Annotated in this window: 50 protein-coding genes and 1 tRNA gene (2 of these 51 running past the window's edge); 24 read left to right on the plus strand and 27 right to left on the minus strand. The window is 63.9% G+C overall.

Annotated elements, in window-relative coordinates; translation table 11 throughout:
• From J1C52_RS10420 to J1C52_RS10460, 9 genes are all read right to left on the minus strand, one after another.
• Positions 1–165, minus strand: partial view of a transketolase family protein gene (locus J1C52_RS10420; protein WP_227427878.1) — the 5' end (the start) only. Its footprint begins 840 nt before the window's first position; the window shows 165 of its 1,005 coding nt (coding positions 1–165); its start codon is at positions 163–165; its stop codon lies off the left edge, out of view.
• 11 nt (positions 166–176) lie between these two features.
• Positions 177–1,121, minus strand: coding sequence for a transketolase (locus tag J1C52_RS10425; protein WP_227427879.1), 945 nt, complete (start codon positions 1,119–1,121; stop codon positions 177–179).
• Between the two features lie 309 nt (positions 1,122–1,430).
• Positions 1,431–2,576 carry an iron-containing alcohol dehydrogenase gene (locus J1C52_RS10430; protein WP_227427880.1) on the minus strand — a complete coding sequence of 382 codons (1,146 nt, stop codon included), beginning with the start codon at positions 2,574–2,576 and terminating at the stop codon, positions 1,431–1,433.
• Positions 2,577–2,579: 3 nt separating this feature from the next.
• Complete coding sequence (locus tag J1C52_RS10435; protein WP_255618453.1) at positions 2,580–3,959, minus strand: aldehyde dehydrogenase family protein; 1,380 nt, start codon at positions 3,957–3,959, stop codon at positions 2,580–2,582.
• Between the two features lie 43 nt (positions 3,960–4,002).
• A complete protein-coding gene (locus J1C52_RS10440; RefSeq protein ID WP_227427881.1) occupies positions 4,003–5,370 on the minus strand; it encodes a glutamine synthetase family protein in 1,368 nt (455 codons plus the stop codon).
• Between the two features lie 118 nt (positions 5,371–5,488).
• Complete coding sequence (locus tag J1C52_RS10445) at positions 5,489–6,526, minus strand: TRAP transporter substrate-binding protein (RefSeq protein ID WP_227427882.1); 1,038 nt, start codon at positions 6,524–6,526, stop codon at positions 5,489–5,491.
• Positions 6,527–6,587: 61 nt separating this feature from the next.
• Positions 6,588–7,913, minus strand: a complete 1,326-nt coding sequence (locus tag J1C52_RS10450; protein ID WP_227427883.1) for a TRAP transporter large permease — start codon at positions 7,911–7,913, stop codon at positions 6,588–6,590.
• Positions 7,913–8,434: a TRAP transporter small permease subunit gene (locus J1C52_RS10455; RefSeq protein ID WP_227427884.1), complete on the minus strand. Its 522-nt coding sequence runs from the start codon at positions 8,432–8,434 to the stop codon at positions 7,913–7,915. The genes J1C52_RS10450 and J1C52_RS10455 overlap by 1 nt, the downstream gene beginning before the upstream one ends.
• Positions 8,419–9,237: an N-formylglutamate amidohydrolase gene (locus J1C52_RS10460; RefSeq protein ID WP_227427885.1), complete on the minus strand. Its 819-nt coding sequence runs from the start codon at positions 9,235–9,237 to the stop codon at positions 8,419–8,421. The genes J1C52_RS10455 and J1C52_RS10460 overlap by 16 nt, the downstream gene beginning before the upstream one ends.
• A gap of 119 nt (positions 9,238–9,356) precedes the next feature.
• Here J1C52_RS10460 and J1C52_RS10465 point away from each other — a divergent pair, with 119 nt between their 5' ends.
• From J1C52_RS10465 to J1C52_RS10475, 3 genes are all read left to right on the plus strand, one after another.
• Positions 9,357–10,241 carry a MurR/RpiR family transcriptional regulator gene (locus tag J1C52_RS10465; protein ID WP_227427886.1) on the plus strand — a complete coding sequence of 295 codons (885 nt, stop codon included), beginning with the start codon at positions 9,357–9,359 and terminating at the stop codon, positions 10,239–10,241.
• Between the two features lie 21 nt (positions 10,242–10,262).
• Positions 10,263–11,198, plus strand: a complete 936-nt coding sequence (locus tag J1C52_RS10470) for a sugar kinase (RefSeq protein WP_227427887.1) — start codon at positions 10,263–10,265, stop codon at positions 11,196–11,198.
• Between the two features lie 163 nt (positions 11,199–11,361).
• Positions 11,362–11,958 (plus strand): L,D-transpeptidase, encoded by a 597-nt coding sequence (locus J1C52_RS10475; RefSeq protein WP_227427888.1) that lies wholly within the window; start codon positions 11,362–11,364, stop codon positions 11,956–11,958.
• 60 nt (positions 11,959–12,018) lie between these two features.
• On the opposite strand, the gene recO is transcribed toward J1C52_RS10475, so the two are convergent.
• The 4 genes from recO to J1C52_RS10495 are packed head-to-tail and all read right to left on the minus strand — an operon-like array spanning position 12,019 to position 16,102.
• Complete coding sequence (gene recO, locus J1C52_RS10480; protein WP_227427889.1) at positions 12,019–12,729, minus strand: DNA repair protein RecO; 711 nt, start codon at positions 12,727–12,729, stop codon at positions 12,019–12,021.
• Between the two features lie 40 nt (positions 12,730–12,769).
• Complete coding sequence (locus tag J1C52_RS10485; RefSeq protein WP_227427890.1) at positions 12,770–13,717, minus strand: glucokinase; 948 nt, start codon at positions 13,715–13,717, stop codon at positions 12,770–12,772.
• Between the two features lie 31 nt (positions 13,718–13,748).
• Positions 13,749–15,074, minus strand: a complete 1,326-nt coding sequence (locus J1C52_RS10490; RefSeq protein WP_227427891.1) for a GH1 family beta-glucosidase — start codon at positions 15,072–15,074, stop codon at positions 13,749–13,751.
• Positions 15,071–16,102 carry a LacI family DNA-binding transcriptional regulator gene (locus J1C52_RS10495; RefSeq protein ID WP_227427892.1) on the minus strand — a complete coding sequence of 344 codons (1,032 nt, stop codon included), beginning with the start codon at positions 16,100–16,102 and terminating at the stop codon, positions 15,071–15,073. The genes J1C52_RS10490 and J1C52_RS10495 overlap by 4 nt, the downstream gene beginning before the upstream one ends.
• A 272-nt stretch (positions 16,103–16,374) precedes the next feature.
• On the opposite strand from J1C52_RS10495, the gene J1C52_RS10500 reads away from it, so the two are divergent.
• The 5 genes from J1C52_RS10500 to J1C52_RS10520 all read left to right on the plus strand — a co-directional run bounded on the left by J1C52_RS10500 (position 16,375) and on the right by J1C52_RS10520 (position 22,789).
• A complete protein-coding gene (locus tag J1C52_RS10500; RefSeq protein WP_227427893.1) occupies positions 16,375–17,727 on the plus strand; it encodes an ABC transporter substrate-binding protein in 1,353 nt (450 codons plus the stop codon).
• A 134-nt stretch (positions 17,728–17,861) separates the two neighbouring features.
• Positions 17,862–18,839, plus strand: a complete 978-nt coding sequence (locus tag J1C52_RS10505) for a carbohydrate ABC transporter permease (RefSeq protein WP_227427894.1) — start codon at positions 17,862–17,864, stop codon at positions 18,837–18,839.
• Between the two features lie 24 nt (positions 18,840–18,863).
• Positions 18,864–20,015, plus strand: a complete 1,152-nt coding sequence (locus tag J1C52_RS10510; protein ID WP_227427895.1) for a carbohydrate ABC transporter permease — start codon at positions 18,864–18,866, stop codon at positions 20,013–20,015.
• A 25-nt stretch (positions 20,016–20,040) separates the two neighbouring features.
• Complete coding sequence (locus J1C52_RS10515) at positions 20,041–21,678, plus strand: alpha-glucosidase (RefSeq protein ID WP_227427966.1); 1,638 nt, start codon at positions 20,041–20,043, stop codon at positions 21,676–21,678.
• Between the two features lie 19 nt (positions 21,679–21,697).
• Positions 21,698–22,789, plus strand: coding sequence for an ABC transporter ATP-binding protein (locus tag J1C52_RS10520; protein ID WP_227427896.1), 1,092 nt, complete (start codon positions 21,698–21,700; stop codon positions 22,787–22,789).
• Positions 22,790–22,862: 73 nt separating this feature from the next.
• On the opposite strand, the gene J1C52_RS10525 is transcribed toward J1C52_RS10520, so the two are convergent.
• Positions 22,863–24,296, minus strand: coding sequence for a DEAD/DEAH box helicase (locus J1C52_RS10525; RefSeq protein ID WP_227427897.1), 1,434 nt, complete (start codon positions 24,294–24,296; stop codon positions 22,863–22,865).
• Positions 24,297–24,541: 245 nt separating this feature from the next.
• Here J1C52_RS10525 and J1C52_RS10530 point away from each other — a divergent pair.
• Positions 24,542–24,625 (plus strand) — tRNA-Leu (locus J1C52_RS10530).
• A 9-nt stretch (positions 24,626–24,634) separates the two neighbouring features.
• Here J1C52_RS10530 and J1C52_RS10535 read toward each other — a convergent pair.
• From J1C52_RS10535 to bcp, 5 genes are all read right to left on the minus strand, one after another.
• Positions 24,635–24,910, minus strand: a complete 276-nt coding sequence (locus J1C52_RS10535) for a hypothetical protein (protein ID WP_227427898.1) — start codon at positions 24,908–24,910, stop codon at positions 24,635–24,637.
• A gap of 111 nt (positions 24,911–25,021) precedes the next feature.
• Entirely contained in the window at positions 25,022–25,606 is a 585-nt protein-coding gene (locus J1C52_RS10540; protein WP_227427899.1) for a bactofilin family protein, read from the minus strand.
• Positions 25,596–26,945, minus strand: a complete 1,350-nt coding sequence (locus J1C52_RS10545; protein ID WP_227427900.1) for a DUF5930 domain-containing protein — start codon at positions 26,943–26,945, stop codon at positions 25,596–25,598. Before J1C52_RS10545 ends, J1C52_RS10540 begins: the two co-directional genes overlap by 11 nt.
• A 237-nt stretch (positions 26,946–27,182) precedes the next feature.
• Positions 27,183–27,998 carry a ferritin-like domain-containing protein gene (locus J1C52_RS10550; protein ID WP_227427901.1) on the minus strand — a complete coding sequence of 272 codons (816 nt, stop codon included), beginning with the start codon at positions 27,996–27,998 and terminating at the stop codon, positions 27,183–27,185.
• Positions 27,995–28,456 (minus strand): thioredoxin-dependent thiol peroxidase, encoded by a 462-nt coding sequence (gene bcp / locus J1C52_RS10555; protein WP_227427902.1) that lies wholly within the window; start codon positions 28,454–28,456, stop codon positions 27,995–27,997. Before bcp ends, J1C52_RS10550 begins: the two co-directional genes overlap by 4 nt.
• A 94-nt stretch (positions 28,457–28,550) precedes the next feature.
• On the opposite strand from bcp, the gene queA reads away from it, so the two are divergent.
• The 5 genes from queA (at position 28,551) to J1C52_RS10580 (ending at position 34,486) form a co-directional block, all read left to right on the plus strand.
• On the plus strand, positions 28,551–29,603 hold the full coding sequence (gene queA, locus J1C52_RS10560; RefSeq protein WP_227427903.1) for a tRNA preQ1(34) S-adenosylmethionine ribosyltransferase-isomerase QueA: 1,053 nt from the start codon (positions 28,551–28,553) through the stop codon (positions 29,601–29,603).
• A 74-nt stretch (positions 29,604–29,677) separates the two neighbouring features.
• Positions 29,678–30,946 (plus strand): MFS transporter, encoded by a 1,269-nt coding sequence (locus J1C52_RS10565; protein WP_227427904.1) that lies wholly within the window; start codon positions 29,678–29,680, stop codon positions 30,944–30,946.
• 101 nt (positions 30,947–31,047) lie between these two features.
• Positions 31,048–31,626 carry a DUF924 family protein gene (locus J1C52_RS10570; protein WP_227427905.1) on the plus strand — a complete coding sequence of 193 codons (579 nt, stop codon included), beginning with the start codon at positions 31,048–31,050 and terminating at the stop codon, positions 31,624–31,626.
• A 126-nt stretch (positions 31,627–31,752) separates the two neighbouring features.
• Positions 31,753–33,147, plus strand: a complete 1,395-nt coding sequence (gene lpdA / locus J1C52_RS10575; RefSeq protein WP_227427906.1) for a dihydrolipoyl dehydrogenase — start codon at positions 31,753–31,755, stop codon at positions 33,145–33,147.
• A gap of 172 nt (positions 33,148–33,319) precedes the next feature.
• Entirely contained in the window at positions 33,320–34,486 is a 1,167-nt protein-coding gene (locus J1C52_RS10580) for an MFS transporter (RefSeq protein WP_227427907.1), read from the plus strand.
• Here the strand turns inward: J1C52_RS10580 and J1C52_RS10585 are convergent.
• Both J1C52_RS10585 and J1C52_RS10590 read right to left on the minus strand, forming a co-directional pair.
• Positions 34,480–36,174, minus strand: coding sequence for a vWA domain-containing protein (locus J1C52_RS10585; protein ID WP_227427908.1), 1,695 nt, complete (start codon positions 36,172–36,174; stop codon positions 34,480–34,482). The two genes, J1C52_RS10580 and J1C52_RS10585, sit on opposite strands and share 7 nt — an antisense overlap.
• A gap of 66 nt (positions 36,175–36,240) precedes the next feature.
• The gene (locus tag J1C52_RS10590; RefSeq protein ID WP_227427909.1) at positions 36,241–36,600 is read right to left on the minus strand and encodes a rhodanese-like domain-containing protein; all 360 of its coding nucleotides are present in this window, start codon (positions 36,598–36,600) and stop codon (positions 36,241–36,243) included.
• Between the two features lie 218 nt (positions 36,601–36,818).
• Between J1C52_RS10590 and uvrA the strand changes: the two genes are divergently transcribed.
• Positions 36,819–39,671: an excinuclease ABC subunit UvrA gene (gene uvrA, locus J1C52_RS10595; RefSeq protein ID WP_227427910.1), complete on the plus strand. Its 2,853-nt coding sequence runs from the start codon at positions 36,819–36,821 to the stop codon at positions 39,669–39,671.
• Positions 39,672–39,846: 175 nt separating this feature from the next.
• On the opposite strand, the gene J1C52_RS10600 is transcribed toward uvrA, so the two are convergent.
• Positions 39,847–40,407 carry a TIGR00730 family Rossman fold protein gene (locus tag J1C52_RS10600; protein WP_227427911.1) on the minus strand — a complete coding sequence of 187 codons (561 nt, stop codon included), beginning with the start codon at positions 40,405–40,407 and terminating at the stop codon, positions 39,847–39,849.
• Positions 40,408–40,511: 104 nt separating this feature from the next.
• Between J1C52_RS10600 and J1C52_RS10605 the strand changes: the two genes are divergently transcribed.
• The 3 genes from J1C52_RS10605 (at position 40,512) to J1C52_RS10615 (ending at position 44,963) form a co-directional block, all read left to right on the plus strand.
• Entirely contained in the window at positions 40,512–41,723 is a 1,212-nt protein-coding gene (locus tag J1C52_RS10605) for a LysM peptidoglycan-binding domain-containing protein (RefSeq protein WP_227427912.1), read from the plus strand.
• 65 nt (positions 41,724–41,788) lie between these two features.
• Complete coding sequence (locus tag J1C52_RS10610; RefSeq protein WP_227427913.1) at positions 41,789–43,639, plus strand: ABCB family ABC transporter ATP-binding protein/permease; 1,851 nt, start codon at positions 41,789–41,791, stop codon at positions 43,637–43,639.
• 148 nt (positions 43,640–43,787) lie between these two features.
• Positions 43,788–44,963, plus strand: coding sequence for an NAD(P)/FAD-dependent oxidoreductase (locus J1C52_RS10615; RefSeq protein ID WP_227427914.1), 1,176 nt, complete (start codon positions 43,788–43,790; stop codon positions 44,961–44,963).
• 17 nt (positions 44,964–44,980) lie between these two features.
• On the opposite strand, the gene J1C52_RS10620 is transcribed toward J1C52_RS10615, so the two are convergent.
• The 3 genes from J1C52_RS10620 to J1C52_RS10630 form a co-directional block, all read right to left on the minus strand.
• On the minus strand, positions 44,981–46,699 hold the full coding sequence (locus J1C52_RS10620; RefSeq protein ID WP_227427915.1) for a capsule biosynthesis protein: 1,719 nt from the start codon (positions 46,697–46,699) through the stop codon (positions 44,981–44,983).
• A complete protein-coding gene (locus tag J1C52_RS10625; protein WP_227427967.1) occupies positions 46,683–47,336 on the minus strand; it encodes an ABC transporter ATP-binding protein in 654 nt (217 codons plus the stop codon). The genes J1C52_RS10620 and J1C52_RS10625 overlap by 17 nt, the downstream gene beginning before the upstream one ends.
• Before the next feature lie 186 nt (positions 47,337–47,522).
• Positions 47,523–48,089: a YcbK family protein gene (locus tag J1C52_RS10630; protein ID WP_227427916.1), complete on the minus strand. Its 567-nt coding sequence runs from the start codon at positions 48,087–48,089 to the stop codon at positions 47,523–47,525.
• Positions 48,090–48,443: 354 nt separating this feature from the next.
• On the opposite strand from J1C52_RS10630, the gene J1C52_RS10635 reads away from it, so the two are divergent.
• From J1C52_RS10635 to J1C52_RS10660, 6 genes are all read left to right on the plus strand, one after another.
• Entirely contained in the window at positions 48,444–50,036 is a 1,593-nt protein-coding gene (locus J1C52_RS10635; protein WP_227427917.1) for a L,D-transpeptidase family protein, read from the plus strand.
• Between the two features lie 162 nt (positions 50,037–50,198).
• Positions 50,199–50,486: an acyl carrier protein gene (locus J1C52_RS10640; RefSeq protein WP_227427918.1), complete on the plus strand. Its 288-nt coding sequence runs from the start codon at positions 50,199–50,201 to the stop codon at positions 50,484–50,486.
• Positions 50,483–51,694, plus strand: coding sequence for a beta-ketoacyl-[acyl-carrier-protein] synthase family protein (locus J1C52_RS10645; protein WP_227427919.1), 1,212 nt, complete (start codon positions 50,483–50,485; stop codon positions 51,692–51,694). The genes J1C52_RS10640 and J1C52_RS10645 overlap by 4 nt, the downstream gene beginning before the upstream one ends.
• A 152-nt stretch (positions 51,695–51,846) precedes the next feature.
• Positions 51,847–53,115: a DUF1800 domain-containing protein gene (locus tag J1C52_RS10650; protein ID WP_227427920.1), complete on the plus strand. Its 1,269-nt coding sequence runs from the start codon at positions 51,847–51,849 to the stop codon at positions 53,113–53,115.
• 9 nt (positions 53,116–53,124) lie between these two features.
• On the plus strand, positions 53,125–54,291 hold the full coding sequence (locus tag J1C52_RS10655) for a DUF1501 domain-containing protein (protein WP_227427921.1): 1,167 nt from the start codon (positions 53,125–53,127) through the stop codon (positions 54,289–54,291).
• A gap of 38 nt (positions 54,292–54,329) precedes the next feature.
• A complete protein-coding gene (locus J1C52_RS10660; RefSeq protein WP_227427922.1) occupies positions 54,330–56,168 on the plus strand; it encodes an ABC-F family ATP-binding cassette domain-containing protein in 1,839 nt (612 codons plus the stop codon).
• Between the two features lie 12 nt (positions 56,169–56,180).
• Here the strand turns inward: J1C52_RS10660 and J1C52_RS10665 are convergent, their stop codons facing one another.
• Complete coding sequence (locus J1C52_RS10665; RefSeq protein ID WP_227427923.1) at positions 56,181–56,546, minus strand: hypothetical protein; 366 nt, start codon at positions 56,544–56,546, stop codon at positions 56,181–56,183.
• Positions 56,543–56,747, minus strand: the 3' portion of a protein-coding gene (locus J1C52_RS10670) for a hypothetical protein (protein ID WP_227427924.1). 929 nt of this gene lie beyond the right edge of the window; the window shows 205 of its 1,134 coding nt (coding positions 930–1,134); the start codon falls outside the window, past its right edge; it ends in the stop codon at positions 56,543–56,545. The genes J1C52_RS10665 and J1C52_RS10670 overlap by 4 nt, the downstream gene beginning before the upstream one ends.

Here is a 56,747-nt window from a genome sequence, read left to right on the forward strand (position 1 = left end):
CTGCTCGGCCATCCCCATGGACAGGAATTGCTCTGGGTGGCGATCGCGAAAGCCGTCGATCTCGACCGAAGAGGTCAGATCGGCCGACAGCGCGATCACTTCGGGGTGCTTGACCGCATATGTCTCGAAGGCGGTGGCGTAGGGGCGGGCGACCATTTCAACCATGATCTGTCTCCTCAATGCGCGTAGTCGATGGGGTCGATGCCCAGTTCGGCAGCAATCGACATGTTGTATTCGGCGCGCTCGTCTTCAGATTTGAAGCGGACGTAATGCAGTTTCGGAAAGCGCCGCTCGAGGATGCTCATGCCCTTGGTCGGCGAGGTATAGGCAAGGATAATCAACGGCTTGCCCTCGTGCTTTTCCTGCTTCGCCTGACGCATCGCGCTCAGGTCATGGCCGTCGATCTCGACACAGACCGCGCCGAAATCGACGAATTTCTGGCGGATGTCGCCGACCTGCATGACCTCGTCCATCGCGCCATCGCATTGCTGGCGGTTCACGTCCATGATGGCCCAGAGGTTGTCGATGCCGTGATGGGCGGCGGCCTGAACCGCTTCCCACGTCTGGCCTTCCTGAACCTCGCCATCCGACATGAACACGGCCACATCGCCCGCGTCGCCGTTGCGCCGCCGCCCCCAGGCCAGACCCGCGCCGGTGGACAGCCCGATCCCAAGCGTGCCGTTATGCACCTCCATGCCGGGGCTGTGTTCGGCCCCGATCATTTCCACCGAAGAGCCGTCCTTGTTGAACATCTCCAGCCCTTCGGGCGCCATGCGGCCGGTTTCAATCAGGGTTGCATAGGCCACCAGCGCGTAATGCGCGGGCGCGATGAACAGCCGGTCGAATTGCGGCTCGAACGGGCCGTTATAGCCCGCACCGGTGTGGTAGTCGGGATTGCTGGCAGAGGGCACGCCGCCGAATGGTTTCGGGATCATCGGCAGGGTCGGCTGCCCCAGCGTCAGCGCTTCGTTATACAGAAACGCAAGCTGTTCGGCGGCGGAACAGGCCTGCGAGAGATAGCCGCCATTGTTGCGGATCGTATGCTCGAAGACGCGCCGGCGGATGCCGAGCGCGACCTCTTCGGTCGTTTTTGCGTTTTTCAGGCCGAAAGCGTCAGGCAAGGCGGGCTCCTCCGAGGATGTGCAGCGAGTTCTTCGGGCGATGTTACAAAAGTCAGATAGTGTTGACAAATGGAATTTGATGCGCCGCCCCATTATTCGCGCGACACCCCCGCGTGCTTCCGGGGTGGCGCGGGCGGGCTGTCGGGTTTTCCCTGTTTCGGGACACGCACAGGCTTGGGTCAAAATGCAAAACGCCCCCGCTTGCGCGACGGCAAACGGGGGCGGGGCATCGTGGCACGTGGGATCATGCGGCGGCAACGCCGTTGCAAGCCGCCCCCGCGTGCAGGTGCTACGCGCGGGCCAGCCGGGTTACAGGCAGCTTTCGAACAGCGCGCGCGTGTTCTCGCGCGTCAGCTCTATCGGGTTGCCGCCACAGGACGGGTCCAGAAGCGCCATTTCGGTCAGCTCGTCCAGCCGGTCGGCGCTGACACCCATGGCCGACAGGTTGGCCGGGATCGACAGGCTTTCGCGCAGCGCCATGATCCGTGCCATGAAACCGGCAAAGCCGCCCTCTATGCCTAGATAAGCCGCTGCGCGGTCAATACGTGCCTCGATCGCCGGGCGGTTGAACTCCAGCACCATCGGCATGACGACCGCATTCGTGGTGCCGTGATGGGTGTTGTAGACCGCGCCGATCGGATGGCTGAGCGCATGGATTGCCCCCAAGCCCTTCTGGAACGCCACCGCCCCCATCGCGGCGGCCGACATCATGTTGGCGCGCGCGTCCAGATCATCGGGCGTGGCATAGGCGCGGGGCAGGTTTTCAAACACCAGCCGCATCCCTTCCAGCGCGATGCCTTGGCTCATCGGGTGGTAATGCGGGCTGCAATAGGCTTCCAGGCAATGCGCCAGCGCATCCATCCCGGTGCCCGCGGTGATGAAGGCAGGCATTCCCACCGTCAGTTGCGGGTCGCAAATGGTGACAGCGGGCATCAGCTTGGGGTGAAAGATGATCTTTTTGCGATGCGTGGCGCTATCGGTCAGCACGCCCGCGCGCCCCACCTCGGACCCGGTGCCCGCCGTCGTGGGCACGGCGATGATGGGCGCGATGGTATCAGGGTTGGCGCGGGTCCACCAGTCGCCGATATCCTCCAACTCCCACACGCTGACCGGCTGGTCGACCATCAGCGCGATCATCTTGCCCAGATCCAGCGCAGAGCCGCCGCCAAAGGCCACGACCCCGTCATGCCCGCCCGCGCGATAGACCGCCAGACCGGCCTGCATGTTTGCTTCGGTCGGGTTCGCGTCCACCTCGGAAAACACCGCGCGACCAAGCCCGGCCGCGTCCAGAATATCCAACGCCTGCGCGGTGATGGGCAGGGCGGCCAGCGCGCGGTCCGTTACCAGAAGCGGCTTGGCAATGCCCGCGGCCTTGCACTGGTCAGCCAGTTCCGAAATCCGCCCCGCGCCGAACTTGATCGCGGTCGGGTAGCTCCAATTTGCCGTCAGTCCCATATGTCAGGCCTTTTTCAGGTGGTAAGACTTGGCGCGGGTCAGCGCCAGATAACCCAGTTTCGACAGCGCCGCGCCGCGCCCGGTATCCTTGCAGCCGGTCCAGCACAGGGCCGGGTCCAGATAGTCGCAGCGGTTCATCAGGATGGTGCCGGTCTGGATTTGTGCCCCGATGGCGCGCGCGGCCCCGGCATCCTTGGTCCAGATCGACGCGGTCAGCCCGAAATCGCTGTCATTCATCAGCGCCACGGCCTCGGCATCATCCTTGACGGGCATGATCCCCACGACAGGGCCAAAGCTTTCCTCGCGCATGACGCGCATGTCATGGGTCACTTCGACTAGGATTTGCGGGGCCAAGTAAGCGCCGCCATCATCGGCGGGAAACTCTGCCACATCTATCAGCGCCCGCGCACCTTGGGCCAGCGCATCGGCGATCTGCTCGCGCACGGTGACGGCAAAGCGCGCGTGCGCCATCGGGCCCATGGTGGTTTCCTGTTCCAAAGGATTGCCAAGCCGCTGCGCGCGCACCCAAGCGACGGCCTTTTCGACAAAGGCATCGAACATGCTCTCATGCACATAGATGCGTTCGATCCCGCAGCAGCACTGGCCCGAATTGAACATCGCGCCATCCATCAGCCCGTCCACGGCGGCGTCCAGATCGGCATCGGCGCGGACATAGCCGGGGTCTTTGCCGCCCAGTTCCAGCCCCGTGCCGGTGAAGGTGCCTGCGGCCGCTCTCTCTATCGCGCGCCCGCCCCCGACAGATCCGGTGAAATTCACGAAATCGAACGCACGGGCGGCGATCAGGGCTTCGGTCGTGGCATGGTCCAGCACCACGTTCTGGAACACGTCCTCTGGCACGCCCGCCTTGTGCATGGCCTGCGCCAAACGCTCGCCCGCGATCAGCGTTTGCGTGGCGTGTTTTAGCACCACCGCATTGCCCGCGATCAGCGCGGGCACAACTGTGTTGACCGCCGTCAGGAATGGGTAGTTCCACGGCGCGATTACGAAAACCACGCCCTGCGGCTCGCGCGCCAGCAGGCGGGTGGCGGCGGGGCTGTCTTCGATCACGTCATCGGCCAAGGCCTCTGGCGCGATCTGCGCCATATAGGCCGCGCGCTCGCGTACGCCGCCGAATTCGCCGCCATAGCGCACCGGGCGGCCCATTTGCCATGCCAGTTCCGGCACGATCTGGGGCGCCATCGCTTCCAGCGCGTCGATGCCCGCCATGACGGTCTTGATCCGCTCTGCCAAGGGAAGCGCGGCCCAGTCGCGTTGCGCCGCGCGGGCGCGGGCAACCGCCGCTTGCGCCGCGTCCAAGCCCAAGGGCGTGCGTTCGGCATAGATCGATCCGTCTACGGGCGAGACGAGTTTGATCGTCGACATGATGTCTCCTGTCTGTGTCGATAAATCTTCGGGCCGGGCGCGGTCAGCCGCGCTCCAGCAGGCGTTTGCGTTCCCAATCGGTGACGACGCGGTCATGTTCCTCGACCTCCCACCGCGCGGCGCGGGTGTAATGGTCGACCACCTCGTCGCCAAAGGCCGCGCGCAACATGGCAGAACCATCCAGCAGGTCGGCGGCATGGCGCAGCGTCTTGGGGATCTCGCGGGCATTGCGGTTCTGGTAGCTGTCGCCGGTCATCTCTGCCTCCAGCTCCATGCCTTGCTCTATACCCGCAAGTCCGGCAGCCAACAGTCCCGCGCAGGCCAGATAGGGGTTCAGGTCCGCGCCCCCGATGCGGCATTCCACGCGCACCGCTTTCGTGCCATCGCCGCAGACGCGGAACCCCGCCGTGCGGTTGTCCAGCGACCAGACCGCCTTGGTCGGGGCGAACATGCCCACGCAAAAGCGCTTGTAGCTGTTCACATTGGGGGCCAGCAGCGCCGTCAACTCGCCCGCATGGGCCAGTTGCCCCGCCATATACTGCCGCATCAGCGCCGACATGCCGTATTCCGCGCCCTTGTCCATGAAGGCGGGCTGGCCGTCGAGTGTCCAGAGCGACTGGTGCACATGGCTGGACGACCCCGCGCGCCGATGGTCGTATTTCGCCATGAAGGTCACGGATTTGCCCAGAGCGGCGGCAATTTCCTTGGTGGCCTGCTTGGTGATGACATGCTGGTCGGCGGTGGTCAGCATCTCGGCATAGCGGATGTTGATCTCGGCTTGGCCTGCCTCGGCCTCGCCCTTGGAATTTTCGACCGGGATGCCCGCGCCGTAAAGCCCGTTGCGCAAGGCGCGCATCAAGGGCTCTTCTTTCGAGGTCTGGAACAGGTGGTAATCCTCGTTATAGCCCGAGATCGGCGTCAGATGCTCGGTGCCGTGGTCGCGCAGCGCCTCGTAGCTTTGCTCGAAGATGAAGAACTCCAGCTCGGTCGCGGCCATCGCCTGATACCCCATCGCGCGGGCGCGCGCGACCTGGGCCTTCAGGATGGCGCGGGGGGAAATCGCCACCTCTTCATGCGTGTGATGGTCCAGCAAGTCACACAGCACCAGCGCCGTGCCCGGTAGCCACGGGACGCGGCGCAGCGTGGCCAGATCGGGCTTCATGACGTAATCGCCATAGCCCTTTTCCCAACTGGTAGAGGCATAGCCCTCGACCGTCAGCATCTCCATGTCGGTGGCCAGAAGGTAGTTGCAGCAATGCGTTTCTTCATAGCCCGACTCCAGGAAATGGGCGGCATGAAAGCGCTTGCCCATCAGGCGACCCTGCATGTCGGGCGCGGCCACCAGAACGGTATCAATCTCGCCCGCGCCAAAGGCGGTGCGCAAATCTGCCAATGTCATCAGTCCCGGCATTGTCCCTGTTATCCTTCATCCTTGCCCGAAATATCCTCGGGGGGTCTGGGGGGCTTGATAGCCCCCCAGCTTTGGGTCCTGGGTCTGGGGGGCTTGATGCGCCCCCCAGCTTTTTCTTTTATGAATAGCGATAGGGCCGCCCGGCCTTGTCCATCGCGGCGTTATAGGCGCGGAACACCTCGACCACCTTGCGCTTGGTCTCGGATTCCGACGCGATCTCTTCCCAGAAATCGCGCGCCGCCGTCTCGACCGTGGCCCATTCCGCATCGGGGATAGAGGTCAGCTCCAGCTTTGTGCCCTCGGTGCGCAGCCGCGCTTCGCCCGCCCAATACCAGTGCTGGCGGTAGTAATGCGACTGCTCGAAACAGGTGGTCAGCAGGGTTTGCAGATGCGGCGGCAATTCGTTCCACCGCTCCATGTTCGAGAAGAAATGCCCGATCCATGCACCAGAGATATTGTTGGTCAGGAAATGGCTGCAAATATCGGCCCAGCCCACCTCGTAGGCTTCGGTGATGCCACACCACGCGACGCCGTCGATCTCGCCGGTTTGCAGCGCGATTTCCACGTCTTCCCATGGCACGGTCACGGGCACGACGCCGAATTGGGACAGGAAGCGCCCGGCCGTCGGGAAGGTGAAGACCCGCTTGCCCTGCATATCCGCCAGCGACGTGATGGGCGAGGAGGTGATGAAATGGCACGGATCCCACGCACCCGCCGAGATATGCTTGACGCCGACGGCGGCGTATTCCTCGGCCCAGATTTCATTCAGACCCCAGTTGTTGAACAGCGCGGGCACATCCAGCGAATAGCGGCTGCCGAAGGGGAAATAGCCGCCGAACACGGTCACTTCGGTCGGGCCGGCCATGCTGTCATCATCCGATTGCACCGCGTCGATCGTGCCGCGCTGCATGGCCTGGAACAGCTCGCCCGTGGGCACAAGCTGGTCGGCATAGAACAGGTCGATCTGCATCTCGTCGCCCGCGATGGCGTTGAACATATCGACCGCGGGTTTCACCACCTGCGCGCCCAGTGAGGCACCGGCATAGGTCTGCATCCGCCAGCGGATGGTCGATTGCGCGTGCACCGCCGGGGCGGCAAGCGCTGCCGCGCCGCCAAGGGCGCTGGTGGTCAGGAACTTCCGTCTGGTTGTCGTCATGGTCTTTTCCTTCTCTGTTGGGGTTGAGGATCAGGGCGCGTTGACCGCGCCTTCTGGGGTTTCAGGGAAACAGGATGCCGGGCAGCCAGAGTGCTATCTGCGGAAAGATCATCACCAGCGCGAGGCCGAAGATCATCACCATCACGAAAGGCACGATCGAGCGGTAGATGTCGCCCAAACTCACGCTGTCCGGGGCCATCGCCCGCATCAGGAACAGGTTATAGCCGAAGGGCGGCGTCATATAGGCGATCTGGCATGTGATCGTATAGAGTACGCCATACCAGATCAGGTCGAATTCCAGCATTCGCACGATGGGCACATACAAGGGGGCCACGATGACCAGCATGGCGGTATCGTCCAGAAACATGCCCATCAGGATGAAGGAAACCTGCATCAGGATCAGGATTTCCCAGCGCCCAAGGCCCAGGTTTTCCATGAACAGTTCGCGCACGAAATCGACCGCGCGCAGCCCGTCGAACACCGCGCCAAAGGCTAGGGCAGCGAGGATGATCCACAGGAACATGCAGGAAATCGCCAGCGTCTTGCGGGTGCAGGTTTCCAGGACTTCCCATGTCATGCGCCCCTTGGCGATGCTGACGACCAGCGCCGCCAGTGCCCCCACGACAGAGCTTTCGACCAGCCGCGTGTAGCCCAGCACGAAGGGCACCATCATCACCGCGAAAATCGCAAGCGGCATCAGGCCCGCCAGCAGCAGGCGGTATTTCTCGGCGCGCGAGACCTGCGCCAACTCGTCGGGGTCGACGGCCGGGCCAAGGCTGGGGGTGATCCGGCAGCGCAGCCAGATATAGAGGATGAACAGCCCCGCCAGCAGGAACCCCGGCACCAGACCGGCGGCCCATAGATGGCTGACCGGCTGACGCGCGATCATCGCGTATAGCACCAGCACGACAGAGGGCGGCACCAGAATGCCAAGGCTCGACCCGGCCTGAATGACGCCTGTCACCATCAGCTTGTCATAGCGCCGCTTCAGCAGTTCCGGCAGAGCGATGGTTGCGCCGATTGCCATGCCTGCCACGCTTAGCCCGTTCATGGCGGAAATCAGCACCATCAACAGGATCGTGCCAATCGCCAGACCGCCCGGCACCGGGCCGAACCAGACATGGAACATGCGATACAGATCATCCGCCAGCCGGCTTTCCGACAGCACATAGCCCATGAAAATGAACATCGGCAGCGTCATCAGCGGGAACCAGTTCATCAGCTTGATGGTCTGCGCGAAGGCCAGGTCATAGCCGCCCCGGTCGCCCCAAAGCCAGATGGCCGAGACGGCCGCGACAAAGCCGATCACGCCGAACATGCGCTGCCCGGTCAGCATGACGACCAGCATGGACCCGAACATCAGGGCTGCGATCATCTCATAGGGCATCAGACCGCGCGCTCCTTGATGGTAATGCCGCGCAGCTTTGCAATGTCACGGATCAGAAACGCCGTGCATTGCAGGATCATCAGCACGATTCCGATACACATGACGATCTTGATCGGCGCCATGTAGGGCCGCCACAACCCGCGACGGCGCTCGGCATATTCCAGCGCGAATTGCGTGGATTCGATGCCACCCCAGAGCAGCACGCCAAGGTAGATCAGCAGGGTGAAGATGGTGATCGCATCGACCGCCGCCTTGGTCTTGTCCGACCAGCGCGAATAGAGCAGGTCCATCCGCACGGCGGACCCCATTTGCAACGAATAGGCCCCGCCTAGGATGAAATAGCCCAGAAGCAGGAATTGCGCCATCTCGTCGGTCCAGATCTGCGGGGTAAAGCCCGCCCGCGCGATTGCGCCCCAAGCCAGCACGCCCATCAGGGCGAACAGGCTCCACATGGCCAGCCGCCCGACGCGGTAATTCAGCGCCTCGACCATATGGACGAAAGAGATCAGGACGCGCGGCATGACAGCTCCGTTTGCGTCGCCATGGCGCGGGCCAGAACCGGGCCAAGCTTCGCGGCCATCGCCGCTTGCGCCTCTGGCGTGGCGATCAGGTCGTTGCGGATTTCCAGCATCGCGTTCTCCAGCCCGTAGGGGGTGGCGTGCAGGCGCAGCGTGTGGGTGACGTGATCGGCGGCGGAATAAGGCTCGTTCAGGCGGGTGGTCAGGCCAAGCGCCGCCGCTTCCTGCACGATCCGCCGGGCCAAGCCCTGCGCCTCATCATGGATCACGCCGAATTCCACCGCGCGCGGCACGCCATGCCAGACCGGGGTAAAGGAATGCACCGTCAGCAGGACCGGCCGTTGCCCCAGCGCCAGCGCCCGCGCGATTCGCGCCTGCACCAGCGCGTGAAACGGCAGGTAAAGCTGCATGACCCGGTTAAGCTTGTCCTGCGGTGTCACCCGCGCATTCATCGGAATGCTGTGCACCTCGGATTGCGCAGGCACGGCATCGGGGCGGTCGGGGCTGCGGTTCAGATCATAGATCAGCCGCGACAGGGGCGCGTGGACCAGCTCTGCCCCGCCACAGGCGCGGGCAAGCCCTGCCGCCAACGCCTTGGCAAGGCCAAGCGCGCCCAGATCGCTGGCGGCATGAGAGGCCAGAACCTCTGGGCTGGCCATGGTCCAGTCGCCGGCAAGCGCGGCAGAGGCATGTTCGCAAATCAGGATCACGGCGGGGGCTGCGCCCGCGTCGGTCACGGCTGTGCCGGTGGCGTCCCAGCACAGCACCGTCCCTTGTCCTTTCGGCTGTTCGTCCGTCGTCGTCATCCCACCAACCCCGCGACTACAGACATCAGGCTGCACCACGATTCAAATTTGTGTCAATACTGTTTCTCATTTTTGTTTTCTGTTACGTTTGTTTCAGAATTGAAACGCGGAGCCAGACCATGCGTCCACCCACCTCTGTCCAGCCGCCGCAAATGGAAGAACAGTTGCGCGCCGCGATGTCGGGGATGACCCGCGCGGAACGCCAGCTTGCCAGCTATATGCTTGGAAACTTTCCGCTTTCCGTGCTGGGCACGGTGTCGGAAATCGCCCAGGCCGCAGGTGTATCGGGGCCGACCGTGGTGCGGCTGGTGCGCAAGCTGGGCTTTTCCGGCTACCCCGACTTTCGCGCCCAACTGCACGAAGAAATGGGCGAACGGCTGGCCTCGCCCATCGCCAAGCATGAAAAATGGGCAGCGGTGGGCGAAGCGGACCACCCGCTCAACCGCTTCGGCAGCAGCGTGATCGACAATCTCAGCCAGACACTGGCGCAGCAGGATTTGCGGGTCTTCGACAAGGTGGCCGACATCCTCGCCGACAAGGCGCGCCCGATTCACCTGATGGGTGGGCGGCTGACCCGGTCGGTCGCGGAATATTTCGCGACCGCCCTGCATGTCATGCGCTCGGACGTGACGCTTCTGTCCAGCCTGCCCAACACCTGGCCACCCGCGCTTCTGGACATGTCGGACCGCGATGTTCTGGTCGTTTTCGACATTCGCCGCTACGAGCCGTCGATCCAGCAATTCATCGAACTGGCCCATGCCCAAGGGGTCGAGATCATCCTTGTGACCGACCGCTGGGTGTCGCCCAGTGCGGCCAAGGCGCGGCATATCCTGACCAGCCATGTCGAGGTGCCCTCGGCCTGGGACACGATCGTGCCCATGGTCGGGCTGGTCGAGGCGCTGCTATCCGCGATCCAGGATCGCAACTGGGACGCGACCCGCGACAGGCTGAACCGGATGGAGGGGTTTTATGAAAACATGCTGCTTTTCAAGCGTCCGCGCTAATCCGGGGCAGGGGGCGCGGCCATGACCCGCCCGCGCATCCTGTGTCTTGGCGAGGCGATGGTCGAACTGGCCCCGGTGGGCGATGGGCTTTATCGGCGCGGCTTCGCGGGCGACACGTTCAACACGGCGTGGCATATGGCGCAAATCCTCGGGCCGCGCGCTGATGTGGGCTTTGTCACCCGCGTGGGCCAAGACAGCCTGTCACTGGCCTTTATCGAGGAATGCCGTGCGGGCGGTCTGGATGTGGGCGCGATTTCGCAAAGCGCCGAGCGCGGCATGGGCCTTTATATGATCGCGCTCGACGGGGTAGAGCGCAGCTTTCACTATTGGCGCGGCCAATCCGCCGCCCGCTGCTTGGCCGATGAGCCGGCACGGCTGGCGCGCGATCTGGCGGGGGCGGGGCTTGTGCACCTGACGGGAATCAGCGTGGCCATCCTGACGCCCGACGCCCGTGACACCCTGCGCAAGGCGCTGTGCGCAGCCAAGGCACGGGGTGCGCTTCTGTCCTTTGACCCGAACCTGCGCCCCGCGCTGTGGCAAAGCCTGGACGACATGCGCGCCGTGCTGCCCGATTTTCTGGCGCTGGCGGACATCCTGCTGCCGGGCTTCGATGACGAAGCGCATGCATGGGGCGATGCCGATCCGCAGGCCAGCCTTGCGCGGCTGGGCCAGTTCGGCGCGTCAGAGATCGTGGTCAAGAACGCGGGCGGCGCTGTCCATATGGCGCATAAGGGGCAGGGGCGCGTGGTCCAGCTGCCCCCTGTCAGCGGCATACGCGACACGACCGGCGCGGGCGACGCATTCAACGCCGGTTATCTTGCGGCCCGCGCGCTTGGCCATGGCCCGGAGCGGGCGATAGACTGGGGCCACCGCATGGCGGGTCATGTGTTGCGCAGCGCGGGCGCGCGGGTTCAGCCGGACGCGCTGGGCGCGGACCGCGCGGGCTGGCCGGACTAGCGCGCCCTCATCACAGCTCGGCGAGAGGGTCTCGCACAGGGGCAAAAATCGTGCTATTTACGCACCAAACCGTGGGAAGTATGGGCCGCACGAAGTCGTGACTTGATTGCACGATGCGGCTTGGGCCATCCCGCAACTCAGGACTGTAAGAAAGGATTTACGCATGTCGGGGAAAGTGTCGCGCCGCGCGCTTCTGGGCACCGGGATCGTCGCATTGAGTGGTTTGGCCGCACCCGCCGTGTTGCGCGCGCAAGCCTTGCCCGATTACGAGGGCGAACAGAATATCCGCACCGCACCGCGCAACGTGATGGGCTTCCGCAACCACCATTGGAAGGATCACTTCCAGTCGCTGCGCAATGGCGCCATCCTGTGCGATACATATTCGCGCGCGCTGCATTACTGGTCGGCGGATCAAAGCACCTACCTGGTGCATCCGTGCTCTGTGCCGATGTCGGAAGAATTCACCCGCCGGGGCTATACCGAGATCACGCTCAAGCGGTTCGAACCGACCTGGGTTCCCACGCCGTCCATGCGCGAGCGCGACCCGTCGCTGCCCGTGCGCGTGGAGGGGGGTGATCCGCGCAACCCGCTGGGCTCGCGCGCGCTGAACCTTGGCTGGCAGTATTACCGTATCCATGGCATCGACAACCCGGCCAAGATCGGGCGGCGCGCGTCGAACGGCTGTTTCGGCCTGTTGAACGCCCATGCGGAAAACCTGTATGAGCTGGTCAATATCGGCACGCAGGTGCGCGTGATCTGACCCGCCGGGCACACCCGATTCCGCGAAACCCCGGCTGCACGGCCGGGGTTTTTCGTTGCGCTATCCGATGGCGCGTAGCAGCCGTGCGCGGGCTTCTGGTAAGGGTTTGTCTTGGGCGCGCGCCAGCCAGTCTGTCAGGAAATGCCCGCTGAGCGCCAGCGCCGCGCGCAAGCCCTCGGCATCGAGCGTGCCGCCGGGGCGCAACCCCTCGGGCAGGGGCAGAAGGCGCGCGGCATAATCGCCCGCGCCCTCGGGTGTGACCGCGCGGCCGCTGCGCGGGCTGACATAGGCCAGCCCGTGGGTTGCGCCGGTCACGGCGCATTGCGACAGGTCCAGCCCGTAGCCGGTTTCTTCCAGCAGGGTCAGCTCCCACAGCGCGTAGTCATGCAGCCAGCCGGGTTCGCCCAAACGGTCCAGCAGGGCCAGCGTGTGGCGGTAGAATTCGGGATAGGGCTGGCGTTCGGGCAGCGCGTAGCGCGCCAGCGCGCAAACCGCCCCCAAGCCCAGAAGCGCCAAGCGGTCGGACAAAAGTGCGCCCGCGCGTCCGCGCAGGGGCTCCACCGTGAAGCTGCCCAACTGGCTGTCCAGTCGTGCCCGCCATGTCGCATCCAGCTGCGCGCCGGGTTGCAGCAGTGGCGCCATCTTGCGCGAGGCACCTCCGCGTAGCGCGCCCGCATAGCGCCCATGCAGCCCGCTGAACACCTCTATCAACGCGGTGCCTTCGCCCAAGGGGCGGGTTGCCAGAAGGATGCAGTCGTCACGCCATTCCATGCGTCAAGCACTGGCGCAAAGCCGGGCGTCGGGCAAGGGGTCAGGCGGCAAGGAAGGCTGCGCACCCCGTGAGCGCCGCGAAATCATCCTCGACCAGCGCGACCGGGAATTGCGCCACGAGGGCCGAGAAGCGACCCATATCGGTAAACGCCTCTTCATAGCCGAAGCGGGCCATGTAGGGGGTAAAGGCGCGCGCGACGCCGCCGATATAGTAAATGCCGCCGAAGGGCAGCGTGGTCAGCGCCAGATCGGCACTGTATTGCGCGAGCAGCCGCACATAGTGGCGGCCGGTGCGCGTGGCAAGCGCGTCGCCCTCGGCCATCGCCTCCATTATCGCGCTGGCATCGCGCGCGGGCGCACCCCCGGCCTGGTCGGCGTGATAGGCGTATAGCCGCTCCAGCCCCGACCCCGCCAGCACATCCTCGACCGAGGCAAAGCCGCGCCGCGCCACAAGCCAGCGCGCAAGGTGTTGATCTTCCTCGGTTTGTTGCGGCAGGTGGATATGGCCCGCTTCGGCGGGGGGCACGATATGGCCCGTGCCCGCCGGGTAGACGGGGGCCGCGTTCACGCCCGTGCCCAAGCCGATGACCAGCCGCGCGCCTTGCTCTGGCTGGCACGCGCGGATCATGCGCAGGTGGTCCGGCGGCAGATGGGGCAGGGCGTGGCCTTGCGCTTGCAGGTCGTTCAGAAGGGAAATGCTGCGAATGCCGGTCATGCGGCCCAGCTCGCCCGCCTCGACCCGCCAGCCGAGATTGGTCATCTCGGCCACCGGACCACGCACCGGGCCGGCCAGCGCAATCGCGGCGCGTGCGGGCAGGTTGCGATGCTTGGACAGGTATTCGGCCAGCACCGTTTCCAGCCCCGAATGTTCCGCATTGCGGAAACGTTCGGTCGTGCCGGTTACAAGGCTGGTGCCGCGCGCCAGCGCCACGCGCGTATTGGTGCCGCCAACATCGGCCACCAGGACCAGAGCATCCTTGTCCGCCATCATCTCACCTTTGGCTGTCGGGCCGCGCGGGTCATGTTCGCGCTAACGCCTGTTGCACCGCGTGATAAGACGCTTTGGGGCGGCGTTGCAAGCTCTCGAAATCGACATGCACAAGGCCGAAGCGCTTTTCATAGCCCAAGGCCCACTCGTAATTGTCCAGAAGCGACCAGATGATGTAGCCCTTCAGGTTTGCCCCCTTGGCCATCGCAGCGCGCGCGGCATCCAGATGCGCGTTCAGATAGGCGATGCGCGCATGGTCGGGCTGGTCGGGGCTGTCCGGGTTCGCCATGCCGTTTTCTGTAACGTATAGGGGCAGATTTTCGGAATATTCGCCCACGAAATGTAGAAAATGTGCAAGTCCGTCCGGGTTGATCTCCCACCCCATCTGGGTTTTTGGCAGGTCGCCCACATGTTCGGACAGATGCGGCCACGCGGCTGCGGGGTCTGCCGCGATACGCTTGCAGGTGTAGTAGTTCAGCCCCAGCCAGTCGAGCGGCTGGCGGATCGTCGCCATGTCGTCTTGCCAGCCCTTGGGCATATGGGGGGCAAGCCCCTCCAGCACATCGGAGGGGTATTCGCCCTTGAACATGCCACCCACGAACCAGCGATTGTAGATGCCGCCATAAAGCTGCGCGGATGCCCGGTCAGCGTCGCTGTCGGTCAGGGGCAGGGCGTATTCGAAATTACACACCGCGCCCAGATTGCCCATGCCAAGGCCGCGCATGACCTGCGTGGCGCGGCCATGCGCCAGCCCGATATGGTGCATCGCACGGGCGGCGGCGCGAATGTCGCGCAGCCCCGGCGCGTGGGCACCGATGAAATGCGACAGCCACCCCACGCACCACGGCTCGTTAATGGGGGCGGCCGACCAGATGCGGTCGCCGATACGGCGGCACAGAATGTCGGTGTAGTCGGCGAACCAACCGGCCAGATCGCGGTTGCGCCAACCGCCCAGATCGGCCAGCACCGAGGGCAATTCCCAATGATAGAGCGTCAGCGCGGGCTTGATGCCGCGCGCCAGCATTCCATCGACCAGCCGGTCGTAAAAATCCAGACCCTCGGCATTTACCGCGCCGCGCCCCTCGGGCAGCACCCGCGCCCAAGACGCGGAGAACCGGTAGATGTCGAAGCTGGCATCCGCGATCAGGTCCAGATCCTGTTCCCACATATGGTAATGGTCGCAGGCGCGGCCCCCGTGTTCGGCACGCACCACGTTGCCGGGCGTGGCGGCGAAATCGTCCCAATGCGTGCGGCCCGCGCCGCCGAAGTCATGCCCCTCTATCTGGTAGGCAGAGGTGGCGACCCCGAACAGGAAATCATCGGGGAAATCGGCGCGGCGATGGGTGAATTCAGTCATGTGCGGTTGCGTCCTGTGCTGTCGCCCAGAACAAGCTGGGTTTCCATCAGAAGGGTCAGGGGCGGCTGGTCGGGGTCGCGCACCAGCGCCAGCAGCATCTCTGCCGCCTTGCGCCCGGCCTCGCGCACCGACGAACAGGTGGCGGTGAATTGCGGCACGTCCAACCCGTTGGGCATATAGGACAGATCGTCGTCATGCACGATGACCGACACATCGCGCCCCAAGCGCAGCCCCGCATCGGTCAGGGCGCGGCGCAGCCCGTAGGCCACGATCATGGACGAGGCGAGGAACGCACTCGGCGGGTCGGCCAAGGCCAGAAGCGCGCGCCCCGCGTCATGCCCGAAGGGTTCGGTCATCTCTGCCGTGTGCATCAGGGCGGGGTCGGGGGTGATCCCGGCCTCTTGCAGCGCGTCCAGATAGCCCAAGCGGCGGCGCATGGCGAAATCCATCGTCTCTAGCCCGTTGACCAGCGCGATGCGGGTGTGGCCCAGATCCAGCAGGAACTCTGTCGCGCGCCGGAACGAGCGGCGGTTGTTGATGTCCAGCCACGAATAGGGCGCGCTCACGCCAGAGCTGCGCCCATGCACCATGAAGGGCACGCCCAAATCGCGCAAAAGCGGAATGCGGCTGTCTTGCAGGCGCGGCCCGTGCACCATGATCCCGTCGACTGACCCGCGGGCGACAAGGTTGCGATAGGCGGCCTCTTCCTCGGCATCGGGCACGACACTGAGCACCATGTCATAACCCGCCCGCGAATAGCTTTCGCCCGCGCCCGCGATGAAATCGGCGAAGATCGGGTTCACGATCTCATGGCTGGTCGAGATGGGGATGACATGGCCAATGGCCCGCGACTGGCCGGTGGCCAAGCTTTTGGCGCGGATGTTGGGGTGGTAATTGGCCGCGCGCGCGGCATCCTGCACGCGCTGACGGGTGCGGGCATTCACCTCTGGGTAGCCGTTCAGCGCCCGGCTGACCGTCGTGGGCGACAGTCCGAGCGTGCTGGCCAGTTCCTTGAGAGTAACGCCCATGATTTATTCAAACCGCATTGGAAAGCGTGGCCGAGGCTAACCAGAAACGGTCTGGGATGAAAAGACAAATCTGAAAACCGTGAAATGCTGCACATGCGAAACAGCTATAAAACCAAGGGTTTTTGGAAAAAAGTGAATTGACAGCGCAAACATCATCTTTACGGTGCGAGTATCCAAAGCGGTTTGAAATGCCGATTCCAAATCGCTGGGATGCTAATCAGCACGTGATGAAAAATTGTGCACACCACAACGTCAACCTTGGGAGGATGACAATGAAATCCAGACTTTACGCAGGCGTCGCGGCGGTTGCGCTGATGGCATCGGGCGCAACCGCGCAAGACCTGCTGTTCGCGCCGGGCGAGGGGGCGTTCACTTGGGACAGCTTCAACGCTTTTGCCGATAGCACCGATCTGTCCGGGCAGACGGTCGAGATTACCGGCCCCTGGACCGGCAACGAGGCCGAGAAGGTCAACAAGATTTTCGATTATTTTGAAGCGGCCACCGGCGCGACCGTGAATTATTCCGGCTCTGACAGTTTCGAGCAGGACATTGTCATCTCGACCCAGGCAGGTTCCGCGCCGAACCTCGCGGTGTTCCCGCAGCCCGGTCTGGCTGCCGACATGGCCGCCCAAGGCTTCCTGGCGCCGCTGCCCGATGGCACTGCCGAATTCGTGGCGGAAAACTACGCCGCCGGCCAAAGCTGGGTCGATCTGGGCACCTATGCCGACCCCAATGGCGACCCGCAGCTTTACGGTCTGTTCTACCGCGTCGACCTGAAATCGCTGGTCTGGTATTCGCCGACCGCGTTCGACGAAATGGGCTATGACATTCCTCAGTCGATGGAAGAGCTGAAGGCGCTGACGCAGCAGATCGTGGATGATGGCGGCACGCCGTGGTGCATCGGTCTGGGGTCGGGTGCGGCCACCGGCTGGCCCGCGACCGACTGGGTCGAGGATATGATGCTGCGCACCCAGCCGCCCGCCGTCTATGACGAATGGGTGTCGAACGAGCGTCCATTCAACGATCCGGCCATTGTCGCCGCGATCGAGGAATTCGGCTGGTTCGCCCGCAACGACGCCTATGTGCAGGGTGGCGCGCAGGCCGTGGCCACGACCGATTTCCGCGACAGCCCGGCTGGCCTGTTCTCGATCCCGCCGCAGTGCTACATGCACCGTCAGGCGTCGTTCATCCCAGCCTTCTTCCCTGAAGGTACCGAAGTGGGCGAGGACGTGGACTTCTTCTACTTCCCTGCCTTTGCAGAGGCCGATCTTGGCCGCCCGGTTCTGGGTGCGGGCACGCTGTTTGCGATCACCGATCCGTCGGAGGCAACCACCGCGATGCTGGAATTCCTGAAGCTGCCCATCGCGCATGAGCTGTGGATGGCGCAGGGCGGGTTCCTGACCGCGCATGGCGGCGTGAATCTTGAAACCTATGCCACCGATTCCGAGCGCGCACAGGGCGAAATCCTGGCCAACGCCACCACCTTCCGTTTTGACGCATCCGACCTGATGCCGGGCGAGATCGGTGCGGGCGTGTTCTGGACCGGCATGGTGGATTATGTCACCGGCGCCGATGCAAACGCCGTGGCGACCAGCATTCAGGAACGCTGGGACACCATCAAGTAAGGCACCGCGCGTGCCGCGCCCTCGCCGCTGTGTCGCGGCGGGGGCTTTCTTTCACGCTCTGGCCACCGGTCAGGGACGCCCCGGAACGGAACGCGACCGCGCCCCAAGCGCGGCGCAGGAAGGGAGCAAAAGCCATGTCACCTGTTTTGCAAGGCCTGTTGACCATCATCATCGGTGTCGGCGGCTGCGTGGGGTATTTCTACGCGTCGAACCTGATCCTTGATAAGGTCATTTTCCCGGCCAAGGGGCCGCAAGCGGGCCAGAACATAAACCGCGCCAACAAGGTGCGCCCGTGGCTGTTCCTGTTCCCGGCGATGTTCGCGCTGGGCCTTTATCTGGTTTACCCGGTGGTCGGCTCTTTCTACCGCTCGCTGTTCAACCGCGCGGGCAATGAATTCGTGGGCCTTGGCAATTACGCCGACCTGCTGGCAGAAGACGCCTTTCGCACCGCCGTGTTCAACAACATGCTCTGGGTGCTGGTCGTGCCCGCGATGGCCACGTTCCTTGGCCTGCTGGTCGCGCAACTGACCGACCGGCTGGCATGGGGCAATTTCGCCAAATCGCTGATCTTCATGCCGATGGCGATTTCCTTCGTGGGCGCATCGCTGATCTGGAAATTCGTCTATTCGGCCAATCCCGACATCGGCATCATCAACGCGATCCGCGCCACCTTTGGCATGGATGCGCTGGACCCGCTGCAAGTGCCGTTCTGGAACAATTTCTTCCTGATGTTGATCCTTGTCTGGATCCAGACGGGCTTTGCCATGGTCATCCTGTCGGCGGCGCTGCGTGGCATTCCAGAGGAAACGATCGAGGCCGCGATCATCGACGGCGCGAACCCGTTCCAGGTGTTCTTCCAGATCAAGGTGCCGCAGATCATGGGCACCATTGTCGTGGTCTGGACCACCATCACCATCCTTGTGCTGAAGGTGTTCGACATCGTCTACACCATGACCGGCGGCAATTTTGAAACCGAAATCCTGCCCAGCTACATGATGGATTTCATGTTCCGCGACGATGGGCGCGCGACGGCTGTGGCCTTTGTCATCATGGTTCTGGTGCTGCCGGTGATGATCTGGAACATCGCCCAGGCACGCAAGGAAATGCGCTGATCGCGCGCAAGGGAGGGTTACGCCATGGACAATATCGCAGGCCAGAACCAAGGCGGGAAGATCGCGGTCAATATCACCGTCATCATCCTTGTGCTGTTGTGGCTATTGCCGACCATCGGGCTGTTCGTGTCCTCGTTCCGCGAGCGCGACCAGATTTCCAATTCCGGCTGGTGGCAGGCGCCTTTCGCGGTCGACCTGAATTTCGGCGCGCGGGTCGCGGCGGATGGGGCGCGGCAAGAGGGTGATCTCTATGTGCTGGAGGGCAATCTGTTCGACGACCCTTCGGTTGCAGAGTCCTTCCCCGATGGCGGCGGAACGCTGTCGGCCTTTGGCACGCGCTCTGTCGCGCCGACAGAGTTCACCCCCGGCACCGCGACCGAATTGCGCCGTGGCGGCACGCTGACGGTCGAAGCGGATGGCAGTTTCCGGCTGGAGAGTGCCGAGCCGATAGAACGCGGGCCGACAATCTATTTCGCCGCCCGAACGCCGCCCAGTTTCACGCTGCTGAATTATGACACGGTGCTGAACGCCAATGGCATGGACCGCGCCTTCATCAACACGCTGACCGTGACCATCCCGGCCACGATCATCCCCATCCTGATCGCGGCTTTCGCGGCCTATGCGCTGGCATGGATGGATTTTCCGGGCCGTGGGCTTTTGATCGCGGCTGTCGTGGGGCTGCTGGTGGTGCCCTTGCAACTGGCGCTGGTGCCGCTTCTGAAGCTGCATACCGATATCGGCATCGGCCAAAGCTTCCTTGGCATATGGCTGGCGCATACCGGGTTCGGCCTGCCCTTGGCGGTTTACCTGTTGCGAAACTACATGGTCGGCTTGCCACGCGATATTATCGAAGGGGCCAAGGTCGATGGCGCGACGGATTTCCAGATCTTCACCAAGATCATCCTGCCGCTCAGTTTCCCGGCACTTGCCTCTTTCGCGATCTTCCAGTTCCTCTGGACATGGAATGACCTGCTTGTGGCCAAGGTTTTCTTGCCTTCGGGCGCGGAATCTCAGGTCATGACAGTGAAGATCGCTGACGACCTTCTGGGGTCGCGTGGGGGGGATTGGGGCATTTTGGCCACGGCGGCCTTTGTCTCTATCGCGGTGCCGCTGATCGTCTTCTTCACAATGCAACGCTATCTCGTGCGCGGCCTGCTGGCCGGCTCGGTCAAGTAAGGAATATATCGTGACGGCAAATGCAATGTTGCAGCCCGACCAAGGGTGGGCGCTGACCCCGGATTGGTGGCGCGGTGCGGTGATCTACCAGATCTACCCCCGCAGCTTCCAGGACAGCAATGGCGATGGCATCGGCGATCTGTGCGGCATCGTGCAGCGCTTGCCCTATATCGCCAGCCTTGGCGTCGATGCGATCTGGATCAGCCCGTTCTTCACCTCGCCGATGAAGGATTTCGGCTATGACGTGTCCGATTATTGCGACGTGGACCCGATGTTCGGCACGCTTGCCGATTTCGATGCGATCATCGCCACGGCGCATGGTCTGGGCATCAAGGTTCTAATCGACCTTGTGCTGTCGCACAGCTCTGACCAGCATCCTTGGTTCAAGGAAAGCCGCTCCTCGCGCGACAATCCGCGCGCGAACTGGTATGTCTGGGCCGACCCCAAACCCGATGGCACGCCGCCCAACAATTGGCTGTCCATCTTCGGCGGCTCTGCCTGGGCGTGGGATGCGACGCGCTGCCAGTATTACCTGCATAATTTCCTGACCTCGCAGCCCGACCTGAACTTTCATGAACCGGCGGTGCAGCAGGAACTTCTGGAAGTGGCGCGGTTCTGGCTGGAGCGGGGGGTCGACGGCTTCCGCCTGGACACGATCAATTTCTACGTCCACGACCACCAGCTGCGCGACAACCCGCCGCTGCCGCCGGAACAGCGCAACGCCAATATCGCGCCTGCGGTGAACCCCTATAACCACCAGGAACACCTTTACGACAAGAACCAGCCCGAGAACCTTGAATTCCTGCGCCGCTTCCGCGCGCTTCTGGATACCTATGGCGCCGCCGCCGTGGGCGAGGTGGGCGATGCGCAAAAAGGGCTGGAAATCCTTGGCGAATACACCTCGGGCGGCGACAAGGTGCAGATGTGCTACGCGTTTGAGTTTCTCGCCGCCGAGCAGCCTTCGGCCGCGCGCATTGCCGCCGTGCTGCGCCATCTGGACTATGTCGCCCCCGAAGGCTGGGCCTGCTGGGCGTTTTCCAACCATGACGTGATGCGCCATATCTCGCGCTGGGACATGTCGCCTGCCGCCGTGCGCGCCTATGCCACGCTGATGATGTGTATGCGCGGCTCTGTGTGCCTCTATCAGGGCGAAGAGCTGGGCCTGCCCGAAGCAGAGCTTGTGTTCGAAGACCTGCGCGACCCTTACGGCATCCAGTTCTGGCCCGAATACAAGGGCCGCGACGGCTGCCGTACGCCGATGGTCTGGGAAAAAGCCACGCTGAACGGCGGCTTCTCGACCGATGTGCCGTGGTTGCCGGTGGCGCGCGAACATATCGGCCTGTCGGTCGATGCGCAGGAACGCGCGCCCGATGCGCTGCTGCACCATTACCGCCGCGCGATCGCGTTCCGCCACGCGCACCGCGCGCTGGCACGCGGCGCGATGCGGGACCTGCATGTCTCTGGCGACACGCTGTCCTTCATCCGCGAGGAGGCGGGTGAGGTGATGTTCTGCGCCTTCAACCTGAGCCACGAACCCGCCACGCTTTACCTGCCCGACGGCAATTGGGTGACGGTGGGGCAAGAGCTGAACAGCTCTGGCGCGGGCGAAGACGGGCTTGTGCATCTGGGGCCGTGGCAGCCCTGCCTTGTGCTGAAACGATAAACGGAAGGGGGAGGAACCCATGGCCGATCTGAAACTGACCGATGTCGAGAAAGCCTATGGCGAGGTCAAGGTGCTGTCGGATGTCAATCTGGACATCAAGCAGGGCGAGTTGATCGTCTTTGTCGGCCCGTCGGGCTGCGGCAAGTCCACGCTGTTGCGCATGATCGCGGGGCTCGAAAAGATCACGGGCGGCACGCTGGAAATTGACGGCATGGTCGTCAATGACATTCCGCCCGCGCAGCGCGGCATCGCCATGGTGTTCCAGTCCTACGCGCTCTATCCGCATATGACCGTGCGCGACAACATGGCCTTCGCGCTGAAGATCGCCAAGAAGTCGAAGGCAGAGATCGACGCAGCCGTCACCAAGGCCGCCGACATCTTGCAGCTTGGCCCCTATCTGGACCGTCTGCCCAAGGCGCTGTCCGGCGGTCAGCGGCAGCGCGTGGCCATCGGGCGCTCCATCGTGCGCGACCCGAAAGTGTATCTGTTCGACGAGCCGCTCTCGAACCTTGACGCCGCCTTGCGCGTGGCGACCCGGATCGAGATTGCGAAGCTGAAGGAATCCATGCCGGAATCGACCATGATCTACGTCACCCATGACCAGGTCGAGGCGATGACACTTGCCAGCCGCATCGTCGTGCTGGCAGGCGGCGGGATCGCGCAGGTCGGCACGCCGCTGGAACTGTATGACCGCCCGAACGGGGAATTCGTGGCGCAATTCATCGGCTCGCCCGCCATGAACCTGCTTCCGGGCGAGGTTGTGGGCACCGGCGCGCAGACCCGCGTCAAACTGGACGGCGGTGGCACGGCTGTGGCCAATATCCCGACCACCGACGCGGATATGGGCCTGAAGGTCAATCTGGGCGTGCGGCCCGAAGACCTTGTCGCCAGCGATGACGAGGATTTCCTTTATCAGGGCGAGGTCGATCTGATCGAAGCCTTGGGCGAATTGACCGTGCTTTATTTCAAGCCCGACGCGCCCGATGCGAACCCGGTTCTGGCCAAGCTGGCGGGCACCCATGCCGAATTGCGCGGCAAGACCGTGAAGCTGAAAGCGGACCCGGCCAAGCTGCACCTGTTCCACAACAAGGTGTCGCTGCTGTACCGCTAATCAGCGCCGGACAATGGAAAAAGCCGCGCGAGGGGTGTCCCTTGCGCGGCTTTGTCATGTTCGGGGCGCTGTCTTAGGCGGTGCGAAACTCACGCAGCAGGAAGTCGGGCACATGGTCGCCCATCCCCACCGGCCCGTCATTGCGGTTATCGCGACGGTCGCGCTTGCGCTCGGGGCGATCCTGACGGTCCTTGCGGTCGTCGCGCGGCTGCTCGGGGGCAGGGGTGGCCTTTGCCTCTGGCTGCGCGGCTTCTGTGGCCTCGACATTGTCATTGGCGGGTTTGCGCGACCGGCGGCTGCGCTTGGGTTTCTCGGCGCTCTCAGTGGCCGCTTCGCTACGGCGCGGCGCAGGCACGTCTAGGTCGGGGGCTTCGCCACGGGGCAGGGTCTTTTCCAGAAGCGCCTCGATCTGGTCGAGGTATTTCTGATCCGCCGGCACCATCAGCGAAATCGCCTTGCCCGACCGACCCGCGCGGCCCGTCCGGCCAATGCGGTGGACATAATCCTCTGGGTGCGAGGGCAGGTCGAAATTGAACACATGGCTGACCGACGGCACATCAAGCCCCCGCGCCGCCACGTCCGACGCGATCAGCAAGCGCAACTCGCCCGCGCGAAACTTCTCCAGCGTGCGGGTGCGCACCGACTGGTCCAGATCGCCATGGATCGGGGCCGCGTCGAAATTGTGCTTCGCCAGCGACTTGGCCAGCACATCGACATCGACCTTGCGGTTACAGAAGATGACCGCGTTCTCAAGGCTGTCGCCTTGCGCCGCGATGATCTTGCGCAAAGCCTCGCGTTTCAGCTTTGCCGCCGCGTCGCGCTTTGCAGCGGGCAGCTCGATCAGTTCCTGCGCGATAGTCTCGGATGCCGTCGCCTGCCGCGCGATTTCCACGCGGGCGGGGTTGGCAAGGAACATGTTGGTAATGCGCTCGATCTCGGGCGCCATGGTCGCGGAATAAAAGAAGGTCTGACGGGTGAAGGGCGTCAGGTTGAAGATACGCTCGATATCGGGGATGAAGCCCATGTCCAGCATCCGGTCGGCTTCGTCCACGACCATTACCTCGACACCCGTCAGCAGCAGCTTGCCGCGTTCGAAATGGTCCAGCAGGCGGCCCGGCGTTGCGATCAGCACATCGACACCACGGTCGATCAGCTTGTCCTGCTCGCCAAAGGCCACGCCACCGATCAAGAGCGCCTTGGTCAGGCGGGTATACTTGGCGTAAGTGTCGAAATTCTCGGCCACTTGGGCGGCCAGTTCACGCGTGGGGGCCAGCACAAGGCTGCGCGGCATCCGCGCCCGCGCGCGGCCCCGGCCAAGGCGGGTAATCATCGGCAGCGTGAAAGAGGCGGTCTTGCCGGTCCCGGTCTGGGCAATGCCCAACACGTCGCGGCCTTCCAGCGCATGGGGGATGGCTTGCGCCTGAATGGGGGTAGGGGCCGTGTAGCCCGCTTCTTCAATGGCTTTCAGGACCTTGGGGTCCAGCTTCAGGTCGGAAAAAAGGGTCATATGCGTCCATCTGATACGGCATCGGGCCGTTATCGGTTCTGGGACGCCTGTGCCTTCACGCCCCGCTCATATCCTGCAACAGCTTTGCGGGATTGGGGGCAGATAGCGCAAATACGGGCTTTGGTCAATCGAAGCGGTTGCCGCAGCCGCGCGCGGGGTCCGTTGCGCGAAAAACTGCGCATGGGGCGCAATCGGGCTGTTGCGGGGGACCGGAAAGCAAGCTAATGGAAGCGGGCCGAACCTGTGCGGGTGTGGCGGAATGGTAGACGCAGAGGATTCAAAATCCTCCGCCGCAAGGCGTGGGAGTTCGAGTCTCCCCACCCGCACCACGGCTTTTCTCAGTTCTTATAGCTGCTGCTGTCGCCCGCTTGTGCGAGCATCTCGCACAGCTTGGCATCGTCTATCTCATAGGTGAACGGGTTGTCCGAAATGACGGTGGTGCTTGCCGCGTTCGATACGGCGATGACCCGGTTATTCGCACCCATGATGCCCAACCCTGCTTTGACAAATGCCTCGAAAAGCTCACTTTCCGTTGCCGTGCAAGGCGTGTCCGCGCCAGCGGGCGCTGCGCAGGCCAACATGGCGATCAGGCATATCACGGGTCTACTGCGCATGGGCGATCCTTTAGAACTAGGGCAGGGGCAGCCTTGCAGCGCAGTGGCTGGTTTGCAAATGAAAAAAGCCGCGCTGTGATGGCGCGGCTTTCGTATTCGGATTGGGGGCGATCAGCTGCCGGTGCTCTTGCGCTGCTCGGTCGCCTTTTTCACGGCTTCCGACATTTCCGGCTTGGGTGCCGCAGGGGCGGCGGCTTGTGCCGGGGCCGGAGCGGTCGCTGCCTGCGAGCGGTTGGTCTGGAGCGGATCGTCCTGACGCTGAACAGAGCCTTCGAAATGCGCGCCCGATTCGATTGCGATGGTCTTGTGGATGATGTCGCCCTCGACCTGCGCGGAAGAGGTCAGGCGCACTTTCAAGCCACGCACGCGGCCAATGACGCGACCATTGATGACGATGTCATCGGCTACGATTTCGCCCCGGATGGTGGCGGTTTCGCCCACGGTCAGCAGATGCGCGCGGATGTCGCCGTCGACAATGCCCTCGACGACAACATCGCCGGTGGTCTTGATATTGCCGGTGATGGTCAGGTCCGAAGCCAGCAAGGACGCGGCTGCCTTGCCCTTGGTGGTCTGCGCGGGTGCGCTGTCAATGCTCGACTGGCGCAGGAAAGACGGGGTCGGCTGCTCGGGCGCAGCAGGCGCCTGGGCCGCTTGGGGCTTCGGGGCGGGTTCGTTGATACGGCTTTTAGAAAACATTTTGTCCAGCCCTTACATAGGTGATTGGGTTTACAGGTTGACCGTTGACACGCACCTCATAGTGCAGGTGGACCCCGGTCGACACGCCTGTGGTGCCCATACCACCAATCTTCTGCCCGCGCGAGACCCTTTGTCCCTCGCGCACGTTGATCGAGTTCAAATGAGCGTAATAGGTTTCCAGGCCGAAATCATGCTGGATGATGACGATATTGCCATAACCGCTCATCCGGCCAGCCTTTTTCACCACGCCATCAGCGGTGGCCATGATGGTGGTGCCGCGCGGGCCCGACCAGTCAATGCCCGTGTGCATCTTGGTGCGGCCAGAGACGGGGTGACGGCGCATACCATAGGGCGATGTGGTGCGGAAATTGCCGGGCAGGGGGTTGGCGATGGGCAGGCGTTCCAGCCCGCGACGATAGGCCTGAACCGTGCTCAGCTTCTCGATCACGCTGTTGGCGCGGGTGATGTCGGGGCTGGCGGCCATTGCGCCAGAGGTCGACACAGAAATGGGACGGATCGACGCCGATTGGGCATTCGCGCCTTGTTGCACCAAGCGGCGGATCTGGTCGGGCGATACATTGGCAGAGCGGAAGACGCGCTCTAGCGGGCCGATGACCGAATCCAGCGCCTCTTCCAGCTGGGTGAAGATCACGTGGTTGCGGTCCTTCAGCAACTCGTTTTCCAGCGCCAGCATCTGGGCCTGATTGCGGTTCTGCTCGGCATCCATGCCTTGGCGGTGCAGATCCTCGCCCATCGTGTTCATGGCGACCAGCAGATAATCCAGCATTTCCTGAATATCGCGCGAGCGGTCGGCGGCGGTGCGCACGGTGCCGGTTTCGGCTTCGAGCGTGCGCTGTGCGTCGGCCAGTTGCGCGCGCGCCTCGTCACGCTCCTGCACCACGCGGCGGACGGTGGCCTGAACGCTGTCGATGCCAGTTTCCAACTCCAGCCGGCGCTGTTCCGAGGCCAGAAGTTCCAGCTGCATGTCGGAAATGCGCGCCATCGCTTCGCCGAACCGGGCCTGCGCGGCCTCTGCGGCCTGCGCGTGGCGGTCACGCTCTTCGGCCATCTGGTTCAGGCGTTGCTCGTAATTCGCCTGCTCGCGCAGCGCCTGATCCCGCAGCGTGCCGGACCCGATGCTGTCCATCAGTAGGATAGAGGTTGCCAGAACGCCCCACGCGAAAAAGACAGTGACCGCACTGATGCCGATCAACTGGGTCAGGGGGCGCAAGCGCACGAAGCGTGTGGTGTTGTCAGACCGCAGAAACAAGCGCTGTTCCGGCAGCCGTTGTTCCAGCCGCTGGTTCAGTCTTACTAGATGTCGTCTCAAAACTGCCATCCCGTGTCGCGTTATTTGGGTCAGGGCTTCATGCTACAGCCTGCGCTGTGCCAAGCAGGTTGGAAAACGCCCCGTTAAGCCCCCTTTATGGCGCTGGACCCTTGCCTGCAACGCATTATTGCCCCTCACAAGCGGCTTGGGCCGCGATCAGGGCAAAATCAGCGAATTTCCGCCGATATTAGATGAGCTTCGCCCGTGAAATGCTTGAACATAAAGCACAACCATAGGTTTTTGGCATCATTCCGCCGGTTCGGTCAGCGGCCAGTAAAAGTCTGGCGGCAACCCGGCCTGGGCGCGTTTTTCCTCGTTGAAAGGGGGCTTGAGCGGCCCGTGGAAATAGCGGCGCACAAGGTCCAGAAACACCGGTTGCGGGTCCAGCCCTTGCCGTCCGCAGAGGAAATTGAACCATTTGGACCCGTAAGCGACATGGCCCACTTCCTCGGCATAGATGGTTTTCAGCGCGGCGACGGCGGCGTCATCGCCCGCGCGCTCGAATATCTCGATCATGCCCGGCGTCACATCGAGGCCGCGCGCTTCCAGCACCATCGGCACCACGGCCAAGCGGCCCAGAATGTCGTCAACCGTGTCCTCTGCGGCGCGCCACATGCCGGCATGGGCCGGAAGCGCGCCGTAATGGCTGCCCAAACGTTCCAGGCAATCGCAGACAAGGTTGAAATGCTTGGATTCTTCATCCGCCGCTTTGACCCAATCGTCAAAGAACCCCAGCGGCATGTCATGGTCTGGAAAACGCGCGACCATGTCCCAATGCAGATCGACCGCGTTCAGCTCTATATGGGCAATCGCGTGCAACAGCGCGATGCGCCCCGCCGGGCTGCCGGGACGACGACGCGGCACGTCGCGCGGGTCCAAAAGGTCGGGCTTGGCGGGGCGGGCAGGGCGCAGGGGCGGGTCAGCCCGGCCAATCGGCAGGGGCGCACCCGCCTTGCGCGCCGCGAACCACGCCCGCGCAAGGGAATGGCTGAGCGCGGTTTTCGCGCGCCCGTCGGCGGTCGTCAGCACCTCGACCGCCATCTCGCGCAAGGACAGCGTCATTCCGCGCGCACGGCGTCCAGCACTTCGGCGGCATGGCCCTTGGCCTTCACCTTGCACCAGATATGTGAGATGCGGCCCTCGGCATCGACCAGATAGGTCGCGCGTTCAATGCCCATGCTTTTCTTACCATACATGTTTTTCTCGACCCAGACGCCGTAACGTTCGCACACGTCGCTTTCGGCATCCGAGACCAGCATCACGCCAAGGTCGTGCTTGGCGACGAATTTGTCATGCTTGGCGACCGTATCCTTGGAAATGCCGATGACCTTGGCGCCCGCGGCCTCGAACTCGGCGGCAAGGGCTGTGAACTCCAATGCCTCGGTGGTGCAGCCGGGCGTGTCATCGCGGGGGTAGAAATACAGCACCACTTGCGACGGTTTCAGTGCGGACAGCGTTACCATGTCGCCGCCGTCGCGGGGCAGGGTGAAATCGGGGGCAAGATCGCCGGTGGACAGCATGGGGGCACTCCTTCATCACGGTTGCGTTGTCCCTGTTGTAGCGGCGCGCGGGCCAAGTTAAAGCCCCGTCACCCCCAAAGCCGGACGCAAGCCCATGAAACTTTCGGATTTCGATTTCGACCTGCCAGAGCATCTGATCGCAACGCGCCCCGCGCGCCCGCGCTCGTCTGCCAAGCTGCTGGTGGCGCAGGGCGACAGCATTGCCGACCGTCATGTGCGCGATCTGCCCGATGTGCTGCGCGCGGGCGATCTTTTGGTGTTGAACACGACCAAGGTGATCCCGGCGCGCCTGTCGGGCCATCGCCACCGCGACAGCGCGCAAGGCCCGGTCGTGGCCAAGGTCGAGGTCACGCTGACCGAACCGCAGCCCGACGGGTCATGGCGGGCCTTGGCCAAACCCTTGCGCAAACTGGCCGAGGGCGAAGAGATCGTGTTCGCTGCCGGGCTTGTCGCCAAGGTGGTTGAGCGCGGGGCAGAAGATGTGCGGCTGTCCTTCAACCTGGGCGGTCCGGCCTTTGACGCGGCGCTGGAGCAGGCGGGGCAGATACCGCTGCCCCCTTATATCGAGGCGCGCCGCCGCGCCGACGAACAGGACCGCACCGATTACCAGACAGTTTTCGCGCGCGACGCGGGCGCGGTCGCGGCCCCAACCGCATCGCTGCATTTCGACGAGGATCTGCTGGCGCAACTCCGCGCGCGTGGCGTCGAATTCGCCGAAGTGACCCTGCATGTCGGCGCGGGCACCTTTCTGCCGGTCAAGACCGATGACGTGTCAGAGCACAAGATGCACGCCGAATGGGGGCAGGTAAGCGAAACCGCTGCCGCCCAGATCACCCGCGCGCGGGCCGAGGGCCGCCGCGTGATCCCCGTGGGCACCACCGCATTGCGCGTGCTGGAAACCGCCGCCACCGGCCCCGGCCAGATCGCGCCTTACACGGGCATGACCGACATCTTCATCACCCCCGGTTTCCGCTTCCAGATCGCGAGCGGCCTGATGACAAATTTCCACCTGCCGAAATCGACGCTGATGATGCTGGTCTCTGCCCTGATGGGGCGCGAGCGGATCATGGGCATCTATGCCCATGCCATAGCAAAGGAGTATCGCTTCTTCTCTTACGGCGATTCCTCGATCCTGTTGCCGGGGTGATCTGGCTGTCCAGCCATGTTAGGCTAGGGGCAGAGCAGGGGCCAAGGCCCGGAAACTGAAAAGAAAGCACCGTCATGTTGAAGGTATTCGCAGGCTCTTGGGCGCTGCTGCTTGGCATCATGTTGTTGATGGTCGGCAATGGTGTGCAGGGCACGCTTCTGGGCATTCGCGGCGATATAGAGGGCTTTTCGACCGGGCAGATGTCGATTGTCATGTCAGGCTATTTCGTGGGCTTTCTGCTGGGGTCGCGGATGACGCCGGAGCTGATCCGCCGCGTGGGCCATGTGCGTGTCTTCGCGGCGCTTGGCTCGCTCATCTCGGCGGTGCTGGTGCTCTATGCCGCGATCCCGGAATGGATCGTCTGGGCGCTGTTGCGCGTGCTGATCGGGTTTTGCTTTTGCGGGGTCTATGTCACCGCCGAAAGCTGGCTGAACAATTCCACCAGCAACGAGACGCGCGGGCAGACGCTGTCGCTTTACATGATCGTGCAGATGCTGGGGATCATCAGCGCGCAAGCGTTGATTAACTTCGCCGATCCGGCGGGGTTCATGCTGTTCGTCATCCCCTCGGTGCTGGTGTCGCTGGCCTTCGCGCCGATCCTTCTGTCGGTCAGCCCCGCGCCATCTTTCGGCACGACCAAATCGCTGTCGATCCGGGCGCTTTACGATGTCTCGCCCTTGGGCGTGGTGGGCATCTTCTTGATGGGGGGCGTGTTTTCCGCGCTATTCGGCATGACGGCGGTCTGGGGCACGTTGGCGGGGTTGAGCGTGCTGGAAATCTCTGTCTTCACGGCCGCGATCTACTTGGGCGGTCTTGTCTTTCAACTGCCCATCGGCTGGCTGTCGGACCGGATGGACCGCCGTAAACTGGTGATCGCGGTCGCGGCAATCGGCACGGTCGGAGCGGTTGTGCCGGTGGTGCTGGCGCTGCCCTATTGGGCGCTGCTGGGCGTGGCCTTGGTCATCGGCGGTATTTCCAACCCGCTTTACGCGCTGCTTCTGGCGCATTCGAACGACTATCTGGACAGCGATTCGATGGCGGCGGCCTCTGGCGGGTTGCTGTTCGTCAACGGCTTGGGCGCGATCGTCGGTCCCTTGGTGATCGGGCGGATGATGGGCGTGATCGGCCCGAACGGGTTTTTCCTGTTCATTGCCGTTCTGACCGCGCTTTTGGCGCTTTATGCAAGCTGGCGCGCGACGCGGCGGCCTGCACCCTCGGTGGCGGAAACCGGCCCCTTCGCGCCGGTCTCTCCCGTTGTGTCGGCGGCCACGGTCGAGGCGGTCTATTCAGACCTTGCGGAACAGGCGGAACAGGCGCGCGATGACCCTTCTGCAACAAAATGAGCAAAAATGCGCCGCATATTGAAATATTGTTACCAAGCTGTTGCCAGCTTGGCCGAAGGCTGCAAAGGTGGTTGAACGTGAAACAACATCGGAATGTGACCATGTCAACGGTGGATGATGTCATTTCCTTCTGGGTGGATGAAGTCGGGCCAGAAGGTTGGTATGCGCAAGACGACGCGCTGGATGCCAAGATCCGCGAGCGTTACATGGCGCTGTGGGAAAAGGCCCGCGCGGGGCGGCTGTGCAACTGGGCGTCCTGCCCCAAAGGCTGCCTTGCCTATCTGATCGTGACCGACCAGTTCCCGCGCAACATGTTCCGCAACGACCCGCGGGCCTTTGCCACCGATGCGCTGGCGCGCAAATGCGCGGCGCGGGCGTGCCACCTGCGCTTCGACGGGCAGATCGCCGAACCTGCGCGGCAATTTTTCTACCTGCCGCTGATGCATTCCGAAAGCATCATGGACCAGGATCGCGCCGTGCGCATGTTCCTGTTGCGGATGCCCGAAACCGGGGCCAGCAACCTGCTTCACGCGCGTGCACACCGCGCGGTCATCCGCGAATTCGGGCGCTTCCCCTACCGAAACAGCGCGCTTGGGCGCGAAACCACCTCTGCCGAGCAATCCTTCCTCAGCGATGGCGGCTATGGGCTGGCCGTGCGCCGTTTGCAACAAGCCGCCTGAGCGGCCCGCACAGCCCCAGCCATGCAACCCGGTCATGGCCGGGTTTCCCCCTTTGCGTTGCGGTAAGGTGAAAATTGGTTTAATGCCAAACTAATTTCGCGCATCGCTTCAGGAGGAGAAACCGGCATGGCGGCAAAGGCTTTCGACACAGTTGTAATCGGGGCTGGCCCCGGCGGGTATGTCGCGGCAATCCGTGCCGCACAGCTTGGCCAATCTGTCGCGATCGTCGAGCGTGAGCACCTGGGCGGCATCTGCCTGAACTGGGGCTGCATCCCGACCAAGGCCATGCTGCGCAGCGCCGAAGTGTTCCACCTGATGCACCGCGCCAAGGAATTCGGGCTCAGCGCCTCGGGGATCGGCTACGATCTGGACGCGGTCGTGAAGCGTTCGCGCGGCGTGGCCGGGCAATTGTCGGGCGGTGTCGGGCACCTGCTGAAGAAGAACAAGGTCACGGTCATCATGGGCAGCGCCAAGCTGGCCGGGAAGGGCCGTGTCGCCGTCACCACCGACAAGGGCAGCGAAGAACTGACGGCGAAGAACATCATCCTTGCCACCGGCGCGCGCGCCCGCGAATTGCCGGGGCTGGAAGCCGATGGCGATCTGGTCTGGACCTATAAACACGCGCTGACGCCCAAGCGGATGCCGAAAAAGCTTCTGGTCATCGGGTCGGGCGCGATCGGGATCGAGTTTGCAAGCTTCTTCAACACGCTCGGCGCGGATGTGACCGTGGTCGAGGTGCAGGACCGCATCCTGCCCGTGGAAGATGCCGAAATCAGTGCCTTTGCCAAGAAGCAATTCACCAAGCAAGGCATGACGATCATGGAAAAGGCCATGGTCAAGAAGCTGGACCGCAAGGCACCCAAGGTGACGGCGCATATCGAGCGCGGCGGCAAGGTGGAGCAGCACGAATTCGACACGGTTATTTCCGCCGTGGGCATCGTGGCCAATACCGAGAACCTTGGGCTGGAAGAGCTGGGTGCCAAGATCGACCGCTCTTTCGTCGTGACCGACCAGTATTGCCGCACCGGGGTCGAGGGGCTGTATGTGATCGGCGACGCCACCAACGGCCCTTGGCTGGCGCATAAGGCGAGCCACGAGGGCGTGATGGTGGCGGAACTGATCGCAGGCGGGCACCCGCACGCGGTGGACCCGTCCAGCATTGCCGGCTGCACCTATTGCCATCCGCAAATCGCCAGCGTCGGCCTGACAGAGGCCAAGGCGAAAGAGGCGGGCTACGAGGTGAAGGTGGGCCGCTTCCCCTTTATCGGCAACGGCAAGGCGATTGCGCTGGGCGAGCCGGAAGGCATGATAAAGACCGTGTTCGACGCGAAAACGGGCGAGCTGCTGGGCGCGCATATGGTCGGCGCGGAAGTGACCGAGTTGATCCAGGGCTACGTTGTGGGCCGCCAGTTGGAAACCACCGAAGAAGACCTTATGGCGACCGTCTTCCCGCACCCGACGCTGTCCGAGATGATGCACGAATCGGTGCTCGATGCCTATGGCCGCGCGATCCATTTCTAGGGTCTGACCAAATTGCGCGGCCTTGCGGCCGCACGCCTATGTCCAAAGCCCGCGGCGTTGCCGCGGGCTTTGCGGTTTGACCGTTGCACCTTTGGGCCGCCCGATATGCTGTCTGCCCGGTATGCGATGTCGGTGGTTGACGCGCGGGCGCGGGCGGGGTCTTGATGCGCGCATGTCCGATTTGCGCCCTTCCTTGCCGCTTTCGCTTGTCCTTTGGCTGGCGGGGCTTGGGGCTGCGGCGCAATATGGCAAGATCAGCGTCATTTTCGACCGGCTGCCACAGGTTTATCCGCAAGCCGGGGCTGCTTTGGGCTGGACCGTGTCGATGGTCGGCGTCATCGGCATTGCCTTGGGCCTTGTTGCGGGCATTCTGGCCGCGCGCATCGGGTTGCGGCGCGCGCTGCTGGCGGGGCTGTGGGCGGGTGCGGCGGTGTCATTGCTGCAAGCGAGCTTTCCGCCCCTGCCGGTATTCCTGGCGCTGCGCGTGGTCGAAGGCGTGTCGCATCTGGCGCTGGTCGTCGTCATCCCGACGCTGATCGCGCAATTGTCCACCGACCGTCTGCGCCCCTTGATGTTGACGGTCTGGGGCACGTTTTTCGGCGTGGCGTTTGCGATCCTTGTCTTTGCAGGTCTGCCCTTGGTGGACCGTTTCGGGATGTCGGCGCTTTTCGTGGCCCATGCGGTCTATATGGCGGGTTTTGCCATGGTTCTGCACGCATGGGTGCCGCGCGACCGGGCAGGGGAGGGCCAGATGCCGGGGTTGGCGGCGCTCGGGCGCGATCATCTGCGCATCTACCGCTCTGCCCATATCAGCGCGCCGGCTTGGGGGTGGTTGTTCTACACGTTCTGTTTCGTCAGCTTCCTGACGCTAGTGCCTCCGTTCCTGCCCGAGGCCCAACGCGTCTGGGTCGTGGGGGCCATGCCCTTGGTCAGTATCGCGTCATCGCTGGTGCTGGGGGTGCAACTGCTGCGCGTGACCAGCCCGATTGGCGTTGTGGTGCTGGGCTTTGGGCTGAGCGCCGCTTGCGCGCTGGCTCTGCTGGCCGCGCCCGGAAATGCCGTTTTGTGCCTGACCTTTGCTTCCGCCTTGGGCTTGGTGCAGGGCGCGAGTTTCGCGGCTGTTCCGCAACTGAACACCGCGCCCGACAGCCGCGCCATGGCCAATGGCGGCATGGCGCAGATGGGCAATATCGGCAACACGCTGGGCACGCCGATGATTGCCTGGGCCATCACCTTTGGCGGTCATGCCGCGATGATGCTGGCATTGGCCGCAGCCCTGATCGCGGGCTGCCTTGTGCATCTGTGGCTGGCGCATCTGCGCCGGCAGGGCGGTTATTGAACCGTCAGGCTTTGGCTGGCCATGATCCGCCCGTCGCGCCCTGTTGCGATATAGCGCAGCTCGTAGGTGCCGGGCGTATCGGGCAGGGTGATCTGCGTGGGGCTGCCGCCCTCGACATAGGCATAGGTGACATAGCCCACCGCCCCGTCACCGGGTGTGGCGATGGTCAGGTAATCGCCCGCGTAGCCCGGCCCTTGCCACGCCACATCCATCACCGACCCCGCCGTGCCGGATGCAGGCGCGTCAAGCGTGGTCGGTATATCCGTGAGCGTGATCGGAATGCTGGCAAAGACGCTTGTATCTTGTCCGGTGATGTAGCGGATCAGGTAATCGCCCGGTTCCAGCGGCAGGGTCAGCGGCAGCGGGTTGCCATCGACCACGTAAGAGAAGGTGCGGTAATCGGACGGCTCTGCACCGGGGCGGGCGACGTCGATGTAATCCTCGGCAAACCCGCCGCCCTGCCACGCCACCATGATCGTTTCGCCAATCGCTGCCGTGGCGGGCGCGCTCAGCGCCTCTTGCTGCGGGGTGACGGTGACGGAGCGCTCTGCCAGAACCTGCGCGCCATCGGCCATGACATAGCGGATGACATACTCGCCCGGTTGCGCGGGCAGGCGCAGCGTGGCGGGGGTGCCATCCATCGTGTTTACGAAGGTCTGGTAGTCCTGCGCACCGGCACCCGGTGCGGCGGTGTCTAGATAGTCGCCCTCGCCATTCGGGCCGGTCCAGTCCACCATGATCGTGCTGCCCGCGGGGCCGCTGGCCACCGCATCGAGCGTGGCCGGGGGCAAGGCTTGGCTGAACACCACTTCGACCGCCAGATCGCCCGCGTCAGAGAGGGTGAAGGGCTGGCGGATCTGCTCTTCGCCCTCGATCCAATAGGCCTGAAGGGTGTAATCGCCGGAGGCAAGCACGGCCATGGGCGCGTCGCTTTGGGTGGCGTCCATGACGGTCGCGTCCCCTTGCAGCACTTCGAACACCACGCCGTTGGTAATGCCGCGCTTTGTGCTGCCTTGCTCCAGCACGGCAGAGAAGCGCGCCGACACGAGCACAGGCTCCGGGTCCGGGGTCGCGACCGCGACGCGCGTCAGCGCCTCGGTCAACTCGCTGGCATTGGCGGCGGTGGTGAAGGTGCCGCCGGTTTCCTGCGCCATGCATTGCATCTGCGCCAGTGCCGCCGGATCGGTCACGTCAAAGCCCACGACATGCGCGGTGAAATTCACGCCCGCTTCTTCCAACGCGCGGGCCGCAGCGCAGGGGTCGGGGTGGCAAGTCTCTATCCCGTCCGACACTAGGATCACGGTCGCGGCCTGTTCGGTATGGCGCAGCGCCTGCGCGGCGGCGATGACGGCATCGGTCATCGGTGTGCGCCCGCGCGGGTTTATGCCCGCGACCGCTTGCCGGATCGCGCCCAGCGTATCCGGCCCCGGCGTGACGACGGTTTCAATGTCGGTGCAGTCGCCGCGCGTGCGGTGGCCGTAGACCGTCAGCCCAAGGTTCTGCCCCGCCGGAAACTGGTCCAGCAGCCCAGCCACCACGTCACGCGCGATGGTGATCTTGTTCACCCCGTCGATCTGGCCCCACATCGACCCGGACCCGTCCAGCACAAGAATGGTGTTGGTTTGGTCCTGCGCCGCAAGCGGCAATGGCAGGCTAAGGGCAAGGCACAGGGCTAGGGGCAAGCGCATGAAAATGGCTCCATCGGCAAAGGTCTTGGGCCAGTAAGCCCCAAGATGTGCCGAAGTGCCAGTGTTTTAGCGCACCACTTGCCCGCCGGACAATTGCCAGTCATGCAGCGTGCCAAGGTTGTAGACCTCGGCAAAGCCATTGGCGCGCATAACATCCGCCGCGCGCCCCGACCGCGCGCCAGAGGCACAATAGAGCGCCACCGCCTTCGACGGGTCCAGCTTGCGGTTGAAATGGCCGCTTTTGGGGTCGGTTTGTGCGCCGATCTGGCCCAGCGGGATATGCAAGGCACCCTTGGCCTTGCCAGACTGGCGCAATTCGCCCGCCTCGCGCACGTCGATCAGCGTCAGCGTGCCATCCTTGACACGTGCAATCGCTTCGGACGGGTTGATACGGGCCGAAGAGGATTTGGACAGAAATCCGAACATGGGAACAGCCTTTCAAGCAGTCGTTGCCCTTAAAATGGCGGGCTTGCGGTATTTTGCAAGTCTTAAATTCATTTATTTGAATATTAATCGTGCCGGGCTGCGCCCTGCTGCAAGAATTCGCATCTTCACCGTATTTGTTTACGTTTCGTTCACAGTTTTCGATTGGAGACTCATCCATGGACCGCTATCTTGCCGCGTGAAGCGCGAAAGGGGTGGCCATGGCCGAGCAGAAATTCATCGAGGTGCGCGGCGCACGCGAGCACAATCTGAAGAATATCGACGTCGATCTGCCCCGCGACCAGCTTGTCGTCATCACCGGGCTGTCGGGGTCGGGCAAGTCGTCGCTGGCGTTCGATACCATCTATGCCGAAGGCCAGCGCCGCTATGTCGAAAGCCTGTCGGCCTATGCGCGCCAGTTCCTTGACATGATGCAAAAGCCCGACATGGACCATATCTCTGGCCTGTCGCCCGCGATCAGCATTGAACAGAAGACGACCAGCAAGAACCCGCGTTCGACCGTGGGCACCGTGACCGAGATTTACGACTACCTGCGCCTGCTCTTTGCCCGCGCGGGCACGCCCTACAGCCCGGCGACCGGCCTGCCGATCGAAGCGCAGCAGGTGCAAGACATGGTCGACCGCGTGATGGCGTTGGAAGAGGGCACGCGCGCCTATCTGCTGGCCCCGATCGTGCGCGACCGCAAGGGTGAATACCGCAAGGAATTTCTGGAACTGCGCAAGCAGGGCTTCCAGCGCGTGAAGGTGGACGGGCAATTCTACGAGCTGGACGAGCCGCCGACGCTGGACAAGAAATTCCGCCATGACATCGACGTGGTGGTCGACCGTATCGTCGTGCGCGAGGGGATCGAGACGCGGCTGGCGGATTCGTTCCGCACGGCGCTGGACTTGGCCGATGGCATCGCGGTGCTGGAGGAAGCGAAAGAGGACGGCACGCGGATCACCTTTTCCGAGAAATTCGCCTGCCCGGTCAGTGGCTTCACGATCTCGGAAATCGAGCCACGGCTCTTTTCCTTCAACGCGCCCACGGGCGCGTGCCCCGATTGCGACGGGTTAGGGGTGGAACTGTTCTTCGACGAACGCCTTGTCGTGCCCGACCACGCGCTGAAGCTGTATGACGGGGCCATCGCGCCATGGCGCAAGGGCAAGTCGCCCTATTTCCTGCAAACCATCGAGTCGCTTGCCGCGCATTACGAGTTTGATGCGAAAGCACCATGGAAAGACCTGCCCGCGCATGTGAAGCAGGTGCTTCTTTACGGCTCTGGCGGCGAAGAACTGCCGTTCCGCTACGACGAAGGCGGCCGCGTCTACAACGTGACCCGCGCCTTCGAGGGTGTCATCCCGAACATGGAACGCCGCTACCGCGAAACCGACAGCGCCTGGGTGCGCGAGGATTTCGAGCAATACCAGAACAACCGCGCCTGCGGGGCGTGCGGCGGCCACCGTCTGCGGCCAGAGGCGCTGGCGGTCAAGATCGGCGGCCTGCATATCGGGCAGGTCACGGAGATGGCGATCAAGGACGCGCTCGACTGGGTGCAGACCGTGCCCGACGCGCTGAGCAAGCAGAAGAATGAAATCGCCCGCGCGATCCTGAAGGAAATCCGCGAACGCTTGGGCTTTCTGGTCAATGTGGGGCTGGATTACCTGACGCTGGGGCGGCACGCGGGCACGCTGTCTGGTGGCGAAAGCCAGCGTATCCGTCTGGCCAGCCAGATCGGAAGCGGGCTGACCGGGGTGCTCTATGTGCTGGACGAACCCAGCATCGGCCTGCACCAGCGCGACAATGACCGCCTGCTGGTCACGCTGCGCAACCTGCGCGACCAGGGCAATACCGTGATCGTGGTCGAGCATGACGAGGAAGCCATCCGCACCGCCGACTACGTGCTGGATATTGGCCCCGGCGCGGGTGTCCATGGTGGGCAGGTCGTGGCCAAGGGCACGCCCGAGCAAATCATGGCCGATCCGGCCAGCGTGACCGGCCAATACCTGACCGGCACGCGCGAAATTGCGGTGCCCAAGACCCGCCGCAAGGGCAATGGCAAGAAGCTGAAAGTGGTGAAGGCCAGCGGCAACAACCTGCGCGATGTGACGGTCGATTTCCCGCTGGGCAAGTTCGTCTGCGTCACCGGCGTGTCGGGCGGCGGCAAATCCACCCTGACGATTGAAACGCTGTTCAAGACCGCGTCGATGCGCCTAAACGGCGCGCGCCAGACGCCCGCGCCCTGCGAGACGATCAAGGGGTTGGAGCAGCTCGACAAGGTCATCGACATCGACCAGCGCCCCATCGGGCGCACGCCGCGCTCAAACCCCGCGACCTATACCGGCGCCTTCGGTCCGATCCGCGACTGGTTCGCGGGCCTGCCAGAGGCGCGCGCGCGCGGGTATAAACCGGGGCGCTTCAGCTTCAACGTGAAGGGCGGGCGCTGCGAGGCCTGTCAGGGCGACGGGGTCTTGAAGATCGAGATGAATTTCCTGCCCGATGTCTATGTCACTTGCGAGACCTGCAAGGGCAAACGCTACAACCGCGAAACGCTGGAAGTGCTGTTCAAGGGCAAATCCATCGCCGACGTGCTGGACATGACCGTGGAAGAGGCCCAGGGCTTTTTCGAGGCGGTGCCGTCCATCCGCGAGAAGATGGATGCGCTGATGCGCGTGGGTCTGGGTTATATCAAGGTTGGCCAGCAGGCGACGACGCTTTCGGGCGGCGAGGCGCAGCGCGTGAAACTGTCGAAGGAACTGGCGCGGCGCTCGACCGGGCGGACGCTGTATATTCTGGACGAGCCGACCACCGGCCTGCATTTCGAGGATGTGCGCAAGCTTTTGGACGTGCTGCATGAATTGGTGGATCAGGGGAATACGGTCGTCGTGATCGAGCATAATCTGGACGTGGTGAAAACCGCCGACTGGATCATCGACATCGGGCCAGAGGGCGGCGATGGCGGGGGGCAGGTGGTGGCGACCGGCACGCCAGAGGAGGTGGCCAAGGTCGAAGCCAGCCATACCGGGCGCTATTTGGCACCGCTATTGAAGCCGAAGCGAGTGGCAGCGGAATAGCCCCTGACGCGGGACAAGGGCGAAGCCCGCAGCGTCATCGGCGGGCCGTCCCGCGGCCTGCCGATTGGCTGGTCTGGGCGCACCGTTTTGCCGTTTTTCGGATATGGCCGCCATAAAGCGCTCTGGCTCGGCGGGTCGGTTCGGCAGTCCCCGGCCCGCCGATGACGCGGCAGGCTTACCGTGCCAGCGCCCCCTCCAGCCCCGCCACCACATCCTTCACACTGTCGCACAGTGTGAAGAACCCGCGCAGGCTGGCATCGGCAAAGCCTTGGGCGATGATATGATCGACCAGCCCGGCCAAGGGCGTCCAATACCCGCCCGTGTTCAGAATGTAGATGGGCCGCGCGTGCAGGCCCAACTGCCGCCATGTCAGCACCTCGAAGAACTCGTCCAGCGACCCCGCGCCACCGGGCAGCACCACGATCGCGTCGGAATTGCTGAACATGACCTTCTTGCGCTCGTGCATCGTCTCGGTCACGACCAGCGTGCCAAGGTCGCGCTTGGCGACTTCGCCCTGCATCAGGTGCGTCGGGATCACGCCGAAACTGTCGCCGCCCGCGCCAATGCAGGCGCGCGCCACTTCACCCATCAGCCCCACATCGCCCGCGCCATAGACCAGCCGCCAGCCATGCGCGGCAATCGCGCGGCCCATGGCCTGCGCATCGGCCACATAGGCCGGATCAACGCCGCCGCGCGCGCCGCAAAAGACACAGATAGAGGGGGTGGTGGCGGACATGGAACAACACCTTGTAGCGAATTCTTTTGCCAGCAGGTAACGGGGTTGGTAGGTTTGTGCAAGTTGCGCAAGCGCCGCAGACGGGCTTGCGATCGGAGTGACGGATGCTGAAATACCTACCCAAGGACACATTGGCGCAATGGGCCGTCGGCTCTGTCGCCGTGGTGGGCGCGGCCAGTGTGGCCTATGTTCTGGTTTTCCCCGAGCAGGACGCGCCGCAATTGCCTGCACCCAGCGTGCCGATGATCGCGCCAGAGGCGGCGAACCCGCCCGCAGCGGTGGGCGCACCCGATCTGCGAATAGCGTCCGTGGCAGCGGTGCAAGATGCCGCGCCGGTCTTTGACATCGTGCGCGTGACCGATCTGGGCAATGTGCTGATCGCGGGGCAAGCGCCCGCGCGCGTGCAGGTCGCGGCCCTGATTGACGAGGCGCAGGTCGCAGATACCGTCAGTTCCGACGCGGGCGAATTCGTCATGTTGTTCGACGTGGCCCCCAGCCGCAGCCCGCGCGTGCTGGAGCTGGAAGTGCGCTTGCCCGAAGGCGGGCGCATCCGCTCTGCCGACACGCTGATGCTGGCCCCAAGCAGCGCGGCCTTGGCCGAAGGCGCGGGGGACGCGCCGCAAATGGTCGCGCGCGAAGTGGCAACCACGCCCCTTTTTGGCGCACCCAGCGACCCAACCCGCCCCGAACTGTCGGCCGAGGCCGAGAGCGCTGCCTTGGCCGAGGGCAGCACGCGCCAAGGCTTGCCCGCAGACGCCGCTGACGCCACGGCCCCCCTTGCCGTGCTGATGCGGTCGGACGGGTCGGTGCAGGTTCTGGGCGACGCGCCACGCCTGCCGGGGGCAGGGGGCGCGACCGGAAATGTTGTCATCGACTCGGTGGTCTACGACCGCGAGGGCGATATCGTCATGGGCGGGCGCAGCGCGCGCGGGTTGGCCGATATCCAGATTTACCTCGACAACCAGCCCATCCTGCGCACCCGCGCCGATGCCGACGGGGCATGGCAGGCGCAATTGGCGGGGATAGAGCGCGGCGTCTACCGCCTGCGGGTGGATGAGCTGGATGCCGCCTCTCAGGTCGTCTCGCGCGCGGAAATCCCGTTCGAGCGGGTGACGCCGGAGCTTGCCCGCGAAGCCGCTGGCCCGCAGGCGCTGATCGTGCAGCCGGGCAATACGCTGTGGGACATGTCAGAGCAGAATTACGGCGATGGGCGGCGCTTCATGCGGATTTTCGATGCCAATCGCGACCAGATCCGCGACCCCGACCTGATCTATCCGGGGCAGGTTTTCGTGTTGCCGGACGCTGCGACGCAATAGCGCCCGCTCTGGTCATTCACGGCGCAACCGCCTAGATAGCGCCAAAGCCAGCCGGAAAGCCCGCGATGACAGCCCAAGACAGCGCGCCTGCAAAGGCCAGCCCCATCCCCCAGCCCGAAGCCGCCGAGGCCGCGCGCGAGCGCGCCACGGGCTGGCGTGTGATCCAGCGGGTCGCGCCCTATCTCTGGCCCGAGGGGCAGGATTGGGTCAAATACCGTGTCGTCGCAGCCCTTGTCATGCTGGTTCTGGCCAAGCTTGTCGCGGTCAGCACGCCGTTTTTCTACAAGGGCGCCGTCGATGCGCTGGGCGGCGAGGGTGCGGGCTGGTGGCTGGCACTGGGCGCGGTCGGGCTGACCGTGGCTTATGGCATTGCCCGCCTGATGGAGATCGGCTTTCAGGAATTGCGCAACGTGCTGTTCACCCGTGTGGGCCAGCGCGCGTTGCGGCAATTGGCGCTGGAAACCTTCAGCCATATCCACCGCCTCAGCCTGCGCTACCATATCACCCGCAAAACCGGCGGGCTAAGCCGGATCATCGAACGGGGTGTGAAAGGCGTCGATTTCCTGCTGCGCTTCCTGCTGTTCTCGATCTTTCCGCTGGTCTTGCAGCTGCTGATGATCTCGGCCGTGTTTTTCTGGCTGTTCGACTGGCGCTATCTGGCCACCGTGGTCGTGACCATCGCGCTATATGTCTGGTTCACCTTTCGCGTGACCGAATGGCGCGTGAAGCAGCGCCGCGAGATGAACAACCAGGACATGGATGCCAATCAAAAGGCCATCGACAGCCTGCTGAACTTTGAGACGGTCAAGTATTTCAACGCCGAGGGCATGGAAGCCCGCCGCTATGACGCGGCCATGCAGAAATATGAAACCGCGGCCGTGCAGACCAACTACTCGCTGGCGTTTCTGAATTTCGGGCAGGCCTTGCTCATTACCACGGGGCTGGTCATCGTGATGGTGCTGGCCGCGATGGGGGTGCAGTCGGGCGATCTGACGGTGGGCGATTTCGTCATGGTCAATGCCTACATGATCCAGATCACCATGCCGCTGAACTTTCTGGGCACGGTGTACCGCGAGATCCGGCAGGCGCTGGTCGATATGGGCGACATGTTCGAATTGCTGGACCAACCCGCCGATGTGCAGGACAAGCCCGGCGCGCGCGCCCTGGAGGTGCGGGGCGGCGAGGTGGTGCTGGACGACGTGCGCTTTGGCTACACGCCCGAGCGGCCCATCCTCAAGGGGGTCTCTTTGCGGGTGCCGCCGGGCAAGAGCGTGGCCATCGTCGGCCCGTCGGGGTCTGGCAAATCGACCATCGGGCGGCTTTTGTTCCGCTTCTATGACGTGAGCGGCGGCGCGATCCGCATCGACGGGCAAGACCTGCGCGATGTCACGCAAGACAGCCTGCACGCGGCCATCGGCGTAGTGCCGCAGGACACGGTGCTGTTCAACGACACCATCGCCTATAACATAGCCTATGGGCGCGAGGGGGCGACCCGTGCCGAGGTGGAAGCGGCGGCCAAGGCCGCGCGCATCCACGACTTCATCCTGTCGCTGCCCGAAGGCTATGACACGGCGGTGGGCGAGCGCGGCTTGAAGCTGTCGGGCGGCGAGAAACAGCGGGTGGGGATTGCCCGCACCCTGCTGAAAGACCCCGCTATCCTGTTGCTGGACGAGGCGACCAGCGCGCTGGATACCCAGACGGAACAGGACATTCAGGACAGCCTGCGCCGCGCGGGACAAGGGCGCACGGTGCTGATGATCGCGCACCGGCTGTCGACCGTGGTCGAGGCCGACCGCATCGTGGTGCTGGAAGCGGGCGAGATCGTGGAGGACGGCACGCATGACTCGCTTCTGGCCAAGGGCGGACGCTACGCCGCCATGTGGGCGCGCCAGCGCGCCGAAGCGGATGGCGATTGACCGGGAAGGGCGAAACGCGCGCCCGCCGGCCCCCGCAAGGGCGGGGGCGCGCCGGGCGCGCGTGCCCGTTCCGGGCGGCACCCTGCCCGTGATTCAGGTGCAGGGCAGCTGATGTCGGTGTTTTGGATATTTATGCAAGGATGAAAGGATGGGTCAGTTCGATGTCATCATCCTTGGTGCCGGGGCCGCCGGCATGTTCTGTGCCATAGAGGCCGGGCGTCGGGGTCGGCGCGTGGTGCTTTTGGATCATGCGAAGGCACCGGGCGAGAAGATCCGCATTTCTGGCGGGGGGCGGTGCAATTTCACCAATCTGCATATAGCGCCCGAGCGTTTCTTGTCGGACAACCCGCGTTTCGCCCTCTCGGCGCTGAAGCGCTACACGCAATGGGATTTCATTGAACGCGTCTCGGCGGCTGGCATTGCATGGCATGAGAAAACCCTTGGGCAGCTTTTCTGCGACGGATCGGCGCGCGAGATCATCGCCATGTTGCGCGCGGATATGGAGGCGGCGGGCGTCAAGCTGGTCTTGGGGGCTGAGATTGGCGCGGTCAACCATACAGGTGAGTTCGAGGTGGCCAGCAGCGCGGGCGCGTTCCGCGCGCCGAAACTGGTGGTGGCAACGGGTGGCAAGTCGATCCCGAAAATGGGCGCGACGGGGCTGGGCTACAGCTTGGCACGGCAATTCGGGCTGGGCGTTGTGGAAACGCGGCCGGGGCTGGTGCCGCTGACCTTCTCGGGCGAGGTGCTGGAGGGCGCGCGCGCCTTGGCGGGCCTGTCGGTGCCCGCGCGGGTGGGACATGGGAAGATAAGGTTCGAAGAGGGATTGCTGTTCACCCATCGCGGCCTGTCTGGCCCGTCGATCTTGCAGATTTCCAGCTATTGGCGCGAGGGCGACGAGATTTCGGTCGACCTGGCACCGGGGCAGGACATGGGCGCGGCGCTGGTCGCGCAGAAGGCACAAGCGGGGCGCGTGGATGTGCAGACCGCCCTTGCGCGCCACCTGCCCGAGCGGCTGGCGCGCGCGGTCGTTGCGCGGGCGGGCCTGTCGGGGCGATTGGCCGATCAGACCGGCCCCGCCATGGCGCGGCTGGCGCGCGAGGTGCAGGATTGGCGCATCCGCCCCGTGGGCAGCGAAGGCTACCGCACCGCCGAGGTCACGCTGGGCGGCGTGGACACGCGCGATCTGGACGCACGCAGCATGGAAGCGCGCGCTGTGCCGGGTTTGCATTTTATCGGCGAAGTGGTCGATGTCACGGGCTGGCTGGGCGGCTACAACTTTCAATGGGCGTGGTCATCGGGCTGGGCGGCGGGGCAGGCGGTCTGAGCCGCCCGCCGCAGCCTTTAGCCAGAGACCTGTTCGCGCAGCACCGACCCGGTCATAGAGGCAAAGAGGTAGATACCCGCAAAGAGCAGGAAGGCCAGCGAAGAATTCGCCAGTTTTCGCGGATAGACTGCCTCATCCGACGCGATGGGTTCGACCGTCAGCGCAAGGTAACGGACCTGGCGGCTGACCTCCATCCGGGCGGCTTCGAGCTGTTGCATCGCCTGTGCGCGCATCATCTCGCGGGTCTGGACCTCTGCCTCGGCCATGATGAGCTGGCTTTGGATAGAGGCAAGCGACGCGTCCCCGCCAGAGCCTTGGGTCATGGACGCGCGCAGCCCGTCGATCTGTTCCTGCAAGGCCTGCGCGCGCCGCTCCAGCGGCATAAGCCGCGCGGGGTTGGGGCGGGCATTGGTGCGCATTTCCTGAATGGTCAGTTGCGTCTGCGTGAGTTCTGTTTCGAGCGCCACGATCTGTTGCGAGATCAGTTGCACCTCGACCTCGCCCGACAGAACGGATGACTGTTCTTGCAGCGCGACGATGTCCTGACGGGCCTGGATCAGGGCCAGTTGCGCTTCTTCCAGGCTTTGGCGGGCTTCGCGCATCTGGCTGTCGCGCAGGCGCTGGGTCATCATGTCGACATGCTCTTCGGCATAGGTGAGAAGCGCGCGGGCGAAGCGTTCGCTGTCTTCGGGCGTGGCTGCGATCACCTCCATGCCGACCACACCTTCGGTCGGGTCGTAGCTGATGCGCACATGGCGGTTATAGGTCTTGAACGCCTCTTCGCTGGAGGCATCGGGCGGCAAGCGGCGCCAGATGTCCAGCTCGGGCTGGCTGAAATGCGCGCGGAAGCCTTCTTCGCGGTCCAGCCGCAACATCGCCCCGCGCGATTGCAAGAAGCTCTGGACAGAAGCGGCCTCTTGCTGGCCGCCCAAGCCCATTCCGGCGGCGGAGGGCATCATGGAACTGAGATCGCCGGCCATGGACGGGCCGGAATCGGCCTGTTGGATAATGAACTCGGATTCGGTCGCATACATGGGCGTGGCGATCATGTAGAAGTAATAGGTCGCCAGAAAGGTCGGGAAGGTCACGAAGGCCAGAATGCGCGCGCCCAGCAACAGCAGGCGCTTGCGGCGGCGTTTGACGATCTGGCGCTGCATCTTCTGCAATTCGCGGTCGCGATCCGCCGCGATCTTCGCCATACGCTCTTGCGCCGAGGACACCGCGTCGCCGACGGGCGCGGGGCTTGTCTGGGGCGCCGTGGTCAGGGCGCGGCTGGTGTCTTCGGGCTTTTCATCGCGCACTAGCTCCAGCATGGTCGCGCGGGAAAACGGGTCCACGCCCTGCTTGCGCAGCATCAGCACCGCCTCATAGGCGGAGGTGGCGCGGATGCCGTGCTTCTGGGCCACGCGCATGGCCATACGCAATTGGCGCGCTGTCAGCCCTTCTTGGCGGATGATGTCAAGGTCGGTGTCAGCAGACAGCCCGTCATCGGGTTTCGCGGTCGCGCCGGCCGTGGGGGGTGATGTCTCTGGCGCGGGCTTGGGCGCGTTGCCCTCTGTCGGGCTGACCCGTGCGCGTTTTTGCAGAACGATGCGATGCGGGGTCGGTTCCACCGCGCGCGGCGTCAACTCTTCCGCGACCGGGGCGGGGCGCGGCGCGGGTTCGGTGGTCGCGCGCTGCGCAGCCTCGTCGGTGCGCCGCAGGCGGAACCGTTTGGATTTAACCGGCGTAGTCATAAAGCTCTTTCGCCTCTTCCAGCGTGTCGAAGAAATACAATTTTCCATCGCGCAGCACGGCGGCGGAATTGCAGAACTTCTCCAGGATTTTGTGGTCATGCGACACGATGATCAACGAAGATTTCTCGAACCGCTCGCGCATGACCGCGCCTGCACGTTTGTTGAAAGCCACATCGGTCGTGGTCGGCATCCCTTCGTCAATCAGATACAGGTCGAAATTCATCGCCATCATCAACGCCAGCGACAGGCGCGCGCGCATCCCGCTGCTATAAGTGCCGATGGGCATGTCGAAATATTCGCCGATATCGCACAGCCAGCGGCAAAAGGCTTCGACATAATCGGCGTCCAGCCCGTAGATATTGGCAATGTAGCGGACGTTTTCGGTGGCCGTGTGCTTGCTGACCAGCCCGCCCATGAAGCCAAGCGGAAAGGACACGCTGCAATTTCGGTGAATCGTGCCGTGGTCGGGGCGCTCCAGCCCGGCCATCATGTTGATGACGGTCGTCTTGCCAGAGCCGTTCTTGGCCAGAACGCCAAGATTCATGCCCCGACGAATGCCAAATGTCGCGTCCTCAAGGATGACCTTGCGCTGGGTGCCCGTCCAGAAGCTTTTGCTGACATTGACGAAATCCAACATCGCCTGCTCGTGTCCCCGCATGATCCTTGCCTGAGCGCCGGGGCGTGTCCCGGCAAAGCACCTTGTCCCCGCGAAGGGCGCGGTGGCACTGTTTCTGCATTATCAACAGAATGCGGCAAAAATACGATTTAGGCCAGTCACAAGCGCAACAGTGCAAGCTGGTGCGCGGCGGGCCGTGAGGGGGGCTTAGCGGCCCCAGCTGCGCACGACGCCGCAGTCCATATGCACGAAGTTCGAGCGCGAGTAGCGACCGACCCCGCCCGCCTTGCAAGAGGCCGCCGCCTGCGCGATTTGCGACACCGAGCGCGATTGCAGCCGCACATCGGCCGCTTCGCCCTGCATATGCAGCGAATTGCGCGCGACCCCGCTGGAGCGCGCGCGCAGCATGGCATTGGTTTCCGGAGAGCGGTAGCCCGACAGCAGCATATAGGGTTCGTCCACGCGCAGCAGGCCATGGGCCGCGGCCAGAATGTCGATGGTGCGCGCGTCGATCGAATGCACCTTGTTGTTCCGCCAGTCGCGGAAGAAATGGTTGATCTCGGCCATCGACTCTTTGATGTATTTGCCGTCGACCCAGTAGATGATGTTGATCTTCTCGCCGGTGCGGCCCGAGTAGAAGTTGATCTTGCGGATGTCGCCCGCGCCACGGGCATAGGCGGTTACGCCGGGGAAGAAGGGGGCAGCGCTGACAGCGGTAGCAGCGAATGCGCCAAGAAGGGCGCGGCGAGTGACATTCGTGCCGGTGTGAAGCATCTTGACCTGTATTCCTCAATCCCTGCGAGTTGCGACCCAAACACGCCTCGTTGGACGCGGGCCGCTTTCGCTTGACTTTAACTGCCACAAAACCCCGCCCCAACCAAGAGCCGAGTCCGCCTTGCACGCGTCATGGTCCGCAGATTGGCAATATTTCGCCAATTCAGCCCCCGTATCCGTGTCGTCAGAGCGCTGCGGAACGGTGCCGCGTGGACGCAAAACGCCCCGTCAGAAAACCACGCTGTGGTTAAATTCCCATTACTCCGGGCAATTTCCACGCTGACAGGCTTGTGAATGGACGTGATCGGCAATATTTTGCCAATTTGGTTCTGCCAGACCATCGGGGATAGGTATATGCGTTTTCTGACCAAATCTTTGCCGCGCCTGCGGCTTGGGGCCGTCGCCTTGGCGCTTTCGGTGCCCGCAGGGCTGCCTGCTTTTGCCCAGCATTTCCCAGCCTTTCAGCAGGCCGTGGCCGAAGGGGTTGCCGCGAATGAGGGCGTTTCGGCCTTTTACCGCGCCCATGACTACGCCGATCTGTGGACCGGCGCGGATGACGCGCCCCGCCGTCAGGCGTTTATGACCGCGCTCAGCCGCGCCTCTGACCATGGGTTGCCGCTGGAACGCTACGACATGCCCGGTTTGCTGGCCGCCTTCGACGCGGTTGAAAGCGAGCGGGATCGCGGCGCGCTGGAAGCGCAGATGACGCTGACCTTCCTGCGCTTTGCGACCGACCTGCACAGTGGCGTGCTGGAGCCGTCGCGCATCGACACCGATATCGTGCGCGTGCTGCCCCGCCCCGAGGCAGAGAAATTGCTGACCGATTTCGCCGTCGCCCCGGCTGCGGCCTTCATCCGCAACCTTGCGCCGTCCGCCCCGGAATACGCGCGCCTTTTCCGCGCCAAGCGCGAATTGGAACAGGCCATTGCCGATGGCGGCTGGGGGCCGCAAGTGCCGCAGGTGCGCTTTGCGCCCGGCGCATCTGGCCCGGCGGTCGTGGCCTTGCGCAACCGCCTGATCGCGATGGGCTACCTGGAGCGGTCTGCCGTTGCCAGCTATGACGGCGTGCTGCAAACCGCCGTGCAGCGCTTTCAGGTCAATCACGGCATCAAACCCGACGGTTTGGCGGGCGCATCGACCATCCGCGCGCTGAATGTCAGCCCGCAAGAGCGTCTGGAATCAGTCATTGTCGCAATGGAGCGGGAGCGCTGGATGAACATCCCGCGCGGTGACCGGCATGTTTGGGTCAACCTGACCGATTTCTACGCCCGGATCGTCGATAACGACATCGTCACCTTCGAAACCAAGGCAATCGTTGGCGCGAATGGCGACAACAAGCACACGCCCGAGTTTTCCGAGACGATGAAATACCTGGAAATCAACCCGGATTGGACCCTGCCACGGTCCATCCTGGCGCGGTCCTATTGGGGCGCGCTGGCCTCTGGCGGTGCGCGTCATTTGCAGATCGTCGATGCCAGCGGCCGCGTCGTTCCGCGCAGTGCGATCAATTTCGGGCGCTACACGCCTGCGAATTTCCCGTTCAACGTGCGCCAGCCTCCGGGGCCGTCAAATGCGCTGGGCGAGGTGAAGTTCATGTTCCCGAACCCTTACGCCATCTACCTGCATGACACGCCCGACCAGCACCTGTTCAACACCACGGTGCGGACGCATTCCTCGGGCTGCGTGCGTTTGGATGATCCGCGTGATTTCGCCTATGAATTGCTGTCGCGTCAGTCGGACACACCGAAGGAGCTGTATCATTCCATCCTGAACACCGGCCAGCAGACGCGGCTGTATCTGGACACGCCGGTGCCGGTGCATCTGGTCTATCGCACGGCCTTTACCAATGTGCGGGGCGAGCTGAATTTCCGCAACGACATGTATGGCCGCGACGCGAAAATCTATCGCGCGCTGGTCGCGGCGGGGGCGGTGAACCCGGCAAGCTGATTGCCCGATCCCGAATGCCATCTGCGCCCCGCCCGATGTGGCGGGGCGTTTTGGTTGCGCAACCTACGCCGATGTGAGGTGTTTTCCAGTTGTCCGGCGTCATGAAGTTGTTACATTCTGTCCAGATGTAAGGCATATCCCGGCTGCAAAGGAGAGTGCCTGATGGGACTGGATTTCATGTTGGACGAAAACCCGATCGCGCAGCGCGTCAGAGAGATCATTGCCGAACAGGCCATGGTCGACGTGTCCGAGTTGCGCGATGACATGACGCTGGCCGATCTGGACCTCGACAGCCTTGGGCTGGTCGAGTGTATTTTCGGGATCGAGGAAGCGTTCGACGTCTCGATCCCCTTCAACGCCAATAACCCCGATGAAAGCGGTTTCGACATTTCGTCAGTCGGCGCGATCATCCGGCAGGTCGAGGGCTTGATCGCCAAACAGGCGGCATGAGGCGCGTTGTCATAACCGGCGCGGGCAGTCTGAACCCGCTCGGGGCGGATGTCGCCCAGACATTCGCAGCCATGCAGGCGGGCCGCTCGGCCATCGGCCCGCTGACCTGCCGCGACGTGGACCGCCTGAGCGTGCAGATCGGGGCAGAGATCGCGGATTTTGATCCGGCGGCGCATTTTTCCCGCAACGCCTTGCCACTTCTGGACCGCTTCACCCAGATCGCCCTTGTCAGCGCACGCGAGGCGATGGCGCAATCGGGGCTGGAGCTGTCCGACGCCGATCGCCTGCGCGCGGGCGTGGTGCTGGGCACGGCGGGCGGCGGTAACCTGACGGTCGATGACAATTACCGCGCGGTCTATGCAGAGGGCAAGAACCGCGTGCACCCGTTCGTGGTGCCGCGCCTGATGCACAACGCCGCTGCATCGCATGTGTCGATGGAATTCGGGCTGAAAGGGCCGGGCTTTACCGTGTCCACGGCCTGCGCCTCGGCCAATCACGCGATGGGACAGGCGTTGATGATGATCCGCGCGGGGCTTGCCGACATCATGCTGACCGGCGGATCAGAGGCGATGCTGGGCTTTGGCGGCATCAAGGCATGGGAAGGCCTGCGCGTGATGAGCCGCGACACCTGCCGCCCCTTTTCGCGCGACCGCTCTGGCATGGTGCAGGGCGAGGGGGGCGCGGTTTTCGTGTTCGAGGAACGCGAGCGCGCTATCGCCCGTGGTGCGCCGATCTTGGCAGAGGTGGCCGGCTTCGGCCTGTCCTCTGACGCCAGCGACATCGTCATGCCCGACCGTGACGGCCCGGTGCGCGCCATGCGCATGGCGCTTGCGGATGCAGGGCTTGCCCCCGATGCCATTGGCTATGTGAACGCTCATGGCACGGGAACGACCGCCAATGACAAGACCGAAGCGCAAGCCTTGACCGAAGTCATGGGCGGTCATCTGGCCGATTGCCCGGTGTCGTCGACCAAATCCATGCATGGCCACCTGATCGGGGGCACCAGCGCGGTCGAATTGCTGGCCTGCCTGATGGCGCTGCGAGAGGGCGTTCTGGCCCCGACCGTCAATTTCACCGAAGCCGACCCGGACTGTCCGCTCGACGTGGTGCCGAACGAGGCGCGCGCGGCACGGGTCGATGCGGTTATGAGCAATGCCTTCGCCTTTGGCGGGTTGAATGCCGTGCTCGTTCTGCGCCGCGCCGACTGACCAAGCTTTGACTTGACAGACCGCGCGCCCAGCGCGCACCACTTGGGCGAACTGAACGAGTGCGCGCTGTGACGGTGTCAACTTTGGGGATCATACGGTTTGGGCTTGGCCCGCTCGCCACGTCATCCGGCGCAATCGGACCGCCGGCCTTGATGGCGGATCTCGACCACGCCGCTCCGGCTGCCCGGATCACGCCGTTCAGCAGCCGGCTGGAACGTGAAGCGCAACGCACCCGGATTCGCGCGCAGCGGGGCGAGGTGCCGGCCGAGAAGATCATGGAACAGGTCGAGCAGTTGTCCCGCGCTGATCGCCGCGACGCGCTGGTCGATCTGCGCCAAGATATAGCCCGCCGCGTGGCTGAACCCGTGGGCTTTCGCCAGCGCCTTGTCGATTTCTGGGCCAATCACTTCGCCGCCGATACCCGGCCGGGGCGCTTCAATTCGGCCCGCACGGCGTATATCGAGGAAGCCATCCGTCCCCATATCGCGGGTGATTTCGCGCAATTGCTGCGCGCCGCGGTGCTGCACCCGGTGATGCAGAATTATCTGAACCAGAACCGCTCTGTCGGCCCGTTCAGCCGGGTCGGGCGGCGCACGGGGCGGGGGATCAACGAGAACCTCGCGCGCGAATTGCTGGAATTGCACACGCTGGGCGTGGACGGCGATTACACGCAAGATGACGTGACCCAGATGGCGCGGCTTTTGACCGGCGTGACCTTCGACCTTGAGCAAGGCTACAAATTCGATCCGCGCATCGCGGAACCCGGCCTGATAGAGATTTTCGGCAAGCGCTATGGTGGCCGCCCGGTCAAGGAAAGCCATGTTTTCGAGGCGCTCGACGATCTTGCCCTGCGGCCAGAGACCGCCGCGCATCTGGCGGGCAAACTGGCACGGCATTTTGTGGCGGATGCGCCCGACCCGCAGCTCGTCGCGCATATGCAGGCCAGCTATCTTGCCTCTGGCGGGGATTTGCGCGCGCTTTACCGGGCCATGCTAGAACACCCGGCGGCTTGGGGTGCGACGCTGGCCAAGACCCGCACGCCGCTGAACTGGATCGCCGCAAGCCTGCGCGTGACCGGCATTAAGCCTGCCACGATCCGCAAGCTGGATATAGGCACGACGCGCAACAGCTTGCACCTGCCGTTGCAACTGATGGGCCAGCCGCATGAAGCAGTTCCGTCGCCTGCGGGCTATGACGATGACGCGGGCGCATGGATCACACCGCAGGCGTTGGCCGCGCGGATCGACTGGGCCATGGGGCTGCAAGCCCTGCTGCCGCAGGTGCCCGACCCGCGTGATTTCGTGACAGTCGCGATGGGCGACATGGCAAGCCCCGCGCTGCTGCGCGCCGCGCGTGCCGCCGAAACACGGGGCGAAGGCATCGCCGTGATCCTTGCCTCGCCCGATTTCAACCGCTGCTAGGGGGCTTTCATGCGCCACGACCCGACCCGCCGCGCGTTTCTACAACAGGTTGCAGCCCTTGGCTGCTCTGCCGCCGCAAGCCCGTTCCTGACACCCATCGCCATGGCCAGCGCGCCGGGCGAGAACCGCCTTGTGGTGATCGTGCTGCGCGGCGCGATGGACGGGCTGGACGTGTTGCGCCCAACGGGGGACGCGCATTTTGCAGCACTGCGCCCCAGCCTGTCGGAAGGTGGCACGCCCTTGGGCAACGGTTTTTTTGCGCTGCACCCGGTGTTGTCGGATTTGGCCCCCCTTTGGCAGGCCGGGGAGCTGGCATTTGTGCCCGCGACCTCGACCCCGTATCGCGACAAGCGCAGCCATTTCGACGGGCAAGACCTGCTGGAAGCAGGCACGCCTGATGACGATGCTGCGCGCGCCCGCGATGGTTGGCTGAACCGCACGCTGACGCTGTTGCCCGGTGTCACCGCGCGCACCGCGTTTGCCGTCGGGCGCGAGCGGATGCGCATTCTGGACGGCACCGCCCCGATGACCCATTGGTCCCCCGGCACCGAACTGGACCTGAGCCCGCAGGCGCGGCTGCTTCTGGACTACCTGTATGGCCAAGACCCCTTGTTTTCAGAGGCGGGGCTGACCGCGCTGGAAATGGGCATGGCATCTGGCATGATGGAGGATCAGGGCGGTCCCGCGGGCGAGGTTCTGGCGCGCTATCTTGGCGAACAGTTGCGCGGCGAAACGCGTATCGCCAGCCTGTCGCTGTCGGGCTTTGACACGCATGTCCAGCAGGCCCGCCGCCTGCGCCCGGCGCTGCGCAACCTGCAAACCACCATCCTGACGCTGCGCGCCGAACTTGGTGCCATTTGGGCGCGCACCACCGTTCTGGCCATGACCGAATTCGGCCGAACCGCGCGCGAAAACGGCACTGGCGGCACCGATCACGGCACCGGCGGGGCGATGTTGCTGGCGGGCGGCGCGCTGAAAGGGGGGCGTGTGCTTGGCGGCTGGCCGGGGCTGTCGGAAGCCGCGCTTTACGATGGGCGCGACCTGATGCCACTGAGCGACGTGCGCGCCTACGCGGCCTGGGCCTTGCGCGACATGTATGGGCTGCGCGTGTCAGACCTGACCCGCACGGTCTTTCCCGGCCTCGACATGGGCGACAATCCCGGCCTCTTGCTTTAGCGCTTCCCCCGCCGCGCCGCGCGGCCTATATGCGCGACATGGCACAAGCACCTCTGTTACAACTCTCTGGAATCGGCCTTGGCTTTGGCGGCAATCCGCTGCTGGAGGGGCTGGATCTGACCGTTCAACCCGGCGACCGCGTGGCGCTTGTGGGGCGCAACGGGTCGGGCAAATCGACGCTGATGAAGATCATGGCGGGGCTTGTGGAACCCGACACCGGCACGCGCACGCTGCCGCCGGGCATAACCGTGGGCTATATGGAGCAAGACCGCGATTTCGCGGGCTTTGCCACGCTTGGGGACTATGCCATGCAGTTGCTGGACCCGTCCGAGCAGTGGCGCGTGGACATCGCCGCCGAGGGGCTGCATTTCGACCCAAGCCTCGACCCGGCCCGCGCCTCTGGCGGCGAGCGTCGCCGCGCGGCGCTGGCGCGGCTTCTGGCCGAAGCGCCGGAACTCATGCTCTTGGACGAGCCGACCAACCATCTGGACATCGCCGCCATCCAATGGCTGGAAGAGCGCCTGCGCGACACCCGCGCGGCCTTTGTCCTCATCAGCCACGACCGCGCCTTTCTGCGCGCGCTGACCCGCGCCACGCTTTGGGTGGACCGGGGCCAGGTGCGCCGCCGCGAAGCGGGGTTCGAGGGGTTCGAGGACTGGCGCGACAAGGTTTGGGCCGAAGAGGATGACGCCCGCCACAAGCTGAACCGCAAGATCAAGGCCGAAGCGCGCTGGGCGGTCGAGGGGATTTCCGCGCGCCGCAAGCGCAACCAGGGCCGGGTGCGGGCGCTGGCTGCGCTGCGCGCCGAACGCGCAAGCCAGATCAAGCGGCAGGGCACGGCGGCGATGGCCTTTGACAGCGCCGCCCCCTCGGGCAAGCTGGTGGCGGAACTGGACCATGTGTCCAAATCCTATGGCGACCGGACCATCCTGCGCGATTTCTCGCTGCGGGTGATGCGCGGGGAATGCGTGGCCATGATCGGCCCCAACGGCGTGGGCAAGACCACGCTTCTGCGCCTGATGACCGGGCAGGAGCAGGCCGACCAAGGCACGATCCGGCTGGGCACCAATCTGCAAACGGCGGTGTTCGACCAGACCCGCGCGCAGCTCGACCCGAATGCGTCGCTGTGGGAGAACCTGACGGGCGATCCGCTGATGGCGGTGTCGGGGCAGGCCGATCAGGTCATGGTGCGCGGCACGCCCCGGCATGTGGTGGGGTATCTGAAGGAATTCCTCTTCGACGAATCGCAGGCCCGCGCGCCGGTGCGGTCCTTGTCCGGCGGCGAGAAGGCGCGGCTTTTGCTCGCGCGGATCATGGCGCAACCGGCGAACCTGCTGGTGCTGGACGAACCCACGAACGATCTGGACGTGGAAACGCTGGACCTGCTGCAAGACCTGCTGGGCAGCTTCGACGGCACGGTGCTGCTGGTCAGCCATGACCGCGATTTCATCGACCGGCTGGCGACGACCACGCTGGTGTTCGAAGGGCAGGGCCGCGTGACCGCCTATGCGGGCGGTTGGTCGGATTATCTGGCGCAACGGGGCGAGGGGGCGGCGCCTGCGGCCAAGCCCGCGAAAGCGGCGGCCCCAGAGAAACCTGAAGGGACGCCCGCCGAGAAGCCCGCCGCGAAACCGGCGGCGAAGGCGAAAGGGTTGTCCTTTACCGAGGCGCACCGGCTGGAGAAGCTGCCAGCAGAGATCGCCCGGCTGGAGGCCGAGATCGGCAAGCTGGAGGAGCTGTTGTCAGATGCCGAGCTTTTCACCCGCGAGCCGGTGAAATTCCGCAAAGCGACCGAGGCGCTGACCCAACGCCAAGAGGCGCTGGCGGCGGCGGAAGAGGAGTGGCTGGACTTGGCGGAGAGGGCGGAGGCGGGGTAGCCCCCCATGAGATCATTTAAGCAAAGAAAATGCCCCTTTATTTGCAGCTGCTACTAACCTGCGACTGAGATCGCGGCGCTTGGCACGCTCTTTTGGAAAAACAGCAAGGGAATGAGAGGGGTTATCTTCTGTTTTATCCACATTTATGGGAATGCCCAAGCTCTGAAAAACACTTCGTGAAATCGTCCAAACCCCAGTGGAGCTTCTTCCTAGCTTAAGAGTTCTGTGTTGATAGCTCTTTTTAGCTGACCACACGCGCTCGCAGTCCAAACTCAATTGATATTCTTCCTCACTTGTGGGCGAAAACGCTTGTGGTCCAACAGTAAGACCATCCATGTGTTGAGGGTGAACATTTCGGTGAAGTCCAAATTCGGTCATTTGGAAGGCATCCATCGTCTTAAAAATAATTCAACGTTTTCTATTTGTCTGAGTAGAACGGAAGATATTCCGTTGAAGGATTTCTCCCTGAATTTATCAGATTCAAGATCGCTTACCCCAAGCAAAAACACGTCATCCCCAACCAACAGGGAAGCCGCAAGGGAACCAGTTGTCCACTCGAAGTCGACTTCGCCAGAGTCT

This window comes from Roseibaca sp. Y0-43 (assembly GCF_020667835.1).
In the GTDB taxonomy this organism is placed as follows: domain Bacteria; phylum Pseudomonadota; class Alphaproteobacteria; order Rhodobacterales; family Rhodobacteraceae; genus Roseinatronobacter.

Coding starts and splice junctions, on each gene's coding strand:
- J1C52_RS10430 (WP_227427880.1), bottom strand. CDS start 2,576: ATGGGACTGACGGCAAATTGGAGCTACCCGACCGCGATCAAGTTCGGC.
- J1C52_RS10435 (WP_255618453.1), bottom strand. CDS start 3,959: ATGTCGACGATCAAACTCGTCTCGCCCGTAGACGGATCGATCTATGCC.
- J1C52_RS10440 (WP_227427881.1), bottom strand. CDS start 5,370: ATGCCGGGACTGATGACATTGGCAGATTTGCGCACCGCCTTTGGCGCG.
- J1C52_RS10445 (WP_227427882.1), bottom strand. CDS start 6,526: ATGACGACAACCAGACGGAAGTTCCTGACCACCAGCGCCCTTGGCGGC.
- J1C52_RS10450 (WP_227427883.1), bottom strand. CDS start 7,913: ATGCCCTATGAGATGATCGCAGCCCTGATGTTCGGGTCCATGCTGGTC.
- J1C52_RS10455 (WP_227427884.1), bottom strand. CDS start 8,434: ATGCCGCGCGTCCTGATCTCTTTCGTCCATATGGTCGAGGCGCTGAAT.
- J1C52_RS10460 (WP_227427885.1), bottom strand. CDS start 9,237: ATGACGACGACGGACGAACAGCCGAAAGGACAAGGGACGGTGCTGTGC.
- J1C52_RS10465 (WP_227427886.1), top strand. CDS start 9,357: ATGCGTCCACCCACCTCTGTCCAGCCGCCGCAAATGGAAGAACAGTTG.
- J1C52_RS10470 (WP_227427887.1), top strand. CDS start 10,263: ATGACCCGCCCGCGCATCCTGTGTCTTGGCGAGGCGATGGTCGAACTG.
- J1C52_RS10475 (WP_227427888.1), top strand. CDS start 11,362: ATGTCGGGGAAAGTGTCGCGCCGCGCGCTTCTGGGCACCGGGATCGTC.
- recO (WP_227427889.1), bottom strand. CDS start 12,729: ATGGAATGGCGTGACGACTGCATCCTTCTGGCAACCCGCCCCTTGGGC.
- J1C52_RS10485 (WP_227427890.1), bottom strand. CDS start 13,717: ATGGCGGACAAGGATGCTCTGGTCCTGGTGGCCGATGTTGGCGGCACC.
- J1C52_RS10490 (WP_227427891.1), bottom strand. CDS start 15,074: ATGACTGAATTCACCCATCGCCGCGCCGATTTCCCCGATGATTTCCTG.
- J1C52_RS10495 (WP_227427892.1), bottom strand. CDS start 16,102: ATGGGCGTTACTCTCAAGGAACTGGCCAGCACGCTCGGACTGTCGCCC.
- J1C52_RS10500 (WP_227427893.1), top strand. CDS start 16,375: ATGAAATCCAGACTTTACGCAGGCGTCGCGGCGGTTGCGCTGATGGCA.
- J1C52_RS10505 (WP_227427894.1), top strand. CDS start 17,862: ATGTCACCTGTTTTGCAAGGCCTGTTGACCATCATCATCGGTGTCGGC.
- J1C52_RS10510 (WP_227427895.1), top strand. CDS start 18,864: ATGGACAATATCGCAGGCCAGAACCAAGGCGGGAAGATCGCGGTCAAT.
- J1C52_RS10515 (WP_227427966.1), top strand. CDS start 20,041: ATGTTGCAGCCCGACCAAGGGTGGGCGCTGACCCCGGATTGGTGGCGC.
- J1C52_RS10520 (WP_227427896.1), top strand. CDS start 21,698: ATGGCCGATCTGAAACTGACCGATGTCGAGAAAGCCTATGGCGAGGTC.
- J1C52_RS10525 (WP_227427897.1), bottom strand. CDS start 24,296: ATGACCCTTTTTTCCGACCTGAAGCTGGACCCCAAGGTCCTGAAAGCC.
- J1C52_RS10535 (WP_227427898.1), bottom strand. CDS start 24,910: ATGCGCAGTAGACCCGTGATATGCCTGATCGCCATGTTGGCCTGCGCA.
- J1C52_RS10540 (WP_227427899.1), bottom strand. CDS start 25,606: ATGTTTTCTAAAAGCCGTATCAACGAACCCGCCCCGAAGCCCCAAGCG.
- J1C52_RS10545 (WP_227427900.1), bottom strand. CDS start 26,945: ATGGCAGTTTTGAGACGACATCTAGTAAGACTGAACCAGCGGCTGGAA.
- J1C52_RS10550 (WP_227427901.1), bottom strand. CDS start 27,998: ATGACGCTGTCCTTGCGCGAGATGGCGGTCGAGGTGCTGACGACCGCC.
- bcp (WP_227427902.1), bottom strand. CDS start 28,456: ATGCTGTCCACCGGCGATCTTGCCCCCGATTTCACCCTGCCCCGCGAC.
- queA (WP_227427903.1), top strand. CDS start 28,551: ATGAAACTTTCGGATTTCGATTTCGACCTGCCAGAGCATCTGATCGCA.
- J1C52_RS10565 (WP_227427904.1), top strand. CDS start 29,678: ATGTTGAAGGTATTCGCAGGCTCTTGGGCGCTGCTGCTTGGCATCATG.
- J1C52_RS10570 (WP_227427905.1), top strand. CDS start 31,048: ATGTCAACGGTGGATGATGTCATTTCCTTCTGGGTGGATGAAGTCGGG.
- lpdA (WP_227427906.1), top strand. CDS start 31,753: ATGGCGGCAAAGGCTTTCGACACAGTTGTAATCGGGGCTGGCCCCGGC.
- J1C52_RS10580 (WP_227427907.1), top strand. CDS start 33,320: ATGTCCGATTTGCGCCCTTCCTTGCCGCTTTCGCTTGTCCTTTGGCTG.
- J1C52_RS10585 (WP_227427908.1), bottom strand. CDS start 36,174: ATGCGCTTGCCCCTAGCCCTGTGCCTTGCCCTTAGCCTGCCATTGCCG.
- J1C52_RS10590 (WP_227427909.1), bottom strand. CDS start 36,600: ATGTTCGGATTTCTGTCCAAATCCTCTTCGGCCCGTATCAACCCGTCC.
- uvrA (WP_227427910.1), top strand. CDS start 36,819: ATGGCCGAGCAGAAATTCATCGAGGTGCGCGGCGCACGCGAGCACAAT.
- J1C52_RS10600 (WP_227427911.1), bottom strand. CDS start 40,407: ATGTCCGCCACCACCCCCTCTATCTGTGTCTTTTGCGGCGCGCGCGGC.
- J1C52_RS10605 (WP_227427912.1), top strand. CDS start 40,512: ATGCTGAAATACCTACCCAAGGACACATTGGCGCAATGGGCCGTCGGC.
- J1C52_RS10610 (WP_227427913.1), top strand. CDS start 41,789: ATGACAGCCCAAGACAGCGCGCCTGCAAAGGCCAGCCCCATCCCCCAG.
- J1C52_RS10615 (WP_227427914.1), top strand. CDS start 43,788: ATGGGTCAGTTCGATGTCATCATCCTTGGTGCCGGGGCCGCCGGCATG.
- J1C52_RS10620 (WP_227427915.1), bottom strand. CDS start 46,699: ATGACTACGCCGGTTAAATCCAAACGGTTCCGCCTGCGGCGCACCGAC.
- J1C52_RS10625 (WP_227427967.1), bottom strand. CDS start 47,336: ATGTTGGATTTCGTCAATGTCAGCAAAAGCTTCTGGACGGGCACCCAG.
- J1C52_RS10630 (WP_227427916.1), bottom strand. CDS start 48,089: ATGCTTCACACCGGCACGAATGTCACTCGCCGCGCCCTTCTTGGCGCA.
- J1C52_RS10635 (WP_227427917.1), top strand. CDS start 48,444: ATGCGTTTTCTGACCAAATCTTTGCCGCGCCTGCGGCTTGGGGCCGTC.
- J1C52_RS10640 (WP_227427918.1), top strand. CDS start 50,199: ATGGGACTGGATTTCATGTTGGACGAAAACCCGATCGCGCAGCGCGTC.
- J1C52_RS10645 (WP_227427919.1), top strand. CDS start 50,483: ATGAGGCGCGTTGTCATAACCGGCGCGGGCAGTCTGAACCCGCTCGGG.
- J1C52_RS10650 (WP_227427920.1), top strand. CDS start 51,847: ATGGCGGATCTCGACCACGCCGCTCCGGCTGCCCGGATCACGCCGTTC.
- J1C52_RS10655 (WP_227427921.1), top strand. CDS start 53,125: ATGCGCCACGACCCGACCCGCCGCGCGTTTCTACAACAGGTTGCAGCC.
- J1C52_RS10660 (WP_227427922.1), top strand. CDS start 54,330: ATGGCACAAGCACCTCTGTTACAACTCTCTGGAATCGGCCTTGGCTTT.
- J1C52_RS10665 (WP_227427923.1), bottom strand. CDS start 56,546: ATGACCGAATTTGGACTTCACCGAAATGTTCACCCTCAACACATGGAT.